The sequence below is a fragment of the Slackia isoflavoniconvertens genome, assembly GCF_003725955.1.
GTDB lineage: Bacteria > Actinomycetota > Coriobacteriia > Coriobacteriales > Eggerthellaceae > Slackia > Slackia isoflavoniconvertens.
Map to the genome: position 1 here is coordinate 115,344 of NZ_QIBZ01000003.1, position 57,671 is coordinate 173,014.

Consider the following 57,671-nt stretch of genomic DNA (forward strand, 5'->3'; position numbering starts at 1 on the left):
CTTGGCAAGCGCCCACGGCTCGGAGTCTTCGATGTAGTGGTTCGCGGCATGAATAAGTTCCATGGCGACATCTTTGCCCGCACCATAGTCGAGCGCATCCATCGCGGCGGCATAACGATCGACCAGGCCGTCGGCGATTTTCGCGAGCGGATTGTCGAACGCATCGGCGCTGGCAGGCTTCGCGGGAGCGCAACCGTCGAAGTACTTCGCGCTCATGTTCAGAGAGCGGGAAATCAGGTTGCCCCAGCTGTTAGCCAAATCGGCGTTGTATACCTGCTCCATGCGCTCAAACGAAATAGCGCCGTCGGTACCAGGAACCACGTCGGTCATGAAGTAGTAGCGATAGCCCTCAACGCCCAAAAGGTCGATGACGTCTTGCGGAGCAATGGCGTTGCCGCGGCTCTTCGACATCTTTTCGGCCTTGCCGGTCTCGGAATTGCGCACCGTAAGGAAGCCGTGCGCGAACACGTGCTCGGGCAGCGACTCGCCAATGGCCATGAGCATGGCCGGCCAAATAACGCAATGGAAGCGGATGATGTCCTTGCCCACAATGTGGTACTGCGCGGGCCAACGGAAAGCAAACTCAGCCTTAGAAGCGTCGTCGTCGAGGCCGTAGCCCACAGCCGTCATGTAGTTCAGCAGCGCGTCGAACCACACATAGGTCACGTGGCCGTCATCGAACGGCACGGGAACGCCCCAATCGAAGCTCGTGCGGCTCACGGAAAGGTCGTTCAGGCCGCCTTCGACGAAGCTGCGCACCTCGTTCATGCGGAAATCGGGCTGCACGAATTCAGGATGTTCGTCGTAGAGCGCAAGCAGCTTATCTTGGAACGCAGAAAGCTTGAAGAAGTACGACTCTTCCTGCACGCGCTCGAGCGGACGATGGCAATCGGGGCACAGATGCTGGCCCACCGAGCCATACTCCTCGTCGCCCTTCTTCACCTGGTTGTCGGTGTAGTAGGTCTCGTCGGGCACGCAATACCAGCCATCGTAGCTGCCCTTGTACAGGTAGCCCGATTCCTGCATGCGCTCCCAAAGATACTGAACCGCATGGTGCTGGCGCGGCTCGGTCGTGCGAATGAAGTCGTCATTGGAAATCTCGAGCGTCTTCCACAGGTCCTGGAACAGGGGCGCCTGGCTGTCGCACCATGCCTGGGGCGAATCGAAGCCGTGCTGCTCGGCAGCCTCGGCAACCTTTTCGCCATGCTCATCCATGCCAGTAAGGAATTTGACATCGTAGCCCATCGCGCGACGATAGCGCGCCTGAACATCAGCCAAGATGGTCGAATATGCGGTTCCCAAATGAGGCGCCGCGTTTACGTAATAAATGGGCGTGGTAATAAAGAATGACGGCTTGGACATGCATGCTCCTTCTCGCCCGCGCGGCCAATGACGCCGCCGAGCCTTGGGGTTTTTCAAACTTTTGTATTGTAGCGCACCCATGCGCAGGCCAAAAGAAGAGCCGAAACATTCATGCGACGACTTCGAGGAGGCACCGAGGGACTTCGCCAGCCTGCGGGGAGGCATGCTCGGCCCGCGCGAAAGCCCCTCGTGCGCGAAGGTGCGCGAAGTGCGTACCCTTGAAGGAAATTGCCGCTGCGTCACTTGCGTAATGCCTGGTCGCGCATTCGAGAAAACGTCGATGCTGCTGCGCTTTCGAATTTAAGCTACGCACTTCGCGCGTTTTTGTGCGAGGTGCCTTCCCTATCGCCGAATCGCGCCGCGCAGCTTTCGCTCGGCATCGCGCCAATGAGGCAAATACGCATCAAGCAGCGCATGAAAACGCGGGCCGTGGTTTGCTTCCCTCAGGTGGCACAGCTCATGCACCACAACGTATTCCAAACACTCGGGAGGCTGGGCGGCGAGCTGCACGTTTATACAGATGCGCCCCGTTTTCACATTGCAGCTGCCCCAGCGGCTCACCATGTTTCGATATGCTAATTTACCAGGCGAAACGCCAATAATCGGCGCCCATTTCTCTATGAGCGCCGGCACGAACGCAGCCACCACGGCACACCACTGGGCAAGTTCCTCCTTCGTTGGTGAAGCCGACGCTCCGTTGATTTCACGATCGCGTTCCCTCACCTGCATTTTTGCCGCATGCTCACGAATCCACGATGCGCGTTCTTCGATAAAGCGCATAATTCGAGCGTCGGAATAACGCAGCGGCGCACTCACGCATACGCGAAAGCGAGCGTCAGGCGAGCCGCCCGTCGCATCGGCACCCCCAGCGCAAGGCTTGAGGCGCACATACATATGCTTCTGCTGCTTGCGCGTGACTTCGACGTTGAACCCCGCAGCGCGCAGCATGGTTTTTCGCACAGAAGACACAGCGAACATTCCTTCGAAACAAGAATCATGCTAAGATGCAAGCACGGTGCCCCGCGAAGCCGGGCGACATCGTTTGAGTTCTAAGCCGGGTTACTTGTTCAGGGCACCCGGCTTATTCCTTTCCAATGAAGATCACTTGTCGCGGGTGACGAGGTCGACGACTCCGATAACAGCTGACATTACTGCGCAAATGGCGATAACCGTTTGAGTATCCATCGGGACCACCTCCTTTCAGAGGCGCCGCCCGGCAAGTGAAGCACCGCCCGCCTATTGTACTGCATAGACGGGCGGTTTCGAACTTCTGTACGATTTTTTATCCTCTAGAACGCCGAAAGATAAATCGCCTTCGCGTCTTCCAGCGTAAGCTTCTTAAAGCCACCGAACACTTCGCCCTTGTTGGCCTTGAGCGTCGGCAGCAGTTTGTCCACATCTTCGGGGGCGATGCCGAACTCGCCGAGCGTGCGCGGCATGCCCAAATCAACGAAGAACGCCTGCAGCTCGTCGATCGCAGCCGTCACGGCATCTTCAATTGCTTCATCGGTTTCATCGATGGGCTCAATGTCGAATACCTGCAGCGCGAACTTCAGGAAGCGAGCTGGGTTTTCTCGCCATACAAAGCGCATCCACGCAGGCATGACCCCCGCCAAACCAGCACCGTGCGTAATAGAAGCGTCGAACGCAGAAAGCTCATGCTCAAGTGCATGGCTTTCCCAACCGCCAGCGCGGCTCGTCGGCGTCGCCGAGAGGCCGCATCCCGCGATGTCGTTATGGGCGAGCGTGCCCGCCCACATAATGTTCGCGCGGGCCTCGTAATTCTCAGGCTCGGCAAGAGCCACCGGGGCCTCGTCGATAAGAGCGCGAATAATGCCCGTGGCAATGTTGTCGGTGAGGCTCGACGAACCCGTGCCGCTGAAATAGCGCTCGCACACATGCGCAATCATGTCGGTCACGCCAGCGGCCGTTTGATACGGCGGCAGCGTGAACGTGAGCTCGGGATCGAGGAACGCCACCTTCGGGCGGAACAAGTTCGAATTCGTACCGCGCTTCAGCCCCAGTTCATCGTTGGAAATAACACACGAGCTCGACCCTTCGGAACCCGCCGCAGGAATAGTAAGCACGCAGGCGATAGGCAGACATTCCGCAATCGTCGCCTTCTTGCTGAAGAAGTCCCACACATCGCCTTCGTAAGGCACACCAAACGCAATCGCTTTGGCGCAGTCAATCGCGCTGCCGCCGCCAACGGGGAAAATAACGTCGACGTTTTCTTTACGCGCAAGCTCAATGCCCTCGCGCACCAATCCCACTTCAGGATTCGGACGCACGCCCGCGAGCTCAACAGCCTCGACGCCCGACGCCGCGAGCGACTTCTTCACGCGGTCGAGCGTTCCCGTGCGCACCACGGAACCCTTGCCGTATACGAGCAGTGCGCGTTTATAGCCGCGCTTGGCAATATGCTCACCCACCTGGTCGGTAACGCCTTTTCCGAAAATGAATTCCGTCGGAGAATAGAACACGAAATCGTTCATTGATCATCCTTTCGAAACGATTACAGACCATAGCATGGGAAGCCGCCAAAACAGGGCCTTCTTCACCTTCGGGTGAGCGCTGCAGATTCACAACAGCCCCTCGCCAAGCTCTCTAACGTTCGTGCACGAGCGCATACGCCTCGTTGCGCGAAATGCCAAATTCGCGGCGCAGGGCAGCAACGATATCTTTATGCGACATTTCGCCAGAGGCAAGAAGCTCAGTCGCGCGTTCGGCGGCAGAAGCAGCTTGAGCGGCGGCGTTGTCCTCGACTTCAGCAGCCGTCGGAGGGCAAATAACCAACGCGATTTCACCCTTTACGCCCTCTTTCGCATCGCGGCGGGCGAATTCTTCCGCAGCAATGGGGGCCATAGCGCGAAATACCTCTTCATGGCGCTTCGTGAGCTCGCGGCACACTGCAACCTCTCGCGCGGGGAACGCCTCCGCGACAACCGCAAGCGCATCGGCTATGCGGCGCGGGCTTTCATAGAACACGAGCGAGGCGTCGAGGCCCGAAAGAGCTTCGAGCACCGCCTTGCGCTCGCCAGCCTTGCGCGGGAAAAAACCGCCAAAATAGTAGCGCGGATCGGAAAAGCCACTGGCGACATAAGCCGTCGCGGCTGCCGATGCACCTGGCAGCACCTCATAAGGCGCACCCGCTGCCTGCGCCGACGCAACAAGGCGCGACCCGGGATCGGACACGCCGGGCATGCCGGCATCGCTGCAAAATGCGATGCGCTCGCCAGCCAACACGCGCTGGATAATGCGGTCGGCCTGCTTGGAGATGGTCGCTTCATCAAGTCGCTCAAGCCGCTTTTCGATATCGAAGTGCGCGAGCAGCTTGCCCGTGACGCGCGTATCTTCCGCACATACCACATCGGCCGCGCGCAACTCATCGAGCGTGCGCAACGTGATATCGCCCAAATTGCCGATGGGCGTAGGACATAAAACAAGTTTTCCAGTTGAAGTATTCATGGGCGCAATTATACCGCCCGACTCGGCCCGCGCGAACGGCGCAGCAAAAGCGCAAAAGCGGCTCGGGCAAAACGCACGTTCGAGCCAGGCTTTGTGCGTTCAAGCCGGGCTTTGTGCGTCCGACCAATACCTTTCATCGAAGGCCAGCCGACCACCTTGCCGCCTGCGGTTTCCAAAAAAACGCCTAAGCCCGCGCCGCTTCCTCGCGTTCTTCTCGCTCGAGCACGCGCTGCATAGCGGCAATAGCACATTCGAGCATTTCATCGTCAGGCTCATTGGTCGTAAGTCGCTGCATTTGCATGCCCGGCCACAGCACCACTTTCACCAGCGGGTTTTCTGGGTGGCTGCCCGCCCACTTCACCGTGATTTCATAGCTGATGCCAGCAATTACGGGCATGAGCAGAATGCGCGCCACAATAACGAGCGCCAGTTTTGCAGGACCATCGGGCACGCCCCACGCGGCGATGAGACCGTTAAGCGGCGTAATGGTGTATACGAAAATCGCGATGATCATGACCATTATCAAAAACGCCGTGCCGCAGCGCACGTGCAAACGCGGGAAACTGCGCGCATTTTCGGGCGTGAGCGGCAACCCGTGCTCGTAGCAATGGATGGTTTTATGCTCGGCGCCGTGATAGCTGAACATGCGTTTGATGTCCTGCATGCGACCAATAAGCCAAATGTAGAACACGAAAACGACGATACGCACAATGCCGTCGACGACGTTCCAAAGAAGCGTTTTGTCATCGTATTCGCCCACGAGCACATTGGCGATGAACGCGGGCGCGACAATGAACAAACCGACGCCCAAAAGCAGACCAAGCACCATCGAGATAGCCATTTCGCGCTTGCCGAAACCGCCATCGTCCCCGTCACGAGTCTCGTCCGACTCTAACGCAGCCGCGCCGGGTTCGACCACGTTAGGCTCAACCACGCCAGACTCGGCCGTATTGGTCTCGACAACGATATCCAAGGAACGCTGCGCGCCCAAGGCGTCAATCGCTTCGTCGGGGTTGCCGAAATCATTTTTCCACGAGAAGTCGCTGGTCTCGCCTGCAACGCTTTCGTCGACCGAAGCGCCTTCTTTCGAAATGGCCCCGTTTGCACTCACTTCTTCAGCTTTCGCTCCGGGCTCTTCCTCATCGCCATAGACGTGCATCGCGGCAATCTCGAGCGCTTTATAGCCCAAAATCAAGCTTTCCACAAACGCGCGGCAGCCGCGCACAACGGGCCAATAGAGCCATTTGTTCTTCGCTTTGCCGCTGGCCAAATCGTGCTCTTCAATATAAATATTGCCCGATGGCTCACGCACGGCAGCAGCCCAATTGTATCGGCCGCGCATCATAACGCCCTCGATAAGCGCCTGCCCGCCCACGTGCGTTTTGTTCGCGCCGTCTTCAGCAAACGCGCGCTTCACGGCGCTGCGTTTGCTGGGAGCCTGACCGCTTTCGTTTTCCGCGGCCGCGCCGAGCATTTCCTGGTCGACTTCATTTTCTTTCGGCATACATTCAGTTTCGTTAGACACGCTTGGAGCTTTCTTCTTGACTAATGGCACAAGCGAACGACGGCCTCCCTCCGGCTCGCCCGGATTGTCCAAATCGCCCGCCTCATCGTAACGCACAATTTTACGACCAACCTCGAACAAAAATAGGGCAAAGGAATAACCCTTTGCCCTATTTCACATCGAAGCAGCGTACTATTCGCGTACTACTTTGGGGTACGGATTTCCGCAGGTCATTTTACCTTCGGGACATGCGCCGCGCACGCACGGCGCCCCCGCGTCGGCAAAAACGAACGGAGCCGTGGGACGCGCAAGCTCCAGCATGCGATGCGCCAGCTCGCGAATCTCCCACTGCGCGCGGTTGCAGCAGCGCAAGCTGAAGAAATGCAGCAGCTCACGAACATTCATGGTAACCACGATTTTGCTTTCAGCGGCGTTCGGCAAAAGGTAACGCGCGTCTTCAGCGGGCACGCCGGCATCGAGCAGCTTCTTATAGGCCGACGTAGCCGCTTCGATGGCCTCATCGAAAACAGCATTCGCTTCCTCGTTGGCAAGCACGCTTTCGGGTTTTACCACAGAAACGCCTTCTTTGAATTTCACGTAACGCTGCGACTGCTGGTTAAAGCTCGCCAGGCGATGACGAACCAGCTGGTGAGTAAGTGCGCGCGAAACGCCATCGATGGCAAACGTATAGCTCACGTGCTCAAGCGTCGAAAAATGCCCGCTGGCCATAATGGTGGAAAGCACGCTGTGCATACGCTCTTCCGACATCGCCTCCATGAGCTCGGCTGCGCCAACAGGCGCATAGCACAAACGTGCAGCCGTCGCGATAGCGCGCTCGGGATCGGGCGTGTGGTACAACAGTTCAACGTGCATAATCGTCCCCCTTCTGGTAAGCGATTCAACTTTAATCTATCGGTAAAAAATATGCCCCGCGCCAACGCGCAGGGCATAAAGAAAACAAGGGAATGGCGTTTTACAACTCAAGAGTTATGCCCTGTTTGGTCAAATACTCTTCCCACTTCTTGAACGATTCAGCGGAAATACCGTGTTCAATTTGGCAGGCCTCATAATTGGCAGTTTCAGAGTCGATGCCAATTGCCTCAGTCATGAAGCGGAACAACAAATTGTGGCGACGCCAAATCGTGGAACCGTATTCGTAGCCCTCTTCAGTAAGCGTGATGTCACCGTAATAAGGCTGAACAGCGTAGCCTTTTTCTTTTAAGTTCGTCACCGCTTTCGAAACCGACGCTTTCGAAACGTTAAGCTTTGTCGCAACATCAACCGCACGAATAGGCTCGTTGGGGCCGCCTGCAAGATCGACAATTGCTTCCAGGTAATCCTCGAGCGAATGGCTCAGAGGCTCCCTATCGCGGGATTCGAGCATGGTACCCATTTGGGATTCCGACATACATGCCTCCTTGAATAGCGCAAGCGCGCGTTACCTTCCTCCAGAGTACAATACCACACATGCCGTAGTTTTATCCGAAAGGACTCAGGTCATAAGGCGAGAGCCTCGGCGAACAACGTTCAAAGCATATAGCGAGGCTCACGAAGCCCGTCTGCGCCGATACTCCATAACACCAACGCCCGCGGGCGCCGATGTCCACCGCCACCTAGCGTCGATGCTCACTGTTGCTGCTGCCACGCCTGCCGATGCTGTTGTCTCAATAGAACAAACCGCCCCTACGGAAAGGCGCCGCAATATCAATATCGATTGACAAATTTCTCACACAGCTCGCAAAACGCTATACCGCCAAAGACGGAGGCATGGCTTTAAACGGAAAGGCGCCTTGCTATTTCGCCGAAGCAACCGCCGCGTCAGCGTCGGCGACCATCTTGTCAATGCGCGCCGTCGCCGAGCAGCCTCCACCGCAGTGCCCCGAGCACGAGCCACACATCTCTTTTTCGCCGCACATGCCTTTTTTCATCATTAGGCGAACCGATAGACACACGCAGACGATCAAAATCGCCAGCACAACTGCTGTTGCCATATTCATAACCATAACGGCCTCGTTTCAATTGGGCGCGCATGCGCGCCATACTTTCATTCATCAGGTACTTTACCGCTTTTTGCCACACACGCTCTCTTAATTGAATAAATGTTTCCCAAGGGTCACATATTTGACATTTTCGAGGCGCAATGAGAGCCCAGCGTAAATGAAATCGCTAAAAAGTGACAAAAGTTGCGAATCTGGGGGCGTTTATAGGTCACTAAGCGCGCAACAACACCGCAAACCGGCGAGCGAAGCTTGCGTCAGGGGCCCCATCCCATGAAAACGAGGCTTTAAAACCACCAAAAGCAGCAAAACTCGCCCATCTACGAGCGAGATGTGGGCTTGCACTCCCCCCAGATTCGCAACTTTTGTCACTTTTCGACTTGTTGCTTTACGCTAGGCAAGAAAACATCACGCAAATGCGGGGCGCATCCACCCGAAACCGCCCATACTTGGCCCTTGGCCCGCATCGCCTGTCGACTATGTTCTGCCCATATTAAATAGCGCCCCGCGAATGCGGGGCGCTATAACCCTGAGCTAAGGCTGGGAGCTCTAAACGTTCAGTTTCGCAGATTATTTCGTCTGCTCGTCCTTATGTTTGGGCATGGGACGGAAAATCTGGAACAGCATGGCCGCAGCAACGGCAATAGCGATGATGGTCCAGAAGCTGAAGCCGACCTCGCCCGTCGCGAGACCCACGAACTGATAAATCATCAGGCCAACGCACCATGCGAAGCCGCACAGATAGCCGATGGTGATCCAGAACCATTTCGCAGAGGCTTGCTGCTGACGAATGGTGCCCATAGCTGCAAAACACGGAGCGCACAGAAGGTTGAATGCGCAGAAAGCCGAGATTGCAGCCGCGCCGCCGCCAATCATCTGGCCAAAGCCGAGCCACAGAGCGGGGTCGGACTCGCCGTAGCTGGAAAGCTGCGTGATAATGCCAACGGTAGCGACGACATTCTCCTTAGCAACCAAACCGGTAATCGTAGTTGCCGCAGCCTGCCAATTGTCAAATCCAAGAGGCGCGAAAATCCAGGCGAGCAGATTGCCGAGGCCGGCCATAAGGCTGTAGTCCATGTAGTCAGGCGCATCGGCATCAAGCAAACCGAAACCGTCGCCCGCATCGCCAAAGTTCATGAGGAACCAAATAACGATAGTGGACAGAAAGATAATCGTACCAGCCTTGATGATATAGCCCTTCACGCGCTCCCACATGGAAAGCAGTACGCTCTTCACAGTCGGCATGTGATATTCAGGCAGCTCCATAACGAACGGCGTGGCCTCGCCGGCGAAAAGCTTGGTTTTCTTCAGCATGATGCCAGAGATGATAATCGCCACAACGCCCATGAAGTAGAACAGCGGAGCAACCCACCAGGTATCGTCGGAATTGCCCGTTGCCAGCGCGCCGAACACAAGCGCGATAATAGGCATCTTCGCACCGCACGGAATCATGGTGGTGGTCATGATGGTCATGCGGCGATCCATCTCATTTTCGATGGTCTTGGTCGCCATAACAGCAGGCACACCGCAGCCAGATGCGATAAGCATAGGAATGAACGACTTGCCGGAAAGGCCGAACTTGCGGAACACGCGGTCCATGATGAAGGCGACGCGCGACATATAGCCGCACAGCTCCAGAATGCCCAGCAGCAAGAACAGAATAATCATCTGCGGGATGAAGCCGATAACCGCGCCAACGCCGGCGACGATGCCGTCGTTAACGAGCGACTGCAGCCACGGAGCAACGTCGGCCGATTCCATAGCATCGGCGATAATCGCGCCAAGGCCAGGAATCCACAGACCGTAATCGGCTGGATCGGGCTCGGCGACCTCAACGGCCTCCTTGTAGGCGTCGAAGTCGACTTCCTCTTCGGCGGTCACGCCGTCCTCGTCCTCGACCTCGATGGCGGCAACGGCTTTTTCAGCCTCGGCCTTTTCCTCGAAGTCCTTCACCGTCGCTTGAGCATCTTCGTATTCAGCGACAGCGTCTTCGTCGGCATCATCTTCGGGCTCGGCCACGGCAAGCGCGTCAAGCACTTCCTGGCTTTCGTCGCTCGGAACGTCGCGGGCCTCGTCCATGCCGTAGATACTGGTGACGTACGCCTCGACGACTCCCTGGGCGTCCTCATATTCGCCCTCGGCCTCTTCGTAGGCAGCCTGTCCAGTATAGAGATAGCCATCGCCGGAGATGCCGTCGTTAGCCCAGTCGGTCACAGGGCCCGTGCCCACCGTAACCGCAAGCCAGTACACGAAGAACATGATGGCGATGAAAATGGGCAGGCCCAGCCAACGGTTGGTGACCACGCGGTCGATCTTCTGAGAAGTGGTCAGGCCCGTGCGGGAGCGCTTCACCGTCTTGTCGATAACGTGCGAAATGGCGTTATAGCGCTCGCTCGTTACAATCGATTCGGCGTCGTCATCGAGCTTGTTCTCGATTGCGTCGCGAACTTCATCGATGGCTTTAAGCTCGCTCGCCGAAAGCTTCAGGTCGTCGATGGTTTTCTGCTCGCCCTCGAAAAGCTTGATGGCGTACCAGCGCGAGGTGGAAGAAGAAACCTTCGAGCCCAAAATGCCCTCGATTTTGGCAATAGCCTCCTCAACGACGGCATCGAACTTCATCTGAGATTCGGGCACCTTTTTTGCCTTTGCGGCCTCGATGGCAGCATTCACCACATCTTCCATGCCGCGGCCACGAAGCGCCGAAGTAGGAACAACCGGGCAGCCGAGCTGCTTGGACAGACCGTCGACATCAATCTTGTCCCCGTTTTTCTCGACCAAGTCCATCATGTTCAGAGCCAAAACCACAGGCACGCCCAGGTTCAAAATCTGACTCGTGAGGTACAGGTTGCGCTCAAGGTTGGTCGCGTCAACCAGATTGATAACAGCGTCGGGGCCGCCATCAAGCAGGTAATCGCGCGCAACGATTTCTTCGGGCGAATAAGGCGAGAGCGAATAGATGCCCGGAAGGTCGGTGATAACGACCTCTTTGTCTTTGGTGTACTTACCCTCTTTTTTCTCGACGGTAACGCCCGGCCAGTTGCCAACATATTGGTTGGCGCCTGTCAGGTCGTTGAACATCGTCGTCTTGCCGCAGTTCGGGTTGCCGGCAAGCGCAATGCGAATTCCCATTGTCTGCCTTTCAGTCGTTTGCGAATCTGTCAGACTGAGATTTCATTCCATAAGAATCCCCAGGTGACGAGCGATTTGTTAGCTATCGCAAATTCGTGTTCCTAAAAAATGGCGCCTTTGCGCCCAATCCTCGCCAACTGACGCGTGGGCCCCATAGCCCCGTCAGCGTTAGTTGACGAGAATGCTCTCAGCCTCACTCTTGCGCAGCGACAGCTCGTAGCCACGAACGGTCACCTCAATCGGGTCGCCGAGCGGTGCCACTTTACGCACATACACTTCCACGCCCTTGGTGATGCCCATGTCCATAATGTGACGCTTCAACGCGCCCTCGCCCGTAAGGCGTCGTACGGTCGCAGTGTCACCAATCTTGACGTCGCGAAGCGTTTTCGCCTGATCCTCAGCCATATCTGCTCCTTCCTTCTTGGCTGTATAGCTTTTGCCTTATATGTATCCGCACAGGCGACAACTCGCCCAAAGCTAAATCCGGCGCGAAAATCGCGCCGGACGATACCGAAAAACTAGCATCCAGCGGTTGTGACGATATGGTTTGCGGCCTGGCGGCTTATTGCCACCTGAGCGCCCTTTACCTGCACAACCAAATCGCCCTGAACGCCCGCGATTACCTTGACCTCTGCCCCCTCAACAAAACCGAGGTTTCCCAAATGGTGGGTGAGATCGTTTTTGCCACGAACCTTAATGACTTTGACCGTTTCGCCAGCCGACACAAACGTAAGAGGCAATTGCTGCGCTGATACTCCGCGCGAAGTTTCAGCACCCTCAACGCTCAAGTCCATAACTGCTCCGTCCATGTTGAGCCTCCAAAAGTAAGCCTTAGGTAATCACGACGTCTCACCATATCACGAAAGTTTCCCACAGGAAATAAAAATGAAAACTTTGGCTATCTTTTTCATAAAAGTTTCTAATGGCTATCAAAAACATGAGCATGTCAGCATCAATCGGCAGGAATAAACGGCCCGATCAAAACGAAACAAGAGGACGGGTGGAACGACACGGCGGCCTTCACACTTGAGGCACTGCCTCCAAACTTATGACCAATCGAAACCCCTGAGAGATCACGGGCGGCTCGCCGCTTCCCTCCAATGGCACCACGATGTGAGTCTGCCTTTGCGGCGAACGTGCCTGCTCGGCCCGAGCAACGCTTCCGCCTGATTGCCGCGCGCGCCCCGAAACCTGCGTGGGCAATTCCGCAAAACGAGGCACCACACTTCGTCGATCGCCCGAGGGCATTACTGCTTCCTCAATCTCCTGGTCACACGAGGAAGGGACCACTTGCCCAATTGGAGAGGCATCTTCGCGCGAGAAGTCATGCAAACACCCGTAGCATACCTCCATGTCATCAAAGCAGCGCGCTCCACACACGGGACATTCCTTCATGCTAGATCTTCCTTTCTATATCGGCGAACACGTTATCGCCCACCTCAAACCACGGCTCGGTCGAGGCGAGCCGCTCAATTGCCACTTTCGCCGAAACGCAACGCACGCGCTCGCGCGGACCTACCGCGCGCCTCGACACGAGCACTCTGCCCATATGGTCGGCAAACGCCACGTCTATGGGGGCGTCCATGCCGAAAGTGTGAATGTCGCGGCATGGCACGAATACCGCAAACGACGAATCGCGGGCAGGCGACCCAGGCAAAAGCCCGCGAAAGCGCTTGGAAAACGACGAGAGGATTGCCGCTTTCACGCGATCACCCCCGCTCGGTAGGGGCTCACCACAAACACCACTTCGTGCTCAAGCGGCGGAACCGCGACACCAAACACCTGCGCGCCTTTAAGAAAAGGCGGAGAGAACGCAGTTCTTGCGACATAGCGAATATGGCCCGCCGCCGTTCTTTCGCTGGTCACGCTTACGGCTTCGTGTTCCATGGAAAGACCTTTCTCTATTCGCGCGCATATCTCCACGCAGCCCTGCGCTTCGTGTTGGCCATCGTCGGCCTGAAGCCGAATGGCATCCCTCGCCACAATGTCGAATGCGGCACAATCGCCAAGAAAAACGAACGCGTTCACCGAGATAAACCCCACCATGAGCAAAACCGGGAACACAACCGCGAACTCGACCGTCATTTGCCCGCTCGAACGACGCCTTCCTATGTGCATGCCCCGCAAGCACGAACCCGATATTTCCCGCCAAGGGTTCAAGTACCTACGCCAACCACGCCCACCCGAGGAGCAAGAACCACCGCTTGCGACCGTCCGCTTCATGAGCCGCCCCCTTTCAGCGCGCATATCGCTTCGGCGACAGGTCCCGTCCCGCGCTCGGCAACGGGCAACGTATTCGACGTCACGCTTTTTGCAGCAGCCGTATTCGCAGGTTCAAGACCCGCAGCATTAAGAAGCTCCATCAGCTGGTCTGATGCCCAATCGCCCAAACCGGCAGCACTCACCAAAGGAAGCGAACCAAGCACACCAGATACGCAATCGCACATACCTTCGGCACCCTTGCCATATGCCGAAAGCAAACCAGACCACAGCGCAAGCACGACTTCACCCCCGTCAGAAAGCGGCGGACCTATGCCTTCCGACACGCCATCGAGGAGATGAGCGAGCACATCTTCGTTTTCATCTTCGATAAGAATGGAGGCGGATATTGCCGCAAACTGCCCCAAATCAGGCCCCGCAAAAAACGAACCGCCCCGCTCACTCCCCAAGTCGCCCGCCAACGCCGCAAGCGCACCATATCTTCCTGGCGGATACGCCTCCACCCTATTGCCCGCAGCTTCCCTTATCGCCTCGTCGATAGCATCGAGCACTTCGCCCACAGAACCGCGAACCTCGCCCGACGCCCGCACGGTTTCATTTTTCGCACGCTCGTAATCACGTGCCGATTCAGCAACTTTTCTGAAATGGTGCTCAAAACCGTTTTCGACAGAAGTCGACGCCGCAGCAACCGACCCCATGGACGCCGCGTCGAAGCCACATGTCTCGCATGTGGAATACACCCCCGAATCGAGCGCGGAAATCGAGCTGAGCCCTTCGATTTCCGCTACCGCCGGGCATCCCTCCCAAGCGTGCAAAGCACCACCAGAAACGGGATAGACCGAATCGGTGTATAAATCTGTCGCTTTCATCTCGTTGGTGTTGCGCGGCAGAATCGGGATGCTCACTTCGATCGTGCCATCAGGCATTTCGACCTCATAAGCCGCGTCTACCTCTTTTTGGGCGTATTCGTAAAAACGCACTCGCAGAGCACTTCGCGCGCGTTCCTCTACGCTGGAATTCCCAGGTGCCTCGAATTCCGCACGCAGGCGGTAATACGTTTGGGCCCTTTTAATCGCCATGGAATACGACCAGGTGTTCACACTGCTCGCCATGGGGTTTTCAGCAAGGCCCATACCCGCAAGCGACTCGGCGCGCTCGCGCATGCACGGCTCGGGGTATGCCCCGCAATCGGCAAGCCACCCTTCGCGCAAGGCGTCATTTGCCTGCATGGCCGCCTCTTCGGCCGCCTGAGCGCCTTCGGAAATGGATGCGCTTTCATCAAGCGCGACCTGGACGGCATGCGCCGCAGAACGCCCTGCGCCGCACGATATATCGGGCGCGTCGAACGGCACGAGTTCCACATAGGCAATCGCATCAAACCCGATAGTCTCGGCATTTTCAGAAGCGACCATTTGGGCTTGTGCCTGCGCCGCGACCACCAGGCCTTTCTGAGCTGCGTTAAGCGCGGCTTCTTCTGCGCGAGCCACATCTTCACGCTTACCCAAAACCGCCCGCCCGGCATCAAGGAATTTCAACCCTGCCGCCTGCGCGCCAGGAACGCAACAGCACACCGTGCCAACCCCTAGAAGGGAAATTCCCGTAAGCGATAGAGTGAGCAACGTGGCGTCGGCCGCGCGTACTGCCAGCACAAATTCAGATACTTCGTTTTCCGCGGCGAGTGCACAAGAATCGGCCACTGCCTGTACACCCGCCGCACGTGAAAGCGATCGCGACGTCCAGAGCCCGAAAAAGAGCAGCGAGCACGAGAGCAGTATGGCCAGAGCGGCGCCAAGAGTGGTAAAGCCGCTTTCATTGCGAAACAAGTCAGCAACGACGCACGAGTCGCAACGAGAATCTGACTTGGATCTTCCAGCACGCATCACGCTTTTTCCTCCCATCGGTCAATCCACGATTCGCACGAAAGGCCGAATTCCGATTCCAACGCCCACTCGTCATGAACGCTCATCTCGCGAAAAACCTCTTGGCGAACGAGGCCGTTGCCGTCCACAAGGCCCAAAAGACCCATCCCTTGCCCCACGAGCGGCAAGGGCCTGTACCCATGGGAAATGTGCACCGAAACGCATTGGCCGCTCTGCCCCGCACCCTGTACCTCAACATCCCACAAGCCCTCATGAAAAGCGGAAACAGCGGGCACCGCGCCGAGTCGACGCTGCACGTATTCAACAACCTCGCCTTCATCCGCGGCCGAAGCCGTCTCGAGAGCCCGGCAACCCTCGGCCGCAGCCGCCTCCATTACTACGCGATCGAACAGCACGATGCCAGGCTGCGCTGCAATAACCAGGCCCAAAAGCAACGCGGGAATGAGCAGCGCCGTCTCAACCGTCGCCTGCCCACGCGTGCCGCGAAAACATGCGGAAGCCTCAAAACGCCAGCACATCAAGGACCCCTTTCGCAAGACGATGGGTCATAGGCTGCAGCACAATGTCGGCAAAAGCCCCGGAATCTATCGCATGGATGAAAGCGGAAAACCCTATCGCAACTGCGATAAAAGCCGTAACTACCAGAGCATATTCAACGGTTGACTGGCCATTTTCCGCGCTGGGCAACCTATTTCGGTCACTCGCTAAAGCCCGTTTATGCCGTTGGCGATCGCATTCCACAGTTCCTCGATTTTTGGGCGAAACATCGTGATTGCCACAATCGCTATCACGACAAGCACTCCGACCAAAATCGCATATTCCGTGGTGCCTTGCCCTTTTTCGTTCATAAGGCGCATATGCGCCTGCGCCATGCGATGACGCACACAACCGCCCAGACGCTCCCATATCTCCTCCACGCGTCGCAGCGCAGCACCGCAACGCGCGTTTACATTCTTCACAATTCTCGATTCCATAACTCCCCCTTTTCATTGCACGAACCCCAAAAACACCGGGGCCATTACGACGATCAACATGGCTGGCAATATGAGCACCGCGGTTGGCACAAGCATCTTTACGGGAGCTTTGGCCACTTTCTCTTCCATCTTCGCCCGGTAACACCCGCGCGCTTCACTCGCCAACGCCTCGAGCATGCGATTCATCGGGCTCCCGAAGCGCAAGCAACGAACCACGTTGCTCGCGAATCGCTCGAGCGACGCCACACCGCTGCGCATCCCAAGCTCGAGCAGCGCATCGTCACGAGAAACCAAGCCGCTTTCCCACTTCAAGCACGCTTGTCGACACAAAAGAGCCAGTTCATCATCAAATCGAAAGCAATACGATCGAAAAGCCCGCTCGAACGACATTCCAGCGCGCATGCCGAGAGCAAGCGCATCGATCATCTCTGGGGCGTGGCGCTCAAGCGCCAGCTCGTATGCCTCCTTTTGGCGATGCGACAGCACACGTCGCCCCTCGCTTTCCCAAGGCAAAACGCCAGAAGCGCTTCTTGCACGCTTCCTGCGGCGAATCTCACGTCGACAATCGACTCCCCAGGAAAACAAATTCGCGAATGCAATCACGGCGAACAGACCAACCGCGACGACTAAAATCGCTTCCATGGCACACCCCCAACCAATCCACCGAACAACAGCCAAGCTCGCTCTAGATTTCAACCGCGAGCATTTGCCGGACCAAAAGCACGCCTCCCCCAAGCATCGCAATCGCCAGCAAAAGCAGCACAACTCCCTGCGCGCTCGAAAAAAACGGGTGCAAAAACGCCGGGTCAACCGCGGAAATAACAAATACGAGCGCGAATGGCATAACGCTTACAATCTGGGCCGAAAGCTTCGCTTGCGCCGTTTGCACCCGCAGGGAACGACGTAAATCCAGATCTCGAGAAATCGACTCTTCCGCCGAACGCAAAACTGGAGTGGCGCTGCCGCCGCACGCGTACTGCACATCAAGCGCCATAGCAACGAAAGAAAGCTCCGGCAACTCGGCAACTTGCTTAAAATGTTCGAGGGCCTCATTCATCGAATAGCCCAGGTCCAAATCGCGCGACACGCGGGCAAAAAGGCCACGCGCTGGCTGGTCGATTTGCTGAGCTACCTCGGAAAACGTTTGCGGAAGCGACAAGCCCGCATGCATGCACGCCTCCATGCATCGCAACGCATCGGGAACTTGTTCGCGCAATTGGGCGCGTTCCTTTTCAATAGCGCGAGCCAATAAAACTCGCAGCACGACGACAAGAAGAACCAGCGCACAAAGCGCCACCACAAGCGACCGAAACACTGCAAGCAGCAAAGCCGCGAAAATGAGCACCGAAGCGACAAAAAGAGAGGCAAGCCCTTCGGGCGTTGTGTCGACTCCTTTTCGCGTCGCCAGCCTCGCGGCATCGCGAAACGATTGCCCAGCGGGCGTCGAGACAATTCTCCTGCCAAGGGGAAGAAACGACGCAACGCCATTTCTCATGTAATACAGCGACATTCGGCAAACCGCATCGCGAACGCGGGCGCGCGAAGCCGCGAAGCGTCCAGCACCTCGGTCATTCACCGCGCCCCGCACGCAAGCCTTCTGCGAGACATAAGCGACCCCGCGAGTCGCAGCCATAGCGCGCTCGAGGCCAAGAAATACCGACCTGCCCACGACAAACGCGCATCCAAACGCCGCAGCAAACGCTACGAAAGCGAACACGCCCGCTTCCATGACGCCACCTCCCCGCTCTCAATAAGCCCCATATCTATCGCATCGTCGAGCCACGAGGGCGCCCTCGCCCACACTCCCTCGCTTTCAAGAGATCGCCGAGTAAACACGGGGTCGGCCACGCACGCCGTATTTTCACCACGATGCATTTCGGCAATCGCGCTTACGAAACGCCTGCCGTCGCGCGAACGCGACGTTTGCACCGCGATGTCAATCGCCGATGCAATGTTCTCCTCGATCACCTCGACAGGCAAATCGAAGCCATAGCGCACCATGGTGACTAAACGGATAATCATATCCTCGGGCGAATTGGCATGCAGCGTGGTGAGCGACCCGTCGTGACCTGTATTCATGGCCTGAAGCATTTCCAGCGTTTCAGCGCCACGGCACTCGCCAACGATTATTCGGTCGGGACGCATACGCAATGCGTTACGCACCAAATCACGAATCGTGACCTCGCCTACGCCTTCGGCGTTGGTTTTGCGCGCTTCCATACGCACCACATGCGGATGCTCCGTAAAACGCAATTCCGCTGAATCTTCGATGGTCACAATGCGTTCGGTTGCTGGAATCTCGCACGAAAGAGCATTGAGCAGCGTAGTTTTGCCCGACCCCGTACCGCCAAGCACCGCGATGTTTTTACGCGTTCGAACAGCCCAAGCAAGAAGTCGCGAAACCCGGCCGTCAAGCGAGCCCGCACGCTGCATATCACCAAGCGTCATCGTTGTATTGGCGAACTTACGAATGGTGATAGTCGGCCCATCAAGGGCTATAGGAGGAATCACGACGTTCACGCGATGTCCGCCAGGCAAGCGCGCATCGACCATTGGGGAACTTTCATCAACGCGACGACCTAGCGGAGCCAAAATGCGATCGATAAGCGCGCGAACCTGCGCTTCATCGGTGAATACCGCCGTCTCGCGCTCCAACAGGCCCGACCGTTCGATGAACAACGACGACGTTCCGTTCACCATGACCTCGGTAATAGTCGGATCTTCAACGAGCGACTGCAATGGGCCCATGCCGAATACGATATCTTCCAAATCGCGAGAAAGCCGCGCTTTCAATTCATTCGACCTACCCGCCCATCGCGGCGAAGCAAATGCCTGCTTACACGCGCTTTGCAATTCGCTGCGCGCACGGCGAGGATTCTCATCCGCAAGCCGCGCGAGCACATCCCCCGGAATTATGCGGCCAACATCTTCCTTCAATTCGTCGAGCATCCATCCGTCATCGCGCGCCCGAATCGCGGTTCCTTCCGCCTCGGCAAGACGAACGCGCGAAGAGAGCGTCATCGCTTTGCCTTTCTGCCGAAAAGGCGCCCACGCCTACTTTTTGACGAAAGGGATTGAGATACGCGTTTTACCTGCTCATCTGAAAGAATTCTCTCAAGAAGCGCTACGGTCTCGTCTGTAAGCGGATTTTTCGATTCGATGAATTCTTGCACGAAGCCCGCACCCAAAAGCTCTTCCACGTCGCGTCGACCGTTCGAAAGTTCAATCGCCGTTGAACCCTTCAGGGCGCACGATGCGTCAACGGCAGAAAGTAGGCTCTCACGCTCGTGCTTGTTAACCGCGTAAACGAAACCGCTCGTCGCAAGCCCCATGCGTGCACATAGTTCAACGGCATGTACCGTGGCTTCGAGCGATGTGGGACGAGCGTCCATAAGGAAGACAACTGAATCGGCCGACTCGATAAGACGTGCATGGATTTCGCTCCAAAATGCACCAGCGCACGCCACGACAACGTCGTAATCACCCCGTGCGGCATCGATGATATCAGGCAGCTCACCAGCAATTTCTTCGGAAGATTCCAAACGCGCGGGCGCCGCGATGAGGGATGGCTTCCCCGTTGATTTCGCGTCTTCGTTCAAACGCGTCATGAGCGACGGGTTCGCAACGACCTCATCCATTCGAACCGGCTCGTGCACGCCCAACATGCGATGCATGTCGCCAAACTGCAAATCAGCATCAATCGCAAGCGTCACGAGCCCCGCCCTTGCGCACAATGAAGCTAGCAATGAAGCGATAGTGCTCTTTCCGCATCCCCCGCTCGCTCCGACAACCGCCACAACCGTTCCGGCCCCCTCCTTGGAAACGCGGCGCCTTTCTTTGCGCGATTGCGCCGACGCGTCCAAACCTAAGAATGTCTGCGATTCGCATTCATCCGCTTCGACGCGAGCCGTTGCGCCGTTGGCAGCTTGCGCACCTGGCTCTTTTCCGCACCCTTCGCCGCAATCGAACGATGAGCCCTCTTCCTCATGGCCGACCTTCTGGCTTCGCTCGCCCCAAAGGCTTTTCGCAAACACAAAACGATCGGCGAAGCACGCTTGAGAAAGCACTCCATCAACCTTCGCAAGAGATGCCCTGCTTGCAAGCGACCCATTGTTCACCGCGCAAGCCAAATACACCTTTTTGCACGGATCGTCGTATTTCAGCGCCGCCGCAACATTGAGCGGCTCCATGTCGTCACAGGAAACGACCCACGCCTCCTCGATACCGTCTCGCCGCGCCGCACGACGGCATTCCTCCGCGGTCGCACAGCATTCAATCCAAGAAACCGCCTGCAGATTCGATTCTTCCAAACCAAGCAGCTGGGGGTTTCGCAGCGATTCTTCATCGGCACACAGCACCACACGTTTTGCCACGGAAATCACGCTTCTTTCTTTCCATCGACCCGAGTTTTAGAGGACCCTTCGACTCCCGATGCCTCTTCGCCATTTGCCTCCCCTGTCGAGCTTTCCGTCGAAAGGGATGACTCGCTTAAAGCACCCATCTTTTTCGAGGCGCTTGTTTCGCTTCCGGCTTCGTTGCCTTCGACCGCGTTTTCTGGGTCAGCCGCCATCTCGCCACCCTGAGCCTTCGCGCTCGAACGCATATCGCTTGCCACGAATTTCTCTGAAGGCAATGTGAAATACAGGTCGCTCACACCCGCCGCCGCGATAAGCTCGTTCACCTCAGATGGCTTTGCCGCAAGCGTTATCCACGAAACATCGCTTGTTTCGTCTTTTTTCGCGCCCGTTGATGCGCTCGTTGCAAGCACCTCGACATTGGCCACAAGCAGATCGGTCGACTTCGCCGAAGTGGAATACACATTCACCTTGTCGCCCGCCCGTACCGATCCGCCGACCGCAGAAACCGCTTTCGCGGGTACGCTCACTGCGCAGAGGCCATCGGGCACCTGCAGCACCGAACCATCTGCCTGCTCAAATCGCTGCGTAAGCAAAACCTCGCCTGAATAGATTCGCGTCTGAGCTGGTTGAGCCTTGACCTGCGATAGGTCGGTGACGGCTCCTTCGGGCAATAATTCGCCCGGCATGAGCCTCCGCTCCACATTGGTCGAATCGACTTTCGATCCTTCAGCGATATCGCACGTGGCAACATAGGCCTCCACCTGCGTAGAGCCGTAACGAGCAAGCACCTCGGCGCGTTCTTGCTCGACATTCAGTTCGATTTCATGCGCATAAAGCATCATGCCCGCCACGCAAACAACTCCACACACCACACCAACAACAAGGTTTCGCCCTTTTCTCATTGGCTCCCCCTTTTGATTCGTCTTCCGCTTATGCGGCCTTGCGACATCATGGCAGCGAAGCCTTGCCCAAACCTTGCCCGCGCGCATGCGCTTTACATGCGATTTCCCCTTTGTTTTCGCTGCGTTTTGCCGTGCGCATCCCTCGCTTTCCCTATATTTCGCACGCAATTTCGGTATGAACAGGCGTCAAATTCCGTCGGTTTCGCGTATGCCCAGCTTCGCGAAACCGACGCAAAACCGCCCCTTGCCCCAATCGCGCAACTACTCCACGCAAGGCGGCGCAGCTTAGAGCGCTCAAACGACCTTTTTACCTTTTCCTAAGTCGTGTACATTCCTGCACAATTCGACTCATTTCCCTTTTCCCAATGACAAAAAACGCTCGTTATGGCAGAATTAATTTTCGCGGGCGGTTGGCGCAGCGGGAGCGCAGGTGCCTTACAAGCATCGGGTCGGGGGTTCAAATCCCTCACCGCCCACCATTTGAACGCACAATGGCTGCTCGTTTGAGCAGCCATTTTCTTTTTCCCCTTTATTCAAACTGCGATATCAATTCAACTTCAACGCATTCGCTCGCATCGCTATGCACCACAATTTGCACTACAAATCGCGCCATGCCGCACACAAGCACTACTTTTCTTCTTCCGTTTTTTCGTTATCATTGCCCCAAGCTCACACCGAAGGAGGCAAGCCATGCCAAATGTCGAACTAAAGCGCGGACAAGAAGTTAAAGAAGACGCATTCGAGATTCGCCGTCGCGTATTTATGGAGGAACAGGGCTACACCGATGAATTTGACGACATCGATGACACCTGCATTCACATCGTGCTTTACAAAGACGGCGAGCCTGCGGGCTGCGCTCGCACCTTCCCCGAACCCGCAGGATCAACGCGCTGGGCTGTCGGCCGCGTAGCGGTGCTCCCAGAGAAGCGCGAAGGCGGTTTTGGGCGCATGCTCGTCGAAGAATGCGAACGCGCCGCCATCGAAGCGGGGGCGACCGAAATGTGCCTGCATGCCCAAGCTCGACTCGAGGGCTGGTATGAACTCATGGGATACACGCGGTTCGGCGAAGTCGACTACGAAGACGAAGGCCAACCGCACATTTGGATGGAAAAGACCATCTCGCGCCCCTAGCAACAACACCCCATATCGAAACCATCCGTATGGCGAGCGGTTTCTTGGCGTGGCTGCGCTCGCACCAGACTAACGTCTTAGTCGAAACCACCCGCATATCGGGTGGTTTACCCTAGCGCATTCCTTTGAATGAAAATGGGCGTCGGATCGAATCCGGCGCCCATTGCATAAGCCTTAAAAGTCGGCTTATAGGACAAAAACGTGTCTCGAGGAAACGCATGCCTCATCCCGCTCATCGAGTCAGAACGGGAAGGACCCTTGCGGTGGAGCGCTTCACAGCGAAACGCCTAACCCACCATCAGAATCGATACTGCGACAAAAGCGACGGTAAGCACGACGACTCCTCCAAAAATCGCCCATGCTGCAGGGCGGGCACAATTAATGGTCCAACCCACGCCGAATCGCTCGGGCACGAACAGGCTCGCATCTTCGGGCGCCCAGTAAAAAATGCCCAACTTCCAATGATCGTCATCGTCGACAAGCATGGCATCGCTCGTTTGCATTCTAAGGAATACGCGCGATCCGCATTGGCCATACACCACGCTTACCGCAATAGATGCAACCACCATCGGGGCACACGCGACAAGCGTCGCGATTACCGCAGCGCCGATTCCGATAACGCCTACGATATACAACTCGAAAGCAATTCCCATGGCCATAGTCAACAGCACTCCGCCGCCTACCAGCACAATTGAATTCGCCCGAACAAACATGCCATAGGCCCAGGCCGAAGAGGCAGGCGCACCAGGCTCTTTCCAAGCCTTCGATGCAAACATCTGCCAATGGCAAAACGTCAAAATAATGGCAACAAACGCCTCAAGCAGCACGGGAAACAGCACGACGCCCACACTTTTTTGAGCCCACCCGTCAACCGCTCCATCAAAGCCTATATGCATTGACACTAATTCGGGCATGGAAGAATACCCGACAGCGGCAATTGCCACCGTAACGACAATCACGGGAATATAGAGCAAATTCCATTTCAGCGACAGCCCCCGCGGAAAGCCTTCAGGCTCTGCCCCAAGGGAAGCGACAGATTGCTGCGATTGCGCAACCCAACCGCGCTCTTTCTTATACAAAACCATGCGGCGACGGTAGAAAAGCATGAGGCCATACGACACAAACATGAGCGCGAAGGTACCGCCAATAAGCAAAACGAAGAGGACCAAAGGGCGCTGAGCATACGCCGCCATTGCGCATGCGAGTGTTAGCACCACCGTAACCGTAAGCATTATGACGGCATATTTCCGTTTGAGGCCCTTTACATACACATCATCTTGAGCGACAGAGGGAACCGTTACCGCAAACACCTCGGTGCGACGTTGAAGATAGGGGACTATGGCAGCCAGTATTCCGCAAAGAGGAATCGTCATGCATACCGCACACATAATAATTGTCGTTGTAGTCATTGCTGCCCCCTAATCGCCACAAGAAGAATGGGTCTTCGCCCTGGCGTCTTTTGCCTCGGCGCTTTTTGCCCCATACGCGCATTTCGCTTGAGCTGCAGCGCGTTCGAGAAATCCATCGAGCGTGCCGCCCCGGGCGCGCCAGGCCGTGGCCAAGTCGCGCAGCACATCGTCCATTTGGCTATCTGCGGCTTCATTCGACGAGTTCGCGCCCTGTGCCCCCGCTATGAAAGCGCCTGCACGACCCCTAACCACGATGTAGCCTTCGTCGCGCAACACGGCATATGCCTTATTGACCGTGTGCAGGTTAATACCCAAATCGCTTGCCAAACGTCGCACGCTTGGCAATGCATCGCCCGCCGTTAGGTCGCCTCGTGCGATGCCGGCAATTATTTGCGAGCGAATCTGCATATACAGCGGCTCATCAACCATGTCGTTAACAACAATGTACATATCAATGTCCCTTCTTGTTATACCTGTACTATAACAGATATAACAAGAAGGGACAAATACAGTCATTCCTTCAAGCAAAACAAAAGGAACGGCCCCTTACGGGACCGTTCCTTTTTTCCACCACACGACGGAGGCTCAACCCCGCGTGGAGGAATCGTATCCTTGGTTATCGCCAGGCAAAGAGCCGGAGAAACCTCGCTAGAGTATGCACATTGCGACTGTGACAATCACCAAGCAGATGACCGCCAATATCGCGAGCAGTTTTCCTACCCACTTAAGCCACGTGCCATACTGCACATGAGCAACTGCCAAGCCACCCATAATCGCGCCGCAGGTAGGAGTGAACAGGTTCACGAAGCCATTTGCGGAGCTGAAGATCATGACCATGGTCTCGACCGAGAAACCGAGGTTCGCAGCCAAGGGGCCCATGATGGGCATGGACACGGTTGCCATGCCGGAGCTCGACGGAATCAAGAACGAAAGCACAACGTAGAGCAGCCACGATGCCGGCGCGAAGATGAACGCGGAGACACCCTGCAAAGCGTTGGAAGCATTCAACAGAATCCAGTCAGACATACCGGTTTCAGCCATCAGGATGGAGATACCACGAGCGAGAGCGATAATCATAACAACGCTCATCATGTCTGCGGTGCCGTCGATAAACGCCTTCACCGTTTCAGCCTCGGTAAGACCGCCAACCACGGCGATAATGAGGGCCAGGATGAAGAACCAGCACGCAGCCTCAACGAAGTACCATTCACCGAGCGGAAGGCCGGTGATAACGGCAGACCAGCCGAGGAAGATTTCAACACCGAAGTCTTCCCAAGGAATGAAGCTGATGACCATCACGATGAATGCGATGGCGAACACGATCAGGGCACCCTTCTGACGACCGGTAAGCTTGACGTCCTCGAGAGCGTTGTCCTTGCCGAAGTTCTCTTTCTCAGCTTCCTGCTCCTGCAGAGACAGAATCGTCGAACCCCTGTCCTTCTTCACCTTGGCGGCATACTTCATGACGTAGATGATAGACACAGCCGTGGTGGAAATCCAGAGGATGGCGCCCAGAGCGATGATGATACCCTGGTTCACCTGAATGCCAGCGTCAACGAGCGAAGATACCGCAGCGCCAACGGCGAACGGGTTAACCGTAGAGCCCAAAACACCGCAGCCAGCACCCAACAGAACAACTGCCGAGCCAACCATCGCATCGAAGCCAGCAGCATACATGGTTGCTGCAAGCAGAACGTAGAACGGCACGGTTTCTTCGCACATGCCGTAGGTGGTACCGCCGATGGAGAACAGAATCATAAGAATGGGAATGAGAACGAGCTCATTGCCCTTGAGCTTCTTCACGAGCACGGCAATGCCGTTGTCGAGAGCGCCCGTCTTGGTCATAACGCCCAAGAAGCCGCCCAGGATCATAACGAAGAAGCAGACCTCAAGTGCGCCGCCCGGGAAGGTGTCGGGGTTCGCAGCACCTTCAACAATATCGGTAGGAGCACCAGTGAAGCCATAAATCGGAGATGTCAAAATGTTTGACAGAGATGCAGCCGTAACAGTACCGCCCGTGGCTGCCGCGGCAATCCACGAAATAACGGCCAGAACGACCAAAAGGATGAGCAAAATACTAAAGGAGCTAATGGGTTCCTTTTTTTTCTTAGTCTTCTCAGCCATGGGAGTCCCCTTTCCTGGGAGAGCACCCGCGCAACCTTTTCGGTTTCCCCTGCGCGAATGCTCCCTCCCCCGAGCGACCAGCCCGGAGGAGGGGGATTGATCGGCTTAGGCGGTAATGGTAGTACCGGTCAAGCCATTAATTGCATCTTTGGCCTTGTCCAAAGACGTGATGAGGGCTTTACCCTGCGGGTATTCCCCGACATACTCAAGGCATGCCTCAACCTTCGGCAACATGGAGCCCGGCGCAAACTGGCCCTGCTCGATGTATTCCTGAGCCTTGGCGGTATCCATCGTGTCGATATCGGCCTGCTCGGGAGTGTTGAAGTTGATGGCGACCTTCTCGACAGCGGTGAGAATCACCAGCATGTCGGCCTTGAAGGTGGCAGCCATCATGGCAGCGGAGCGGTCCTTGTCGATAACGGCAGGAACGCCTTCGTAAGTATCGTTGCGCTCGAACACCGGCACGCCGCCGCCGCCCGTGCAAACAACGATGTAGCCGTCGTCGAAGAGGTCCTGAATTGCGTCGCTCTCAACGATGCGGCGGGGCTTCGGAGAAGCAACCACCTGACGCCAACCACGGCCGGCATCTTCCTTGAAGGTGTAGCCGGTCTCGGCAGCCTTAGCCTTGGCCTCTTCCTCAGTCAGGAAGGCACCAACAGGCTTGGTGGGATTCTGGAAAGCCGGATCGTCGGGATACACAACGGTCTGCGTAACCACGTTAGCGGTGGAGCGCATGATGCCGCGACGACGAAGCTCGTTCAGAATAGCCTGCGAAAGCTGGTAGCCAATGTAGCCCTGGCTCATAGCGCCAGCCTCAGGGAAGGGCATTTCAGGCGTTTTTTCGTCATGCTGAGATGCGAAAGCAAACGCGTTGTTGATCATGCCGACCTGAGGGCCGTTACCGTGAGTGACGATGACGTTGTTGCCTTCAGCAACCATGTCAACGATGCAGGCTGCAGTGTGCTTTACGAGCTCAAGCTGCTCTTGGGGCGTATTGCCCAGGGCATTGCCGCCCAGCGCGATGACAATACGCTTTCCATCTGACTTAATGTAAGGCATTGCGAATCTCCTGCTACTACTTCAGGGTGGCGTACATGACAGCCTTGATGGTGTGCATACGGTTCTCAGCCTCGTCGAAGACCTTGGACTGCTTCGACTCGAAGACCTCGTCGGTAACTTCCATCTCGGTGATGCCGAACTGCTCGGCCTTCTGAGCACCAATCGTGGTGTTGGTGTCGTGGAAAGCAGGCAGGCAGTGCAGGAAGATGGCTTCCGGCTTGGCGAGAGCCATGAGCTCGGCGGTCACGCGATAAGGCTCGAGCTCCTTGATGCGCTCAGCCCAAACCTCGTCGGGCTCGCCCATGGAGACCCAAACGTCGGTGTAGATAACGTCGGCGTTGGTGCAGGCTTCCTTGGGATCGTCGGTGAGAAGGATGGTGCAACCGTTCTCAGCAGCGATCGGCTTGCAAGCCTCGACCACGTCGTCGCCAGGCATGCAGTGCTTCGGGCCGCAAGCCACGAAGTTCATGCCGAGCTTGGAGCACACGACCATCAGGGAGCGAGCAACGTTGTTCTTGCAGTCGCCCATGAAGACGAGAGTGCGGCCTTTGATGTCGTAGTTGAAGTTCTCCTGGACGGTGAGGATGTCGGCGAGCATCTGGGTGGGATGCCACTCAGTGGTCAGGCCGTTCCATACGGGCACGCCAGCGTTGGCGGCCAAATCTTCAACGTCAGTCTGGGCAAAGCCGCGGAACTCGATGCCGTCATACATACGGCCGAGAACGCGAGCGGTGTCCTCAATGGACTCCTTCTTGCCCATCTGAGAGCTGTTGGGATCAAGATAGGTGACGCCCATGCCCAAATCCATTGCGCCAACTTCGAATGCGCAACGGGTACGGGTGGAGGTCTTCTGGAAGAGCAGAACGATGTTCTTGCCCTCGAGGTAACGATGCGGAACGCCCGCGCGCTTCATATCTTTGAAGTTCTTGGAGAGCTTCAGCAGGTATTCGATCTCCTCGGTGGAGAAGTCGAGCAGACGGAGGAACGGACGACCAGAAAGATTAACACCCATTTTGATTCCTTTCTTGGGTTGAAGGGAAAATCCCTTCCTTGAGCCTCATGCAGGCCCTGCGACACTCGTATCGCAGGGCCTGCTCTTAAGCAGCTAAGCCGCTTAATGACAGAGTTTGATGCGCGCTAGAAACTAGAGATCTTCGCGCTGGAACGGCATGCTCATGCAACGCGGGCCGCCACGACCACGGGACAGCTCTGCCGAAGGAACAACCAGCAGGTTGAGACCTTCCTTGTAGAGCACCTCGTTGGTGACGTTGTTGCGCTGATACACGCAAATGGTGCCAGGCTCGACGCACAGGGTGTTCGAACCATCGTTCCACTGCTCGCGGGCTGCCGCAATGGGATCGCCGCCGCCGCAGGGGATGAGCTTGATGCCGTCGACGCCGGTGGCGTACTCGAGAATCTTCTCAAGGGAGTCAGTATGCTCCTTGATGTCGACTTCGCCCTCGACTGCGCCCTTGGTCATCTCGTAGACACGCAGGGTGCCCATGATGGCCGGGTGAATGGTGAACTTGTCGACGTCGATCTGCGTGAAGACCGTGTCGAGGTGCATGAATGCACGGCTCGCCGGAATGTCGAACGCGAAAATCTTCTCAATCTCGCAGCCCTCGGTCTTCCAGAAGATGTTCTGGGCCATGAGGTCGATAGCCGCAGCCTGGGTACGCTGGGAGATGCCAACAGCCAGATCGGTGCGAGTGAGGTTGAGCACGTCGCCGCCCTCGGTGTGGAACGGAGCGTCGCGGCGGAACCACAACGGGGTGCCCTTGTAATCGGGATGGTACTTGAAGATGTACTTGCCGTAGAGCGTCTCACGATTACGGGTGACGGAGTACATGCGGTTCAAGTTCACGCCGTTGCCCACGCACGCGAACGGGTCGCGGGTGAAGTACAGGTTCGGCATGGGGTCGATGATCAGGTCGCTCTGCTTGTCACTGTGATCGCTGACCAGATCGTCAAGGGTGGCGGACGATGCGAGCGGCATGTCGATTTCGCTCTTGGCAACGCCAGCCATCGTCTTCTTCACGAATTCCAGGTCGTCCGTGAAGGTGTTCAGATACTCGCGAACGATCGCGGGCATCTTCTGGCCATGAATGCCAGCCTCGGCCAAGTACTGGTCGAGGAACTCGTCACGAGCACCGGGGTTCGCTGCGAAAGCTTCTGCGACGAGCTTCTCGAGATACAGAACCTCGACGCCCTGCTCGCGAAGAATCTCAGCAAAGCGGTCATGCTCTTGCTGGGCGACTTCCAGGTACGGAACGTCGTCAAAGAGCAGACGCTCAAGCTCATCGGGCGGAAGATTGAGCAACTCGTCGCCGGGGCGATGCAGACACACCTTCTTCAGCTTACCGATTTCGCTCGTTACATGAATACCATTCATACGAGCCTCCTTTTTCCTCTCTCTTGTCGGTCTTCCCAAAGCCGACATCTGCATAATGACACCCAAATTTGGAAAGCGCAAGGACTTTTTTTAAGCTCCTGACCTGGTGTAACACACTTAGTTGTATTCTTGGCTTCTTTTATGCATTTCAAAACCCTGTCACACGTAGGGTTTGGATAAAAACGCGCTTTTTTGTATATCTTTTTTGAAGATTTATATTGCAGTACCTATCTATTCCTGCAAATCTATCGCTTATAGACAAGGATTTACCGTATTATATGCAAATTGTTTGCATATATGCATACCGAATATCGCCCAGAATTGGCTGTTTTGTATAGCATAAGTCATTATATGCATTACGATGTATATGAAGGGCATTAATTGCTGAATGATATGAAAACTAATATGTCATGCGCGCATAAAGACGTTTAAAAAAAGGCCATTCGCAGGGAATGGCCTTTGCCTAGAGCCCGCTTCCCCTCCTATAAGCAGGGCTCTTAGTTCACCGAAGCTTTAAAAGGCTCCGTGTATGAGTGCATTCTACAACGCCTCGGTTGCTGAAGGGGCGAGATTGCCCCGAAATATCGCCGGTCCCTACCCCAATCGCGAATAATTGGGGTAAAAGCAGTATCAAATAGGAGCCTCGAAGCCCAACGGCGCCGCCTCGGCAAGCTTCCTCTGCGTCGACAATCAATCGCCGCAAACCGCAAGAGCCCACAAGCGTACAAGATTCCCCAGAGCACGCGGAGTTTTGGCAAAAGAATCGCAGAATGCAAGAAAGCCTTCGCGGTTTCACACCGCGAAGGCTTTCTGTTCGTGAGTCTATAAATGCGCTGCTTCGATGCCGCGCTACAGCGCGCGGCGGCTTTCAATGGCCCGGCCGAGCGTCACCTCGTCGGCAAATTCAAGATCGCCGCCAACGGGCAGGCCGCTTGCAAGGCGCGTGACTTTAATGCCGAGCGGCTTGATAAGGCGCGCCAAATACGCCGCGGTCGTCTCGCCCTCCACATTGGGATTGGTGGCGAACACCACCTCGGCCACGCTCTCGTCAGACAACCGCGCCATAAGCTCGGTTATGTGCAAATCATCGGGACCAACACCGTCCATGGGGGAAAGAGCGCCGCCAAGCACGTGGTAGAGGCCCGAATACGCTGCAGTTCGCTCAATCGCCGACACGTCGCGAGGCTCGCTCACGACGCATATCGTAGAGGCATCGCGGCTCGCCGAGGCGCACACCTCGCACACATCGCCTTCCGCGTAATTGAAGCACCGAGAGCAAAAATGCACCGCATCTTTCACTTCGACGATCGCGTCAGCGAGGCGCAACGCGGAGTCGCGCGGAGAATTGAGCAGCCAGTACGCGATACGCTGGGCACTTTTTGGGCCTACGCCCGGCATGCGCTCAAGCTCGTCGAGCAGCTTTTGGATGGCCGGAGCCGATTCCACGAATAACGCCCGCTTACATCAAGCCGGGGATATTCATGCCGCCCGTGGCCTGGCCAATGCGGGCGGAACCCTGGGCGGAAACAGCGCGCAGAGCCTCGTTCACGGCGGCGCACACCATGTCCTGCAGCATGTCGGCATCTTCGGGGTCGATCGCGGCGGGATCGATGGTGATGGACTGCACCGTCATATCGCCCTGGGCGACAACCTTCACCATGCCGCCGCCGGCGGTGGCCTCGGCGGTCATCGTTTTGATTTCTTCCTGGGCCTTCGCAAGCTCGGCCTGCATCTTCTGCGCCTGGCGCATCATTTGCTTCATATCCATGAACGTTTCTCCTTTTGATACACGCCACGCTGCCGCGGCGATTTCACACTGGCTTGAAAGCCTACCATATTCCGCGCGAACGCATTCGCTTGGGAAAGGTTTCGCGCAAGGTCATCGCTCTTCTGTAACCTTGTCCATATTCACGCCGAATGACGCGAAAATCTCCTCGACCGACATTTCGCCCGAAGCTCCAGCGGATGCACCCGCGTATTCGGCGGGCTCGCGGGAGCCCTGCCCGCCACCGATGCCCTGCGGCATCGCGCGATTCGCAAACGGGTTCGGACGCGAAGGCGGCGCGGGAATGGGCGCGGGCGGTTCAGCGGGAAACTCAGGTTCCGCGACTGGCGCAAGCTGCGACTCAGCCTCCGCTGCTGCAACGGGCGCGGGCTGAACGGATTGGGCCAAAGACAAGCTGTCGGAAGAAGACTCTCCCTCCCCTTCTTGTCCACCGCCACAGCCCTCGCGCAATGCATCAAGGTCGCGGCCCTCAAGCAGCTTCGCATCTTGAGGCATTGGCCAGCCTTTGGGCTTCACCATGCCCTTGGCCTTTTTCTTCGGGTCGGGGGCAGAATCGAAGCCAAGCTCCAGCGCCACAGGGAACGGGTCAACCGGATCGGGGCCCACCACGAGCATCGCATCGCCGAATTCCGCAACCGCCTCGGCGAGCTTGTCGACAGCAGTTTTGCGCTTCTTCGCGGGCGCGCTTTCAGGCGCGGTCTTCGGCGCCTGGCCAGCGCTCGAAGAAACGGTTGGCTCGGTTGCCCGAGCCGTCGCCTCGGGCTGCGCTGGCACTCCCCTTCCGATGCCTTCAGGCATTTTCCTTCCTGCGAAGGGATTGTTTTTCGCAGGTTTCGCGAAGACGGCAGGCTCGCTAGGCTGGGACGCGGCTTCCCGATGCGACGGCGCCCCAACGATTAGGCTCGCATCAGGCTCAGTAAAAGGGGACTGCTCCTCTTCCGGCATGTAGGCAGCGATATCGGCATCGGTGTACGGCACCACGTCATCTTCCCACGGCGGTGCGGCGACGGCCTGCGGCGCTTGGCGCGAAGGACCGGCCGAATGCACCTGGGCTCGAACCGATTGCTGAGCGCGGTGCACAGCAGTCGAAGCAGCCGAAGCAGCCGGAACAGCCGGAGCAGTGGGCGTCGGCGCGGACGCAGATGCGACGGGAGCAGCGCCACCGGCCGCAGAACCCTGAGTCACGCGGAACGGAACGGGGCCGCCGAATGATGCGGAAAGCGCCGACTCGATTGCGGCGGTAATGTCGGGTTTCTGGGCGGCAGAAAACGCGAACGAATTCTCGGGCGAGAATTCGATGGCAATTCCCGACGCATCAGGCTCAGCCACGATACGCGCCGAAAGCAGCAACGCGCCATAAGCGGCTCGCTGGCGCTTCAAATCGGCAAGCGCGGTTTGCCATCCGCGCTGCAGGGCGGCCGGGTTGGAAAGTTTCGCCTTCACGTCGCTCGACACAACAGCGGGAGCAGCAGAAACAGCGGCGGGCGCAGCGGGGGCCGCCGTGGCGGAAGCGGCGGCAACAGGAGCAGCGGCAGGCGCCGCAGCGCGCGCTGGTGCCGCAGCTTGAGCCTGCGGAGCAAAGCCTTGCGACTGCGGCCGATCTTGAGGAACAGCCGTACGTTGGGCGCGGCGACGCTCGAGCTGGGCGCGAAATTCCGCTGCCTTGTCAACCATGGCAGTACCCTGCGAAGCAGGCTGCGCCGCCGACTGCGTTTGCGCAGGTCGCGGCATGGAACGCTGGAATTGGCTAGCTTGGACGGGCGACGACGGCGCGGCAGGCTGGGCTGCCGTAGGTTGAACTTGGGCGGGCGACGGGACCACTGCGGGCTGGGCGGTTGCAGCGGGAGCCGCAGTGGGCTGTCTATACCCTGCATTCGCTGCAGGAGGAACGCTCGCCGGCTGCTGCGCCATGGCGGCAGGCTGAGCTGCAGCAGGTGCTGCAGCCGCGCCCTGCGCCAGCGCGCGCTCGAGTACTTCGACGCGCGCAGCAAGCGATTCAAGCGTAAGGTCGCTTTGCGGGCGCACCATGCGCGTGAGGCCAATCTCAAACGACAGGCGCGGATTGGTCGACGTGCGCAATTCCGTATTCAAATCGCCCAGCACGCGCAAGATATACGCGAGGCGATCGATTCCAAACATTTGAGCCTCGCCCGACATGCGCGGCAGCGAGCTTTGCGGCGCGTTCACGGCAACCGCCCCATCAGTGAGCGACAGCACATACAAATCGCGCACGTACGCGGCCAAGTCGCGCACGAATCGAGCCAAGTCGGCGCCCGTTTCCACATATTCGGAAACCCAGGTGAAGCACGCCGCCGCATCGCGCGTGGCAATCGATCGAACAATGCCGCTCATATCGTCGACGTCGAGCGAGCCCAGAACATCGTTGGCAACTTCCATGGTCACGTTGCCGTCGCCGAACGCGATAAGCTGTTCGAGCATGGTAAGCGCATCGCGCATTCCGCCCTGGGCGCGATGCGCCACCAAATCAAGGGCGTCGCCTTCGAACTGCACGTCTTCCGCCGTGCACACAGCACCAAGGCGGGCGATGATTTCCTCGTTGCTCAGACGGTGGAAATCAAAGCGCTGACAGCGCGATTGAATGGTTTCGGGAACTTTTTGAGGATCGGTGGTGCACATGATGAACACCACGTGGCTCGGGGGTTCTTCGAGCGTTTTCAGCAGCGCGTTAAACGCCGCGATCGAGAGCATGTGAACCTCGTCGATGATATAGACCTTGTAGCGCCCGCGCGTGGGAGCATATTGAACGCGACCGATAATTTCCTCGCGCACATTATCGACGCCCGTGCGGCTTGCCGCGTCAAGCTCGTAGACATCGGGATGGTTGCCCTCGGCAATGGCGAGGCACTGTTCGCACGTGCCATCAGGAGCGGGCGTGGGCCCCTTCTCGCACAAAAGCGCCTTGGCGAGCAGACGCGCCGTCGTGGTTTTGCCCGTGCCGCGGGGGCCGCAGAACATGTAGGCGTGGCCTACTTTGTCTTGCTCGATGGCGTTTTTGAGCGTGCGCTCGATATGGGTTTGGCCCACCACGTCTTCAAACGTTTGCGGGCGGTACTTGCGGTATAAGGCTTCCGACATCGCGTAGGTCCTTCGCATTCGTGTGCGGCGCTCGCGGCGCCTTGTGCATTCCGCCCTATTATAGAAGAAGCGCCCGGGGTTGCCGGACGCTTCTGAAAGAGTTCGCCGTATTGATAGAAGCTCGCTCGCTAGATTTTCTTCGAGATAGTGCTGCCGCAGGTATAGGACGCATCGTCGGTTTGCACCGATGCGTTGTAGACAATCATCCCATTCTCGGTGTACCCATCGCCGCCAGCAAATATGCCTACGACCATCGGTTTGCCGTTTGAGGCCGTGCCCGTAAGCGTTGCCGTCACGCGATGCTTACCCTCTTCGGTGGGTGCAGAATACAGTGTGCCTTCCACTGTGGCATCGATCGTGACATCGGTATCGTCGGTAACGCTTCGCAGAGCGGCAGCGGCGGCATGGTTAGAATGCTTGCCGCGCGTCCAAGTAACGTTCGCGGTTACTTCGCCCGTTTTCTCATCGAGGCTCACGATGTCGATCTTAGTAAGGCAGCCTCCCTTGTCGGTATCGGCATCGAACTGATCATACGTCGCCACGAGCGGGCTGTAGCTCACGGCGGCAGAGCTGTTTGCGCTGGCATCGGGCGCCCACGACGTGCCATCGAAGCGATAGACGTACTTTACATCGCCCTGCACACTTTCAAACCATTCGGGCTCGTACGCCACCGAAACGGTGCACGTTTGAGCTTCTTCGTCAAAATCGACGTCTTGAATATTTTTCAAATCAGACGAGCTCAACGTGCCCTGGGGGTCATATACGATACCCGAAACGGCCTTCGTCGAAGCGTTCGATGTCTCAAAGTTCGGCATATAGGAATCGCCGTCTTTCGCATAGGTTGCCACAACGTCCATCGTGGTGCGGAAGGCGCTGTTCTCAAACGTCGCCTTGGCATTGAACACATTCGCGCCGTCGTCAGCCACGTGGGAATCGGAAACATCGAACGCAGTAAGCGCGTAATTGTTGTTGTCAACGTAAGGGCTTTGCACCAAAACGCCATCGGCTATCAGGGATTGCTCGGTCGCCTCAAAATCGCTTTGCACCTGCGACTGCTCAACTTCCACCTTCGGAGAAGCGCAGCCGGCAAGGGCAGCAAGCGCGCAGGCCGCAAACGCAATCGCAACAGTGGCACGCAGCCATGAGGCATGGTTCATTTTCAAACGCTTCATTTGCATCACAACTTCCACGACGCAACCCAAATACCTTGGGCATTCATCCAGCCTTCTGAAGTAACAGGCGCGGCACCGCCCACCGCCTCGGCGGTACCGTACACAAGGCCACCTGCGGCAACAAGGGATTGATCGTCGGAATTGAAGTTATCCAAACGAGGAACAGCCGTCCATGCGCCGGAATCGTCGATGATGCCCCAATCGTCTGTCGCGAAATCTTTTGCATACGCCATGCCATCGGCAAACGGCTTGGCTTCCGAGAAGAGCGGCTGAATCTTCCATTCGCCCGATTTCGCATCGAGGTAACCCCACAGGCCCGAAACCGAATCCTGCGCAGCAACCATTCCGCCGCCCGCGTGGTTAATGCCGCCCCACAAGTCGACAAGCGTTGCCCATTGCGTAGACTTCGCTGTCGGGTCTTTCACGAGGGCGCCCGTTTTATCGATAAGACCATATGCCGTGGTGCCACCCATGCCAGTGTAACCTGCTTTGGCCCACATATCGACGCCCTGCAACTCTATAGTGGCATATCCGTCGTAAAACGGTCCCGCGTCAACAATGCTCACGCCATCGTGGCCAGAACTCGCGCTGAGCGCTTCGTTGCCTTTGCTGTCGATGTAGATAGCCTTGCCATCTTTGATGCCTTCGAAGCCCACGCCATCGTGGAAGAAGATGGGCTGCTTATAACAATAGCGATCGGTTTCGGTAGAGCTTTTCGCTGAGTCGAGCGCCCACGCACCGTTCTTATCAATCGCAGCATAGTGATTATTGTGCTTGATGCCGTTTTTCTCGTCGTCGAGCTTGCCCGAAACGAACGCCACGCCGTCACTGAACGACGTGGCGGCAATGTAACCGCTCGCCACGAGTTCGCCTTGGGCATTTACGAAACCTGCACCCTTGTCTTCAGAGTACACCAGGCCAAGCCCATCGCTGAACATGCGCGCTTGCTCGTATTCGGGCTCGATAGCCCATTCGCCCGACTTGTCAATATAGCCCCATTTTTCGGTATCGGGATCTTGTGCAGGGAACGGATCATCGTTCATCACGCCGCCCGGCAAATCATAGGCGCATCCAAAATCGGGGAAATAGGACTTTGTCCCGTTGTTCGGCGAATACGTCGTCACAAGACTGGGCGATTGCCCCGGCAAACTTCCAAGTGACTCGAACTGGCACGGAATCACTTGCGTCCCCGCCGCATCGACAAAGCCCCATAAATTCGTTTCGGAATCTCGCACCGCATATAAATAGCTGCTGCTTTGTACATTCTGCGCGTTTGCCGTCTGCGATTGGGATTCCGTTTCAGAAGCATATGCTACCTGATTGCACGGTACTCCCGCAGCCAAGCAGGCTGCAGCGAGCATGCATGCAACAGAAATGCCAGCAGCTGCAAAACCGCGTATGCGCAGCACATTTTTTGCAACGCCCATATGCGTTCCCACCTTTCCTTCGCTGTTTCCTTTATCTGCATTATAGAAATTACAGGCAGCGGTGTTAGGAGGTTTTAAGCGGGTAAATTTATTTTTACCTTAGCCCAAAACTTCGGAACGCGCTTTCGCGAGCGACACGCCCAGAAAAGAGGCTCCGTGGCAAAGAACGTGCGCCCCCGCCCGCGCCAATACAGAAAAGGCGTGTCCCGAGGAGCACGCCTTTGAATGTGTATATAGGTACGGTACGACCAAGTCGCGTTATTTCGCATGCTTGGAATGCGCTGCGGCAGGGCAGCATTACTTCGCGTGCTTGGCGTTCTTCGTTTTGTCGCCCTTCTTCGAACTCATCGCCGCTTTCACCGCGCCGATAAACGCAGGCGCCACCGACACCGCGACAATGCCCAAAACGATGACCTCGAAGTGGTCCTGCACAAATGGGATGCCGCCGAAGAAATAGCCCACGAGCACGAACAGGCTTACCCATGAAATGCCGCCAATGGCGTTGAACAGGGTGAACTTGCCGAAATTCATGTGGCCCGTGCCCGCGATGAACGGCGCAAACGTGCGAAAGAATGGCATGAAACGCGTAATGACGATGGTAAGGCCGCCGTATTTCGCGAAAAAGTGATCGAGCTTGGCCATGCGCTCGGGCGTGAGCGCCTTGATTTTGCCAGAATCGATAATGCGCGCGCCGAAGAAGCGGGCAATCCAGTAGTTCGACGTGTTGCCGAGAATGGCAGCCACATAGAACACGATGAGCGTGGCCCAAATATTCAAGCCGCCGCCGTCGGCAGAAAACACGCCTGCCGCGAACAGAAGCGAGTCGCCCGGCAAAAACGGGAAGAATACCAAGCCCGTTTCAATGAACACGATAAAGAACAGCGGCGTATAGACCCATACCGCACCGAGCGAAATAATCCAGCCAGCAATGGCGCCTCGCGGGTCGGAAAGCAAGTTCAAAAAGAATTGAATGACGTTCACGAATGACCTTTCATCTGGAATAACTCCAAAGAACGATAGCTTGAAGCCGCTTCGTTTCCGAGAAACGTTACCCCGATTTTGCAAAAAGAGGGGCCATATGGCCCCTCAGAACATGCCAATGCATTGGATAGGCGTGGGCGCTCGCCAGAGGCCCCTTATGGCTGCTTCGTCCCCGACCTGACCAGGTTCGGAACATGGCGCCGCCCAAGCCCATCCAAGGCATTTGGAACGTGCCCAGTATACCCGAGCCAACAAAGGGACGAGCCCTTCACCTTCTGCGCAACAAAAAACCCACGGACTCTCCGCGCCCAGCAAAGGCGAATCATAGAACCTCGGAAAGACCGAAGGGCGAAAAGATTGGTCGTTCAATCGACGCCCGCGCTTTGCCGTTGCGCTATACTCTCGCCGTTGAAAGGGGCCACATGAATACGCATGAACACAATTCGCATTTCGCGCTTGCAGCGAGGCATGCGCTTTCCGACCCCCACGCACTCACACCGCTCGTTCTGCTCATGGGCTTTCTGGGCGCTTCCCTTCGCTATGCCCTTGAAGTTGCCCTGCCTGCGCAAGGGGGCTTTCCCGCAGCCACGCTCATCGTGAATATCTTCGGCTGCTTTACTTTAGAAATCATCAACCAATATGTTGGTCGGCGCACGCAGCTGCCCGCGCCCCTTGTAAAATCGATGGGCATTGGACTTGTGGGCGCATTTACCACCATTTCCGCGTTCTCGACCGAATGCCTCGCATTTTTGCAAGCAGGGCGCTACGAGATTTTCGCAGCATACATGGCCGCGACCATCGCGACAACGTTCATTGCGGCACTCGCCGGGCACCGCGCGTCGCGCGCGCTCGAAGCGCATCGTGCCCGTAAGACGGAAGTAGGTGCTGCGCGATGAGCGTACTCTCGTTTTTGGCGGTAGGCCTCGGCGGCGCACTCGGTGCGCTGTGCCGCCATAAAGCCTCAACCTTCATGAAGCTGATTTTCAAAAGCGCGTTCTCCTGGCCCACTTTCTTCATCAACCTGTGCGCCTGTACCATTGCGGGTGCTGCCCTTGCAAGCTCCACGGCCACGAATCAAACCTTTTATACGGCACTGACCATGGGCTTTCTTGGCGGCTTCTCCACGCTTTCGACCATGAATTGCGAAGCTGTCGACCTGATACTTGGCGGAGAGCGCGCTTTGGGTGTTGCGTATGTGGCCGCGACCTATGCGTGCACACTGGGCGCCGCAGCGCTTGGATTCGTCACGGCGCATCACATTCTCTATTAGTTTCTTATCGATACTACAAGATGAAGAACGTCACCGCAATCGCTACCGTAAGCAGAGCTACGCTTACCGCCACGCCAGCGTAATCGCGGGCAGCGAAGGCATATCCGTCATAACCGCTTCGACCGAAAGCGCGATAGCAACCAACAATTTTAGTTGGATTTATAAAAATTAGGTTTCTCAAAGTAACTATTGACGAAGTGCGTATCCTAGATTGCGATTCGCGAAAAGACGCATCCAGATTCGCACGAAAACGCCTGGTCGCGACTTTTGATTCGATGCCTTTCATGCGACAAAACTGGAACAGGGTACACACTTCATAAAACTTTATTTACGATATATAGTTTCTAAAAGAGACTATTATCCAATGCCACCGAGCGCGATACCGAGCACAATCACGAGTGCCGTAAGTCCCACGAATACATAGCGCGCCATGGGCTCAAACCATGCTCCCAAAGGCTTTTTGCGACCGAGCTGCGCTTGAGCCTTTGCGAAACCCTTCGGGCACACCCAGAAGAACATAATCGCCGCACACAGCGCGCCCAGCGGAATCGCGTAAATCGAAACGAAATCCATCCACGCCCCCACGGCGTTGCCGTCTTCGATAAACACGCCTACGCCAAGCGCCACGACGAACACGACGAGAACCGCAGCCCAACGCGGCATATTCAGCTGGCTCTGCAACGCTTCGATGGGCGGCTCGAACAAATTCAACAAGCTCGTAAGCGCAGCGCACGCCACCGCCAAGAAGAACAAGAAGCAGAACAGGCCGCCGAACGGCATATCGGCAAACACCTGGGGCAGCGTGATGAAGAGCAACGGCGGGCCCGAAAGCGGGTCGACGCCAAGCGCGAACACCGCAGGAATAACCACCATGGCGGAAAGCACCGCGGCGAGCGTCGAAAACAGCACCACGTTTTTGGCCGACGACACAACATCGATGTCGTTCTTCAAGTAGCTGCCATACACCAGCGTGCCGCCTCCTGCGAGCGACAACCCAAAAAATGCCTGGCCAAGAGCCAAAACCCACGTTTGCGGATTCGCGAGCGCCTCCCAATGGGGCACAAACAAATACGTATAGCCATCGAGTGCGCCCGGCAGCATGGCCACGCGCACGAGCAGCACGCAGAACAAAATAAAGAAAATGGGCATCATGATTTTATTCAGTCGCTCAATGCCGCGCGATACGCCGAACGCCATAACGGCCAGCGTAATGGCAAGCGCTGCCACATGGTATCCAACGCTGCCAAATGGCCCGGCGATCGAACCGAAGAACGCCGCCATATCGGGCTGCGTCACCAGCGTTCCGCATGCCGCCTCGATGAGGTATTTGATGAACCAGCCGATGACCACGGCATAGCCAATGGCAATGCCGAGCGCGCCCAGCACGGGAATAATGCCAATAACGCGGCCGATTTTGTCACCGTTTTTCACGCCGCGCATTTCAAGCGCCTTCGAAAACGCGCCCATAGGGCCCGTGCCCACGGCGCGGCCAAACGCCATTTCGCCAATGACGCCCGTAATGCCCAGCACCACGACGAAGAACAAATAGGGAATCAGGAACGCCGCGCCGCCGTATTGGGATACGCGATACGGGAACAGCCAAATGCCCGAAAGGCCCACCGCCGAGCCAATGCAGGAAATGATGAATGCGGTTTTGCCGCTGAACGAGTCTCGCGATGTAGTGTTTTCGGCCATAAGGGCCCCTTTCTGAATTGCAACCCGCTCACGATAGCAGACTTCGTGTTCAAGCCGCATGCCAAACGAACATTTCGCTGGCCAATAAGCGCACGAAAGGGCACAGTGGGCCAGGTCGGTACTGGCCAATCAAAGCCGAGGCGTGCAAAACAAGCCCCCATCTGCATAAGCCAGCCCGCCTTCATCGGCGCGAGCGCGCGAGCGCAATCTTTGACTTCCCTCGCCTAGGCCGAAACGCACACTCCCGCAACCGCAAAATGTTACCAAGGTAACGAAACGGCGGCATTTAGCACTCTCACTTGCAGAGTGCTAAAAAGCTCCTATACTGCAAATTGTCAAAAGAAAGAGCGAGGCGATGGCCCCGTACGAGAAAGGCAGTGAGTCATGATGTTGGTACCTGCACGTAGGAACGATTTCTTGAGCGACTTTTTGAGCGACCCTTGGGACATGGGATTCTTTGGGAACCGTCCGCAAGGCCAAAAGCCCGCACCGGCCATGATGAAGACCGACATCAAGGAAACCGAGAAGGCTTTCGAGCTTGACATCGATTTGCCGGGCTTCAAGAAGGAAAACGTTCACGCCGAGTTGCAAGACGGCTACCTTACCGTGAGCGCGAACACCGAAACCGAGACCGAAGACAAGGACGAACAGGGTACCTATCTTCGCAAGGAGCGCTTCACTGGCAGCTGCAGCCGCAGCTTCTATGTTGGTGATGACATTTCCGAAGACGACATTTCCGCGAAATTCGAAAACGGCATCTTGAAGGTTACCGTGCCCAAGAAGCAGCTCCCCGCACCCGAAGAGACCAAAAAGGTCATCGGCATCGAGTAATTGATTTTCCCGAGTCTCCCCTTTCTATAAAAAAGCCGGCCCGCGCAATGCGGGTCGGCTTTTTTTTGCTGCCCATGGGAGCGATGCGTGAACAATAAGCAAGCTCTTTCGCTATTTCGACTTCGGCTCTTCAAGCATGCGCTCAATCAAATACCCCTCGCGCACGCCGCGATCGCAAATGCGCAAGCGTTCCCCGTCGAGTTCCTCGAAGACCTCGACAAGAATCGCCAACCCGCACACGATGGTATGAATTCGCTCAGGAGAGACGTGCAGAACCGCGTCGATGAACGCGCGGCGATGCCCAACGACGTCGCGCAACATGCGATTCACATCGTTGCGCATAATTTCTTCGCTCGAAGCGCCAGGCACAACCCATGCGTTCACTTCCGAAAGCGCGCGAATGGAGCCACCGACACCGTAGAGTTCTTGGGCCGAGCCAGTACAGGCGCCCGTTTTGTCGGCGGCAATAAGTCTGCGAACGCTCGCGCGAATGGCCGAAATCTCGTTTTGGGTAGGCAGAATGTCGCCCACAAAACGCTTGTATGAAGAAAGCGACCCCTGCGGCAAACTCGTACGCGCAACGTCGATACCATTTTCAATAACGGTAATCTCGGTCGAACCACCGCCAATATCGATAAGGGCGCCATCATCCAACGTACCGCGCGATGACGCGCCTACAAATCCCAAATGCGCCTCATCGGCATTCGAGAGCAGCGAAATCGTGCAACCCGCGCCCTGCTCGATTGCCGCGATCGCCTGCGCGCTGTTTGAGATATTGCGCAGCACGGCAGTCGCGAACACGTCAATGCGGTCGGGCGACAAATAGCTCGCACGCTTTATGCATTTTTTTACCGCCAGAATCGCCTCGGCTATACCTTCGTCGGAAAACGCCCCATCGACGATATATGCCGCCAAACCCGCCATGATTTTGCGGTTCATGATGGTTTTGAACTTGCGTTTCTCGGGACACAACACGTCGTAGACGCACAAGCGCACCGTGTTCGACCCAACATCGATGACCGCATACTTCATGGAGCAATTCCGCCTTTCAGAATTTCGTGATGCAACATTTAAGTATACCGATTGACGAGAGACGCACGTAAAGCGTATGTCAAATCGCCAGAACACAGCAGCGCAAGCCATGGAGCAATTCCGCCCCGCAAGCCCGCGTAGCGTCTCGATTCCTCACGAATTTTTTTACCCGGTTTATACCCATTTTTCATAGGTGTCTTTATTTCTACTATGGGGTCATCGAAACACGGCGACGAAAGGAACCATCATGAAATGTCCCTGTTGCGGATACAACCTGCCAGACGATGCGAATTTTTGCGCGTCATGCGGAACGAACGTGAGTGCCGCTTCGTCGGCCACCGCGGCCACCACAACAAGCACCGAGGGCAGCGGGGATGTTGCGCAGTCCACGACCGCGCCGCATGCGGTGCCCAACAATGCGGAAAGCGGCGCGCCTGAAGCGCCCGACTCGACGAACGCATGCGGTGAACCAGCTCATTTCGGCAGCTCAATCGGTAATTCCTTCAGCGTGCATCAAGGAAGTAACGCGGCATCGCACGTTGGACAATTCCTCACAACCAAAAAAAGCAAAGGCATTGTCGCGGGCGCAATCGCTGCCGTGGCGGCCATCATCGTAGCGGCCGTCGTTGGCTTCAACATGGCAAACAACGTGCCCGAAGACACCGTGCGCCAAGCGCTCCAAAACAGCTCGACCGTAGCTGATGGCATCGTGGCAAACGACTACGTTACCGCCCAGCCTTACGATTTGAAAAACCTCAAGATCGACAAGCAGGAAGACGAATCGACGGGTGAAATCGGTGCGGCAATTACGGGCAGCAACAAAGCGCGCCATGTATATTTTTCGGGATCGATGGAAAACGACTTCTTCAAAACCGATTTCACAGGCGAGGCCTACTTCGTCAAACAGGGCGACACATGGGTCAGCCTTCTTGGGCCTTCCATCACCGGCAACACCACCACGCCGCTGCAAGGCGTCGGGCGCATAAGTGAAGCCTCGGAAAGTGACGACTACGAAATATCGAATTTCTCTTCGACGCTCGATTCCAGCAACAGCGCCTACACCTCTACCGCCACGCAGGAGGTTTCGTATACGTTCTGGTTCGCGACCGACACCGCAACCAATACCCGCACGTTCGTTTTCGACGGCAATTGCTGGAAGCCCACGGGCGATACAGCGGTTTCCAACATGCAGACAAAAACGAACTTCGCGGGCAAGAAGTTCGAATACACCGATACAGGAAGCGGACTGTTCAAAACGGGCACGACCAATTCGACGATCGAGTTCACAAGCGATGGTGAAAATGGCCAGGTCGCAGCCACGTATTCGCTCGATTGGAAGTACTCGGGCGACACATCCAAGAACTCATCGGGCCAGTACTACCTGCCCGTCAACCTTTCGGGCAACCTCACTGGCGCAATTGAGCACGAATTCGGCAAAGACAATTTCAGCATCGAGCTCAACGACGCCGAAAACCAGGTGACGTTCACGGGCGGCGAATCGTATGCGACGATTTCGGCGGGCGACGGCGAGTCGAACACCATGTCGCTTTCGGCCTCAACGAACACAAAGTATTTCGAAAGCCCCTTCCAAACCTCAACGTACCGCATGAGCATGGGCACCTACGTGGAAAAGGCGTAAGGACGAGCGACCCAAACCGCTCCGACGCCGGACGGCCCGAATCGGCCCTATCGCGTTATATGTCGATTGTCTCAATCGAGGATCGGCCAATCGAGCCACCCGGCATTGCTTTATATGAGGCGCATCGCAGGCGTCGTTTCGCCCGCTACCTTACCTTCTTCAAGGCCTTCATTCGCCTCTCTACGTATTTTTGATCAAACACGCCTTCAGCGACGCAACGTTTCACGATATCACCCGAGCCCTGGGCGATATCGGCGTCGACGTCATGCTTGAGCTCAACCCACGTTGAGAGCATATGGCGAACTTTATCGCACGCAACGCCGCTCGCCTGCTTTGGGAAAAACGCGGCTGCGATTTCGCTCACGCCATCGCCTTCCGCATACGCCTGACGAATATCGATCTGCAATTGACGGGTTTTATCATTTTTCGCGGCCGTCTTGCATTCTTCGCTGCAGTACTTTTTCGGCACGCCGCGGCGACGAGCGAGCGAAAATGCCTTGCCGCACCGGGCGCAATAGCCGATTTTCACGTCGCCGAGCTTTTTCGAGAACAAAAACCAAAGGTACGCAAGATAGGTGTCGAAGCTCAAGAAATCATCGTCTTCGGTGGAGCGGAACAAGTCGACGCGCACGCCTTCCAAATGCAGCGATATGAGCGCCTGAACCAAATGGCGAAGCGAGACCATGTCATCTTCGCAGAGTTCCGATTCCCAAACATCAAGTTTGCCTTCGACGGTTGCCGCGTCGAGCCGAATCAACGAAGCCTTTTCAGCTTCTCCCTCGGCCTCGCCAAAACCTGCAATAGTCTTTTTCGCCTGGTCGATAAGCGCAACCGCATGGGCGCCATCATAGAAGCACGAAAGCACCAGGGCAAAGTCGAGCGGCGCAATTTCGCACTCGAACGAAAAGAGCGTAACCGTAAGATAATCGGCACCGTCTGGGTCGTGTTCGATGTCGCCTATCACATAGTCGAATTCGTCACCCACGAATTTCTTCAGCCACGGCATGTTTGGCATATGCGCCACGTAGCCATTTTCTATGGAAGCATCAACGGCGAACGAAATGGCGAAAATCGAGAAGTCATTTCCCGTTTCAACATTCTTCACCAGGGTTTTCGCGACGAGCGCTTCCGATTGCGATTCTTCATCGGCCTGCAACACCGCGAGCGGCTTGCCGCCATTCACCACTTCCTGCACCGTGACAACCGCACGGGCCACATTCGCGGCGCTTTGCCAATCGACAAGCGACTCGCGCACATCCGTTCCGAACAAAGGGCCCGTTTGCAGAGCCAGCGGCAACAGCCCATTTTTATCGACAAAAGCGAGGTCTTCTATGCCAGTTTGCGACGCAGGGCGCGGCATGGCCTGATCAGGGGTCGTGAAGCGTTCGGCTGCATTCGCCGGCACGAATTCAAGATACGGCGAATCGCCTTGCGTCAAACGAACATTGTGCACGGGAATTCGGCCTTGCGGAGTTTTCAGTTGGTCAATTACGTTCATATCGAAATCCAACGGTCGACGGTATCATGCAATTATTTTACCCCGTTTAAGCGTTATTTTCGGGGAACAACCTAGCTGCAGCCCGCTCGAGACGCGCCTTCGGTAAAGCCTAAAACACGAACTACGGGAGGCTGCCCGCGAAGCCGAGCAACGCTTCGCAGACCAACCCTGGAAAGGGCGCTTTGCCTGCAGTGCATAGAGCCTTGGCTGCAAGGCGCGCCCATGCTTTCGCCGCAGCGGCCCTTCGTTCACTCGCTCCGCAACGCGATAAGGTCCCGCTACTGCGAAGATGCTTGACCCGAACCAGAGAAGTCCATGGGTGCTTCGATGGCAACCGTATCGCCGGCTTTCGCAAGGCTGCCGTCACTCGGAGCGACCAGAATCTCACGCCTTCCGTATGCATAGCTGCCCATTTGGTGATCCTCCGTCGCAAACACCAGGCCTTCGCTTGCGATATAGAAATGGGAGCATCCGTCAAGCGGGTTTTCGACATCAACGCCACTTCCCAGCGCAGGGTTCATCAAGCACATGTTCGTGATATCCCTCACGACTGCGTTCGTGCTCAGAACATCGCTCGGATCGGTGGCGAGATACGCAGTGACTGCATCGGCAACGGCCGATTTTGCCTGTTCGGGAGTGAGGCCAAACGCCGATACCGGGTCGATGGGATCACCCGTTTCCAAACTGTAAGCGCACCCCGTTACCGTCGTCGAGCCATGCGGACCCCATCCCGTATCGTAGCGCTGGTCGCGCACGCATACGATGTCGTTATCGATATAGGTCAGCGTGATAGAGCGATACTGGCATATGAACACGATGGCGCCTCCCATGTCTTTCGCGGTATCGGGAGCCGCATTCGTCTTCTCGACATCGGTGCGCATGGATTCCTCGAGGGCGGCGTTGATTTTATCGACCGCGTCGCTTTGCGTTGAGGCCTCGATGTGCGGATAGTACCACTTCTGTGCCTCGCGTTTGCCTGGCGCATCATATGGATCGACCGGCACGCTCACATCCATCGAGCGAGTTTCAACCGAATATGTGATTTCCTCGGGCGCTTCGACGGTTTGCTCGTTTTGGGCCTGCTGCGCGGGGAGCCACATGTCGGTGTAGACGCGGTAAGCGGCATATGCCGTGCCCGCAGCAAGAGCCATGGCCAGCGCGACCAGCACGACCATAGGCACGCGGCGACGCGAGCGATGTTTCGTGGCATTCACCGCACCACGCAACGTTTCGGGACGCTTTGGCGAGGCGCTGCTTTGAGGCGCCGAAGACGCATCGCATGTGCCGGCCTCGCATGATTTTTCAGGCTCGTCCACAAAAGCGGCGCTTTCGAGCGAGGAATCGCTGAATGAGGAATCACTTTGCAAGGAGTCAAAGCTTGCAGAACCATTTTGTGAAGAAACGTTTGAGGGATGGCCGCTTGGCGAGGCATCATGCCTTCCCGCGTCCGCCGCTTCCGACACAAACGCCGGCACGACGGTCTTCGCAGGCGCAGCTGCAGGTGCAGCGGCCTCCCTGGACGCAGCTGCGGGGTTGACTGCCTTCACGGGCGCTCCCGTTGGCTCAACAACCTTCGCGGGCGCAATTGCCGCTACCGGCTTTCCGCAGTTCATGCAGAACCTTGCATCACGGGGAAGTTTCGCGCCGCATTTCGTGCAATACATGCCTGTCATCCTTTGCCTGATTCGCTTCTTTTCGCTCGGTATTGTAAGCCCTGATGCATCAGGCACATGCCAACGGCCACCTATGCGCGTATGCCTTTACGATTTTTTACCCGATTTATTCCCTTTTTCAGGAACGCGCCCTTCTCTACGCAACGCAAGAAGCTCTTGAACAGACGAAATCTACCCAACGCCAGCTCGCCTACATTGGAGCCACAAGCACCATTGACGCAATTGGGGCATGGCGCAAATAGCAATCGAGGCGCACACGCCTCGATTGCGCGAGGGCACGGGGAAAGCAACCGAACGAAGACTCGTCCGTTTCAATTCGCCTCGACACTGCCTTACGACTTCTTCATGACCTCGGTTTTGCATTTCGGGCACACGATACGCATCGTACCTTTGCCACGCGGGATGGAGAGAATTTGCCCGCACCCTTTGCACCGGAAGTATTTCGTGGTCTTGCGATTCACGTACATGGTGTCGAGCATATTCCACCAACGCTTTGGCTTCGCCGATGCCGCCAGCCACTTCTGGTTCTCTTTTTCTCGCGCCGCGATGTTTTTGGAATAGCAGCGCACGCAACATACGATGAGCAGGACAAACGATATCCACGAAAGCACGCGCCATCCAAACAGGATTTCAAGCACCATGCAAATCACGGATGTCACGAGCAACGCGACATTGAAATTATCCATGCCGCGACGGCCGACCATGAAAGCGCCGATTTTATACGGCAATTGCGCGAAGAAGTTTTTCATGAGCGTCTTTCCTCATATGCAGATATTTGAACAAGTAAGAGCATAGGTATTTACGCGCCGGTGATCGCAGGCTGTTGAAAAGCCGTCACCGGCGCGCGCCGCATGCGACGAAACCGCCATATTCCACCGCGCGGCAACCCACGTCACATGAAAACGCACGAAGTGCGTACCCTTTGCGCCAAACTCAAGTTGTAGAAGGCATTCGCCCCATAAAACCCCAGGTCGCGTATCATCAATTCTAAAGTGGCACACGCTTTTTTGAAAGAGGGTACGCACTTCGTGCATTTTTCTGCAATGGCATTGCGAGTTTTGATGCAAAGGCGGCGTTACACACGAAAAAGCCGCCGCCCATACCGGGCAGCGGCTTTCGGAATGCAACTACGTTCGCAGCCAGCGCTTACAGCGTGCGCAGGTTGACCTCTTTGAGCTGACGGGTCGTAACCTCGTTCGGAGCGCCGGTCATGGGATCGGCCGCCGAGCTCGTCTTCGGGAAAGCGATGACGTCGCGGATGGAATCTTTGCCAGCCAGCAGCATGACCAGGCGGTCGAGACCAATAGCGATGCCGCCATGCGGGGGCGCGCCAAGCTCGAGCGCATGAATCAGGTGGCCAAACTTCACTTCCATATCTTCATCGTCGACGCCGCAGCGCTTCAAAACGCGCTTCTGCAGCTCGGCGTTGTGAATACGAATGGAGCCGCCACCAGCCTCGAAGCCGTCCATGACGATGTCGTAGCTGTAGCTGCCGCACGCCATGGGGTCGGTCTCGATTTTATCCCAATCGGACTTCGGGATCATCGTGAACGGATGATGCTCAGCCGCGTACTTCTTGGTTTCCTCGTCGTACTTGAACATGGGGAAATCGACGACCCACAGCAGCTTGTGGCCATCGCGCGGAATGTTCAGTGCCTCGGCCATGTGCAGGCGCAGGGCAGAAAGCACGGCGTTCGCGATGTCGAACGTATCGGCCGCGAACAGAACCAGGTCGCCCGGCTCGACGTTCATAGCTTCCTTGATCTTCGCGTGAACCTCGTCGCCCAGGAACTTGATGATGGGGCTCTTCTCTTTGCCGTCAGTGGTGTAGGCAATCCAAGCCATGCCCTTCGCGCCATTGGCGGAAGCGATGTCGGCCAGCTTGTCGATGTCGCCACGGCTCCAGTCGCCAGCGCCCTTCGCGTTGATGGCCTTCACGATATTGCCGGCCTCGACAGCCTTGGCGAATACGCCGAAGCCGCAGCCACGCACAATCTCGGTAAGCTCAACGAGCTCCATGCCAAAGCGGATGTCGGGGCGGTCGCAACCAAAGCGGTCCATGGCCTCTTTCCACGGCATGCGCTGCAGCGGGAATTCGTGCTCGACGCCAGCGGCCTCGAGAACTTCCTTGAACACACCTTCCATCATGTCGATGACGTCATTCTCCTGAACGAACGACATCTCGATGTCGACCTGAGTGAACTCAGGCTGGCGGTCGGCACGCAGGTCCTCGTCGCGGAAGCAGCGAGCGATCTGGTAGTAGCGCTCGATGCCGCCCACCATGAGCATCTGCTTGAACTGCTGCGGGCTTTGCGGAAGCGCGTAGAACTTGCCCGGGTTGGGGCGAGACGGAACCAGGTAGTCGCGAGCGCCTTCGGGCGTGGAGTTCGCCAGGATCGGCGTTTCGACCTCGAGGAAGCCACGCTCGTTGAGGGCCTTGCGCATAGCCTGGGCCACGGTATGGCGAAGCTTGAGATTCTTGTACATCTCGGGACGGCGAAGGTCCATGTAGCGCCACTTCATGCGCGTGGTTTCGTCGGTCTCGATGCCATCCTCGATAGAGAACGGAGGCGTGACCGAGGTGTTCAGCACCTCGATGCCGCTGGCGAGCACTTCAATCTCGCCCGTCGCCATGTTCGGATTCACGGTGCCTTCAGCGCGAGCGCGCACTTTGCCCGTGATTTTCAGCACGAACTCGCGGCCGAGATGCTCGGCAACGTGGAATTCCTCTTCGGAAACGCAATCGGGGTCGATCACGATTTGCGTGTAGCCCTCGCGGTCGCGAAGGTCCACGAAAATCAGGCCGCCATGGTCGCGGTTGTGCCACACCCAGCCAGTGAGGGTGACCTGCGCGTCGACATCGGAGGCACGCAGCTCGCCGCACGTGTGGTCGTGCATGCAATACTCGTTGATGAATTCGGTCATCGGTTTATAGCTCCTTGCGAAGTGAAACTAATCGCTCAAACTGGGCTATTGTAGCGCACGAAGCCCATGCGGCGAAAGGTCGCGGCGCAATTTACGCTTCTTCGACACCTTCTGCATCGGTCGAAGCCGCCTCCGCTGTCTCGATTCGCTCACATGCGGCGAGCGTTTCAGCGTAATCGGCCTGATAGGCTTCGATTTCCGCAGAAAGGCTCGCGAGGTCAAGTTCGGAAAGCTCTGCAGCACGCGCTTCTTCGCAAGACGCGAACCCGCCATCGGAAAGAGCCTGGTCAAGCTCGCGTTTCGCCGCATCGGCAGCGCCTTTGCGAATGCCGCGCTGCGTGCCGCACATCAGGATAAGGGCGCGCTGCGCTTCTTCACGGTCACAGTCGCCTTGCTCGATGGCTATCGCCCTCTGTCGTTCATGCTCGGCCATCTCGGACAAAATGCCATTCAGCTCATTTTGCTGGCCTTCGTAGTAATGCGCGCGCTTAGCAACTTCAGCTGCGGCACGGGCCCTCGCAAGCACGGCGCCTTTTTCCTGCATTGCGGGCAACTCGGCAACAAGTTCCTGCAAATGCTCGAACAATTCCTCGTCGTTCATAGTCATGCGATTCCTTTCATCGCACGTAAGTCTAACAAAAAGGGCCCGCCAAGCGGCGGGCCCGGGGAGGGGTGTATTTCTGCACCGTTCCGCTGAACAGCGCTTCAAGTTGCCGTCGGGCGCAGCCGAGCACCGCATCGCGCCTTGCGCTTGTCGCTTGCGTAGCGCCGCCACGCTTCGCTCCTGCCTTCAAAGCAATTCGCGATGCCAAGCTGCATCTCGCCCACATGGCCAGCCGACGGCTCGTTGCGTTCCTACTGCTCCTCGTAGACGCCCGCGAGTTGTTCGCCGAGGCACTTGCCCTCGACGAGGCAGCGGCCATGGCTGTTGCCCTGAACGTTGATCGGGTAGTCGTACGCGTACATGTTGCCCGAGCAGTTGCCAATGGCGTACAGGCCCTTGATGGGCTCACCCTCGGCGTTGACAACCTCGAAGTTGTCGGAAATCGCGATGCCGCCGACAACGGCGAGCAGACCAGGGGCAACCTTGGTCGCGTAGAAGGGGCCCTGCTCGATGGGGAACAGGAAGTGAGATTCCTTGAAGAAGTCAGTGTCTTCGCCCTTCTTGCAAATCTCGTTGTAGCGCTCGATGGTCTTCTTGGCCTCGTCAACGTCGACGTCGAGCTGCTTGAGCAGTTCGTCGATGGTGTCGGCAACCTTGTAGTTGTCGGGGGTCTTCTCGACGCCTTCCTTCACCGTCTTGGCATGGGAAGCGGACGCATCGGCCGCCGTGGTGCCCACAGCGCGGAACGAATCCCAGAACATGCCGCCGCCGAACTCGAGCGACGCGGTGTTGTCGGCCTCGAAGTTGGAGTCGAAGATCGACCAGCAGTGGTCGTCGCCGCCGTTGACCATAGTGCCAACGCACTTGCCCTGAACCCAGGTTGCCTCATTCATAAAGCGCTTGCCCTTGGGGTTCACGAACAGGAAGGGACCATGGTACATAGCCGCAGCCTGCGGGTGCATCATCGTGGGCCACGGGCCGTCCTGGAAGGCGCCGCCGACCCATGCGGCCATGTTGTGGCCGTCGCCGGTGTTGCCCTGGTCGGAACACAGGCGGGTCATAACCTTGTTCGCGATGGGAGCGAACTCGTTGATGTACTCATCGTTGTAGCTCACGTCGCCGGTGGCGAGCACGACGCCCTTGGAGGCGTTGTACTGCACGTACTTGCCCTCTTCATTCTTGCAAATAGCGCCGGTGACTTCGCCCTTATCGTTGGTAACGAGCTGCTGAGCAGGCATGTTGTACACGAGCTCGAAATTGCCCGTCTCTTCAGCCTTGGCGATGAACAGGTACTCAATGTAGGTCGCGATGGAGATTGCCTCGTTTTCCTTGGCGAGGTTGCCGCCGAAGATCATGTGATAGCAATCGATCTCGGGGTGCACCGTTGAATTGGAACCAACGGTGACCATGCATTTCGCGCCATCGGACTCAGCAAGGTCGAGCAGCCAGTTCATGCAGCGTTCACTCTCACGGAACCACTTGGCAACGAGGGACTCACGGCAGCGGTTGCCACACGTGGAAACCCAGCGCTCCATTTCGATGGACTTGTCAAAATGGATGTCGAGCGCATCGAGCGCCTTCGATGCGATAGCGCCCGTACCGCCAACGCCGTGGCCGTTGGGCACGCCGTCTTTCTCAACCAAGGTGACCTTGACGCCGTTCTGCGCAGCGTTCAGAGCGCAGCAGGTTCCCGAATAGCCGGCGCCGATAACGAGCACTTCGGTCTCGACGGTTTCGGCGATATCGGTGATGGCCTCGGGGGCTACCTCCCACGTGTGCTTCTTCTCGCCAGCAGCAGCGTCAGACTTGCTGCTCGAGCTCGACGAGCCGCCCGCCGGGCTGCAGCCAAACATGCCGAGCGCCGCCACGCCAGCGGCAGAAAGCGTTGCGCCCTTGAGCAGATTGCGGCGAGAAATGCCCTTCTTCAATTCTTCCATAGTTCCCTCCTAATGGAATTTCTTGGAATGCCGCGCCCGAGAATACCGCTCCAAACGCCACGGCAAGCCGCGCAGGCCCAAGACCGCGCAGGCGTATTTCATGGCTTTGCGAAGACGCGCCCTCCCTGGCGCTTGCATCTGCACCCTCCCTGGATGCGATGCGGTCACTATAGAGGCGAGACGGGGCGCGGCGCACCACATATTATGGGTTGTTTTATTGTTTTACCTGGTAGAGAGCTTGTTTAACTTCGTATTATCGGGGTAGTAACCCATGGAATCAAAGGCTGAAAAACAAGACAACCCACCTCGCTTCGGCAAGATGGGTTGGGTTTTCTTGGATATGAAGGATGGCGGAAAGACTAAAGGCGGGCTAATTTAAAAGATCGATGAGCTCTTGCTTCGAGTGGATTCCGAGTTTGCGATAGATGCTTTTCGTATGCCCGCGCACTGTGTTTTCCGAAATGTAGAGACGGCGAGCAATAGTCGCAACGGTGTTCCCATGCCGCATCAAATCGGCGACCTCGCACTCACGAGCAGAAAGCGGGTCGGCAAGATCAAGCGAAGAAAGACGCTCTTCAAGGGAAGTCGGCGACTCATCGGTTGGCGTCATGGGGGCGGCGCCATTTGAGCGGCGAAAAGCGGCCGAGGGCTTTTCTTCACACTGTTGAACATCACGCGATGCCTCTTTGCTCGACGGCTCCTTCTGAACGCATTGGCCCCCTTCAACCACGCTCGCACCTTGAACCGGGAATTCCTCAGATTTTGCCCGAACGACGTTTTCCGCAATGGATTCCCCAGAGTCGCGTTCACCTGAACCAGACTGGGGAGCCGCGGTTATCGACCGGCGCACATCGCTTCTATTGCGGCCAAGCGATGCCAAAAAGAGCGCCGCCGTAAGCACATACACGCACACGAACAGCACGTCGACCACGAGCGTGAAATCGAGCACTGTATGCGCAGCGGCAACCTGCCCCACCGAATCGCCCAAAAGCAAACTCACGAGCGTGGGGGCCACGCACAGCGCATACACAAGCGACGAGTCGATGGCCTTGCGGCTTGCATACGCCGCGCACGTAATGAGCAGCAACAGATTCACCACCTCGAAGCCGAACATGGTAAATACCGAAACCGCGCCAAGCCATTCAATGCCAAAGAACGTGGGCAACAGGAACACGCCAGTGATGAGCGGAAAGAGGACCTGATACACGCGCAGCATGTCAAAGCCACGCTCGGTGAATAGCTCGATGGCCGCAACCACAAGTGTGGCACAGCTCATGCCGAGCATGATGCCCTCGAAAGAGCCGAGGTTGCCCTGCGGAACCACATAGCCAATCATCTTCCACACAAAACCGATGGCGCACACGCAAAACACCGGACGTCCCATATCGCGCAGCAACATGCGGCGACGCTCGCGAGTGAGAGGCTCCGCTTCATAGGGAACGACTTCAGCAAGGCTTTTGCGCAGCGTCCAAGCGCCAAGCGCGGGCAAGACGATGACGCCGCAAACCACAAGCCATTCCGTCGGCAAGAAGCCAATGGCGATGCACAGCACAACCGAGCACAGCGCAGAAAGAGGGATATAAACCGTGGTGCGCGAGGTGCCTTCTGACGCATAAAAGCTTTGCCACATCACGAAAAACGCGCCCTGCGAAGCTCCTACCAGCGCCGATGCGATTGCGACCGAGGCAACCGAGAAATCGGCCAAAAAGAATGCAAGATAGTACAAAAGAGACCCCGCCGACAGGGCGATGCCCGCGATATACGCCGACTCGGGAGAAAACGCCTTGCTGCCGCGACGGACCGAAAGCGTCGCCGCCGCCACGACGGCAACGATGGTCGAAAGTTGCTTTCCCACGGAAAAGCCCGTGCTTGCAAACGCGAACTCATCGGCAGGAGCCATGAGCGCGACGAACGTGACGGCCCAAAAGAAGCAGAAGCCCAAGTGGTGCCACTTCAAGCCTTTGACGATACCCCTCGCCTGCGCAACAGACATGCGCGCCTCCCTTATATCTTCTCCCCAGAAAACTGCCCCATGATAGCAAAAAACCGGCCGCACGGCTGCGCAACCGGTTTCGACGCGTCTTTGAGCAGGCGCAATTGCCGCCCTGGCAAACAAAATGGGCCAGGAAGATTCCCTGGTCCATGCAAAATCCGTTTCACGCTGATCGCGATTGAGCAGTACTCGACAAATGCCACTTTCGCAGCCCAGGTCAGCGAGCGGCAAGCTGGCGAGTCGAATTGGTTCGAAAGAGAAGCGACGCATAGCGGCGCTACGCGAGCGACGATTGAGAGTCGCGCGCGAATTGCCGCAGCAAAACAAAAATCGCTTCCGCAAGCAACGTCAGCGAGCATGGGTTCTGGCGGAGCAGATTGCCTTGAGGCCCGAACGCATTGGCCTTGCGGCCATGCGCGAGGGCTGAATGGCAAGATGCCCGCCAGAACCCAGCGCAGCGTCGGCAGTTGGCGCCGTTCGGCAGAACGGCGCCAACCAACTAATGACGGAAGTGGCGATGCCCCGTGAACACCATGGCAATGCCGTGCTCGTCGCACGCCTCGATGCTTTCCTCGTCGCGGATGGAGCCGCCGGGCTGGATGATGGCGGTGACGCCAAAGCTTGCCAGCGCATCGATGTTGTCGCGGAACGGGAAGAACGCGTCAGACGCGGCAACAAGGTTCTTCGGCTCAAGACCCATGCGCTCGCACGCCTCAAGCGCGCGCTCGCCCGCCAAGCGGCCCGAGTCGACGCGGTTCGGCTGACCAGGGCCCATGCCAATGCCCGCATGGTTCTTGGAAATGAGGATGGCGTTGGACTTCACGCCCTTGCACACCTTCCACGCGAACAGCAGCTCGTCCATTTCCTCGTCGGTGGGCTTACGCTTGGTGGGAACGGTGAATTCATCAGGCGTTTCGGTCACGGCATCGGCGGTTTGGGCCAAAATGCCGCCGTCGACCGAGCGATATTCAACGCGAACCGGGGCATCCACGCCACCAGTACGCAGAACACGCAGGTTCTTCTTCACCTGCAGAAGCTCAAGCGCAGCGGGCTCGAAGCTCGGAGCAATAATGACCTCAACGAACTGCTTGTTCGCGTTCATATGCTCGATCATTTCGAGCGAAACTTCGACGTTTGCTGCGATAATGCCACCAAAAGCGCTCTTCGGATCACACGCGAACGCCTTGTCGTAAGCCTCGGCGACCGTAGCGGCCGTAGCCGAACCGCAGGGGTTCTGGTGCTTCAGAATAACCACGGCAGGCTCGTCGAACTCGCGAGCGAGCGTCCAGCACGCATCGGTATCGAGAATGTTGTTGTAGGAAAGCTCCTTGCCGTTGAGCTGCTCGGCATTCACGAGGCTATGCGCGTCGGCATTGGGCAGGCGGTAAAACGCAGCGCTCTGATGCGGGTTTTCGCCATAGCGCAGGTCCTGCTGCTTCTCGAGGTGAAGGTCGATAACGTCGGGAGTCTTCTCGCTGAAATCGGCCTTGCCGTTGAGCTGCTCGTCCATCCAAGCAGCAATCGCGCCGTCGTAGGCATTCGTAGTTTCGAACACCTTCAGCGCGAGCTTCGCACGCGTCTCGCGCGTGGTGGCGCCGTCGTTGGCGCGCATTTCCTCAAGAATGGCATCGTAGGTGGAAGGCTCGGTAACCACGGCAACGCTCTCGAAATTCTTCGCGGCGCTGCGCAGCATCGACGGGCCACCGATGTCGATATTCTCAATGCAGGTGCCGAAGTCAGCGCCCGAGGCAACCGTCTTTTCGAAGGCATACAGATTCACGACCACCATGTCGATCATCTTGATGCCGTGCTCTTCGGCCTCGGCCATGTGCTTGGCATTGTCGCGCTTCGCGAGCAGGCCGCCGTGCACCATGGGATGCAGCGTCTTCACGCGGCCGTCCATCATTTCAGGGAAATTCGTCACCGCATCGATGGGCGTCACATCAACGCCCGCTTCGGCAATCACCTTCGCGGTGCCGCCGGTCGAAATAATCTCAGCTCCGAATTCCTCGTGCAAAGCGCGCGCGAACTCAACCACGCCCGTTTTGTCGGTCACAGAAACCAGAACGCGTTTAACCTGGGGGTTAGTCACGTTTCCTCCTCCGTTTTCCTTCCGTTGACTTTTGTTTACCTTATCAGCCGAATCGCCCATACGCCGCGACATCAACGCGAGTGGGCGAAAAAGACACGCATCGGACCGCCG

Annotated in this window: 48 protein-coding genes, 1 tRNA gene and 1 other RNA gene (1 of these 50 only partly in view); 6 read left to right on the plus strand and 44 right to left on the minus strand. The window is 57.0% G+C overall.

Features of this window, described 5'->3' with window-relative positions:
* The 21 genes from metG to cpaB form a co-directional block, all read right to left on the minus strand.
* Positions 1 to 1,362, minus strand: partial view of a methionine--tRNA ligase gene (metG, locus tag DMP05_RS02315; RefSeq protein WP_123218977.1) — the 5' portion only. Its footprint begins 246 nt before the window's first position; 1,362 of the gene's 1,608 nt are visible here — the first part of the coding sequence; its start codon is at positions 1,360 to 1,362; its stop codon lies beyond the left edge, outside the window.
* Positions 1,363 to 1,704: 342 nt separating this feature from the next.
* Positions 1,705 to 2,331, minus strand: a complete 627-nt coding sequence (locus tag DMP05_RS02320) for a M48 family metallopeptidase (RefSeq protein WP_244595013.1) — start codon at positions 2,329 to 2,331, stop codon at positions 1,705 to 1,707.
* 320 nt (positions 2,332 to 2,651) lie between these two features.
* A complete protein-coding gene (locus tag DMP05_RS02325) occupies positions 2,652 to 3,857 on the minus strand; it encodes an iron-containing alcohol dehydrogenase (protein WP_123218978.1) in 1,206 nt (401 codons plus the stop codon).
* 112 nt (positions 3,858 to 3,969) lie between these two features.
* A complete protein-coding gene (gene rsmI, locus DMP05_RS02330) occupies positions 3,970 to 4,830 on the minus strand; it encodes a 16S rRNA (cytidine(1402)-2'-O)-methyltransferase (RefSeq protein ID WP_123218979.1) in 861 nt (286 codons plus the stop codon).
* Positions 4,831 to 5,014: 184 nt separating this feature from the next.
* A complete protein-coding gene (locus DMP05_RS02335; RefSeq protein ID WP_123219044.1) occupies positions 5,015 to 6,304 on the minus strand; it encodes a DUF1385 domain-containing protein in 1,290 nt (429 codons plus the stop codon).
* Positions 6,305 to 6,526: 222 nt separating this feature from the next.
* A complete protein-coding gene (gene thyX, locus DMP05_RS02340) occupies positions 6,527 to 7,207 on the minus strand; it encodes an FAD-dependent thymidylate synthase (protein ID WP_123218980.1) in 681 nt (226 codons plus the stop codon).
* Between the two features lie 100 nt (positions 7,208 to 7,307).
* On the minus strand, positions 7,308 to 7,742 hold the full coding sequence (locus DMP05_RS02345; RefSeq protein WP_123218981.1) for a metal-dependent transcriptional regulator: 435 nt from the start codon (positions 7,740 to 7,742) through the stop codon (positions 7,308 to 7,310).
* Between the two features lie 385 nt (positions 7,743 to 8,127).
* On the minus strand, positions 8,128 to 8,337 hold the full coding sequence (locus DMP05_RS02350) for a hypothetical protein (RefSeq protein WP_123218982.1): 210 nt from the start codon (positions 8,335 to 8,337) through the stop codon (positions 8,128 to 8,130).
* A 564-nt stretch (positions 8,338 to 8,901) separates the two neighbouring features.
* Positions 8,902 to 11,460 (minus strand): ferrous iron transporter B, encoded by a 2,559-nt coding sequence (feoB, locus tag DMP05_RS02355; RefSeq protein ID WP_123218983.1) that lies wholly within the window; start codon positions 11,458 to 11,460, stop codon positions 8,902 to 8,904.
* 168 nt (positions 11,461 to 11,628) lie between these two features.
* Positions 11,629 to 11,865 carry a FeoA family protein gene (locus tag DMP05_RS02360; protein WP_114615171.1) on the minus strand — a complete coding sequence of 79 codons (237 nt, stop codon included), beginning with the start codon at positions 11,863 to 11,865 and terminating at the stop codon, positions 11,629 to 11,631.
* 113 nt (positions 11,866 to 11,978) lie between these two features.
* On the minus strand, positions 11,979 to 12,269 hold the full coding sequence (locus DMP05_RS02365) for a FeoA family protein (RefSeq protein ID WP_211326832.1): 291 nt from the start codon (positions 12,267 to 12,269) through the stop codon (positions 11,979 to 11,981).
* Positions 12,270 to 12,856: 587 nt separating this feature from the next.
* Positions 12,857 to 13,165, minus strand: coding sequence for a DUF192 domain-containing protein (locus DMP05_RS02375; RefSeq protein ID WP_114615173.1), 309 nt, complete (start codon positions 13,163 to 13,165; stop codon positions 12,857 to 12,859).
* Positions 13,162 to 13,347, minus strand: a complete 186-nt coding sequence (locus DMP05_RS09735; protein WP_148039676.1) for a hypothetical protein — start codon at positions 13,345 to 13,347, stop codon at positions 13,162 to 13,164. Before DMP05_RS09735 ends, DMP05_RS02375 begins: the two co-directional genes overlap by 4 nt.
* A gap of 332 nt (positions 13,348 to 13,679) precedes the next feature.
* A complete protein-coding gene (locus DMP05_RS02385) occupies positions 13,680 to 15,563 on the minus strand; it encodes a hypothetical protein (RefSeq protein WP_148039677.1) in 1,884 nt (627 codons plus the stop codon).
* Entirely contained in the window at positions 15,560 to 16,078 is a 519-nt protein-coding gene (locus tag DMP05_RS02390; protein WP_123218987.1) for a TadE/TadG family type IV pilus assembly protein, read from the minus strand. The genes DMP05_RS02385 and DMP05_RS02390 overlap by 4 nt, the downstream gene beginning before the upstream one ends.
* 186 nt (positions 16,079 to 16,264) lie before the next feature.
* Positions 16,265 to 16,534, minus strand: a complete 270-nt coding sequence (locus tag DMP05_RS10075) for a Flp family type IVb pilin (protein WP_221182966.1) — start codon at positions 16,532 to 16,534, stop codon at positions 16,265 to 16,267.
* Positions 16,535 to 16,546: 12 nt separating this feature from the next.
* Entirely contained in the window at positions 16,547 to 17,176 is a 630-nt protein-coding gene (locus DMP05_RS02400; RefSeq protein WP_123218988.1) for a type II secretion system F family protein, read from the minus strand.
* A gap of 43 nt (positions 17,177 to 17,219) precedes the next feature.
* Positions 17,220 to 18,263, minus strand: a complete 1,044-nt coding sequence (locus DMP05_RS02405; protein ID WP_123218989.1) for a type II secretion system F family protein — start codon at positions 18,261 to 18,263, stop codon at positions 17,220 to 17,222.
* Entirely contained in the window at positions 18,236 to 19,555 is a 1,320-nt protein-coding gene (locus DMP05_RS02410) for a TadA family conjugal transfer-associated ATPase (RefSeq protein ID WP_123218990.1), read from the minus strand. Before DMP05_RS02410 ends, DMP05_RS02405 begins: the two co-directional genes overlap by 28 nt.
* Positions 19,552 to 20,916: a CpaE/TadZ family protein gene (locus DMP05_RS02415; RefSeq protein WP_123218991.1), complete on the minus strand. Its 1,365-nt coding sequence runs from the start codon at positions 20,914 to 20,916 to the stop codon at positions 19,552 to 19,554. The genes DMP05_RS02410 and DMP05_RS02415 overlap by 4 nt, the downstream gene beginning before the upstream one ends.
* A complete protein-coding gene (gene cpaB / locus DMP05_RS02420) occupies positions 20,913 to 21,794 on the minus strand; it encodes a Flp pilus assembly protein CpaB (RefSeq protein WP_161957449.1) in 882 nt (293 codons plus the stop codon). Before cpaB ends, DMP05_RS02415 begins: the two co-directional genes overlap by 4 nt.
* Before the next feature lie 404 nt (positions 21,795 to 22,198).
* Between cpaB and DMP05_RS02430 the strand changes: the two genes are divergently transcribed.
* Both DMP05_RS02430 and DMP05_RS02435 read left to right on the plus strand, forming a co-directional pair.
* Positions 22,199 to 22,273, plus strand: a tRNA-Val gene (locus DMP05_RS02430).
* A gap of 211 nt (positions 22,274 to 22,484) precedes the next feature.
* Complete coding sequence (locus DMP05_RS02435; RefSeq protein ID WP_123218994.1) at positions 22,485 to 22,925, plus strand: GNAT family N-acetyltransferase; 441 nt, start codon at positions 22,485 to 22,487, stop codon at positions 22,923 to 22,925.
* 287 nt (positions 22,926 to 23,212) lie between these two features.
* Here the strand turns inward: DMP05_RS02435 and DMP05_RS02440 are convergent, their stop codons facing one another.
* The 13 genes from DMP05_RS02440 to ffs all read right to left on the minus strand — a co-directional run bounded on the left by DMP05_RS02440 (position 23,213) and on the right by ffs (position 38,587).
* Complete coding sequence (locus DMP05_RS02440) at positions 23,213 to 24,334, minus strand: DUF1648 domain-containing protein (protein WP_123218995.1); 1,122 nt, start codon at positions 24,332 to 24,334, stop codon at positions 23,213 to 23,215.
* A 9-nt stretch (positions 24,335 to 24,343) separates the two neighbouring features.
* Positions 24,344 to 24,784, minus strand: coding sequence for a GntR family transcriptional regulator (locus DMP05_RS02445; protein ID WP_123218996.1), 441 nt, complete (start codon positions 24,782 to 24,784; stop codon positions 24,344 to 24,346).
* A 198-nt stretch (positions 24,785 to 24,982) separates the two neighbouring features.
* Positions 24,983 to 26,458 carry a YfcC family protein gene (locus DMP05_RS02450; RefSeq protein ID WP_123218997.1) on the minus strand — a complete coding sequence of 492 codons (1,476 nt, stop codon included), beginning with the start codon at positions 26,456 to 26,458 and terminating at the stop codon, positions 24,983 to 24,985.
* Positions 26,459 to 26,563: 105 nt separating this feature from the next.
* Complete coding sequence (gene arcC / locus DMP05_RS02455) at positions 26,564 to 27,517, minus strand: carbamate kinase (RefSeq protein WP_114615186.1); 954 nt, start codon at positions 27,515 to 27,517, stop codon at positions 26,564 to 26,566.
* A gap of 16 nt (positions 27,518 to 27,533) precedes the next feature.
* Positions 27,534 to 28,529: an ornithine carbamoyltransferase gene (gene argF / locus DMP05_RS02460; protein ID WP_123218998.1), complete on the minus strand. Its 996-nt coding sequence runs from the start codon at positions 28,527 to 28,529 to the stop codon at positions 27,534 to 27,536.
* A 132-nt stretch (positions 28,530 to 28,661) separates the two neighbouring features.
* Positions 28,662 to 29,909 (minus strand): arginine deiminase, encoded by a 1,248-nt coding sequence (gene arcA / locus DMP05_RS02465; RefSeq protein ID WP_123218999.1) that lies wholly within the window; start codon positions 29,907 to 29,909, stop codon positions 28,662 to 28,664.
* A gap of 849 nt (positions 29,910 to 30,758) precedes the next feature.
* Complete coding sequence (gene recR / locus DMP05_RS02470) at positions 30,759 to 31,355, minus strand: recombination mediator RecR (RefSeq protein WP_123219000.1); 597 nt, start codon at positions 31,353 to 31,355, stop codon at positions 30,759 to 30,761.
* Positions 31,356 to 31,368: 13 nt separating this feature from the next.
* On the minus strand, positions 31,369 to 31,677 hold the full coding sequence (locus tag DMP05_RS02475) for a YbaB/EbfC family nucleoid-associated protein (protein WP_114615190.1): 309 nt from the start codon (positions 31,675 to 31,677) through the stop codon (positions 31,369 to 31,371).
* A gap of 111 nt (positions 31,678 to 31,788) precedes the next feature.
* Complete coding sequence (gene dnaX, locus DMP05_RS02480) at positions 31,789 to 34,791, minus strand: DNA polymerase III subunit gamma/tau (protein WP_211326833.1); 3,003 nt, start codon at positions 34,789 to 34,791, stop codon at positions 31,789 to 31,791.
* Between the two features lie 128 nt (positions 34,792 to 34,919).
* Positions 34,920 to 35,963: a hypothetical protein gene (locus DMP05_RS02485; protein WP_148039678.1), complete on the minus strand. Its 1,044-nt coding sequence runs from the start codon at positions 35,961 to 35,963 to the stop codon at positions 34,920 to 34,922.
* Between the two features lie 5 nt (positions 35,964 to 35,968).
* A complete protein-coding gene (locus DMP05_RS02490) occupies positions 35,969 to 37,390 on the minus strand; it encodes a WG repeat-containing protein (RefSeq protein WP_123219002.1) in 1,422 nt (473 codons plus the stop codon).
* 297 nt (positions 37,391 to 37,687) lie between these two features.
* Positions 37,688 to 38,371, minus strand: a complete 684-nt coding sequence (locus DMP05_RS02495; protein WP_123219003.1) for a VTT domain-containing protein — start codon at positions 38,369 to 38,371, stop codon at positions 37,688 to 37,690.
* Positions 38,372 to 38,493: 122 nt separating this feature from the next.
* Positions 38,494 to 38,587, minus strand: an RNA gene (ffs, locus tag DMP05_RS02500) — signal recognition particle sRNA small type.
* Between the two features lie 206 nt (positions 38,588 to 38,793).
* Here ffs and DMP05_RS02505 point away from each other — a divergent pair.
* Positions 38,794 to 39,267 (plus strand): fluoride efflux transporter FluC, encoded by a 474-nt coding sequence (locus DMP05_RS02505; RefSeq protein WP_114615195.1) that lies wholly within the window; start codon positions 38,794 to 38,796, stop codon positions 39,265 to 39,267.
* Positions 39,264 to 39,641 (plus strand): fluoride efflux transporter FluC, encoded by a 378-nt coding sequence (locus DMP05_RS02510; protein ID WP_123219004.1) that lies wholly within the window; start codon positions 39,264 to 39,266, stop codon positions 39,639 to 39,641. Before DMP05_RS02505 ends, DMP05_RS02510 begins: the two co-directional genes overlap by 4 nt.
* 357 nt (positions 39,642 to 39,998) lie before the next feature.
* Here DMP05_RS02510 and DMP05_RS02515 read toward each other — a convergent pair whose 3' ends face one another.
* Positions 39,999 to 41,336, minus strand: coding sequence for a sodium-dependent transporter (locus DMP05_RS02515; RefSeq protein WP_123219005.1), 1,338 nt, complete (start codon positions 41,334 to 41,336; stop codon positions 39,999 to 40,001).
* A 384-nt stretch (positions 41,337 to 41,720) separates the two neighbouring features.
* On the opposite strand from DMP05_RS02515, the gene DMP05_RS02520 reads away from it, so the two are divergent.
* Positions 41,721 to 42,167, plus strand: a complete 447-nt coding sequence (locus DMP05_RS02520; protein WP_114615198.1) for an Hsp20/alpha crystallin family protein — start codon at positions 41,721 to 41,723, stop codon at positions 42,165 to 42,167.
* Between the two features lie 111 nt (positions 42,168 to 42,278).
* On the opposite strand, the gene DMP05_RS02525 is transcribed toward DMP05_RS02520, so the two are convergent.
* Positions 42,279 to 43,199 carry a Ppx/GppA phosphatase family protein gene (locus DMP05_RS02525; RefSeq protein WP_123219006.1) on the minus strand — a complete coding sequence of 307 codons (921 nt, stop codon included), beginning with the start codon at positions 43,197 to 43,199 and terminating at the stop codon, positions 42,279 to 42,281.
* Between the two features lie 247 nt (positions 43,200 to 43,446).
* On the opposite strand from DMP05_RS02525, the gene DMP05_RS02530 reads away from it, so the two are divergent.
* The gene (locus tag DMP05_RS02530) at positions 43,447 to 44,838 is read left to right on the plus strand and encodes a zinc ribbon domain-containing protein (protein WP_123219007.1); all 1,392 of its coding nucleotides are present in this window, start codon (positions 43,447 to 43,449) and stop codon (positions 44,836 to 44,838) included.
* Between the two features lie 145 nt (positions 44,839 to 44,983).
* On the opposite strand, the gene DMP05_RS02535 is transcribed toward DMP05_RS02530, so the two are convergent.
* From DMP05_RS02535 to purH, 8 genes are all read right to left on the minus strand, one after another.
* Complete coding sequence (locus DMP05_RS02535; RefSeq protein ID WP_148039679.1) at positions 44,984 to 46,291, minus strand: hypothetical protein; 1,308 nt, start codon at positions 46,289 to 46,291, stop codon at positions 44,984 to 44,986.
* A 323-nt stretch (positions 46,292 to 46,614) separates the two neighbouring features.
* Positions 46,615 to 48,009: a zinc ribbon domain-containing protein gene (locus tag DMP05_RS02540; protein WP_123219009.1), complete on the minus strand. Its 1,395-nt coding sequence runs from the start codon at positions 48,007 to 48,009 to the stop codon at positions 46,615 to 46,617.
* 332 nt (positions 48,010 to 48,341) lie between these two features.
* Complete coding sequence (locus DMP05_RS02545; protein WP_123219010.1) at positions 48,342 to 48,758, minus strand: hypothetical protein; 417 nt, start codon at positions 48,756 to 48,758, stop codon at positions 48,342 to 48,344.
* Between the two features lie 397 nt (positions 48,759 to 49,155).
* Complete coding sequence (gene aspS, locus DMP05_RS02550; protein WP_123219011.1) at positions 49,156 to 50,934, minus strand: aspartate--tRNA ligase; 1,779 nt, start codon at positions 50,932 to 50,934, stop codon at positions 49,156 to 49,158.
* 91 nt (positions 50,935 to 51,025) lie between these two features.
* A complete protein-coding gene (locus tag DMP05_RS02555; protein ID WP_123219012.1) occupies positions 51,026 to 51,541 on the minus strand; it encodes a hypothetical protein in 516 nt (171 codons plus the stop codon).
* 248 nt (positions 51,542 to 51,789) lie between these two features.
* Complete coding sequence (locus DMP05_RS02560) at positions 51,790 to 53,475, minus strand: FAD-dependent oxidoreductase (RefSeq protein WP_123219013.1); 1,686 nt, start codon at positions 53,473 to 53,475, stop codon at positions 51,790 to 51,792.
* 370 nt (positions 53,476 to 53,845) lie between these two features.
* Positions 53,846 to 55,468 (minus strand): response regulator transcription factor, encoded by a 1,623-nt coding sequence (locus DMP05_RS02565; protein WP_161957451.1) that lies wholly within the window; start codon positions 55,466 to 55,468, stop codon positions 53,846 to 53,848.
* 499 nt (positions 55,469 to 55,967) lie between these two features.
* Complete coding sequence (purH, locus tag DMP05_RS02570) at positions 55,968 to 57,560, minus strand: bifunctional phosphoribosylaminoimidazolecarboxamide formyltransferase/IMP cyclohydrolase (protein ID WP_123219015.1); 1,593 nt, start codon at positions 57,558 to 57,560, stop codon at positions 55,968 to 55,970.
* Positions 57,561 to 57,671: the final 111 nt, after the last annotated feature.

Bases quoted from the DNA above. Each gene is read 5' to 3' on its own strand.
- DMP05_RS02325 (WP_123218978.1), bottom strand. From the start codon at position 3,857: ATGAACGATTTCGTGTTCTATTCTCCGACGGAATTCATTTTCGGAAAA.
- rsmI (WP_123218979.1), bottom strand. From the start codon at position 4,830: ATGAATACTTCAACTGGAAAACTTGTTTTATGTCCTACGCCCATCGGC.
- DMP05_RS02335 (WP_123219044.1), bottom strand. From the start codon at position 6,304: ATGCTCGGCGCGGCCGCGGAAAACGAAAGCGGTCAGGCTCCCAGCAAA.
- thyX (WP_123218980.1), bottom strand. From the start codon at position 7,207: ATGCACGTTGAACTGTTGTACCACACGCCCGATCCCGAGCGCGCTATC.
- DMP05_RS02345 (WP_123218981.1), bottom strand. From the start codon at position 7,742: ATGTCGGAATCCCAAATGGGTACCATGCTCGAATCCCGCGATAGGGAG.
- DMP05_RS02350 (WP_123218982.1), bottom strand. From the start codon at position 8,337: ATGGTTATGAATATGGCAACAGCAGTTGTGCTGGCGATTTTGATCGTC.
- feoB (WP_123218983.1), bottom strand. From the start codon at position 11,460: ATGGGAATTCGCATTGCGCTTGCCGGCAACCCGAACTGCGGCAAGACG.
- DMP05_RS02360 (WP_114615171.1), bottom strand. From the start codon at position 11,865: ATGGCTGAGGATCAGGCGAAAACGCTTCGCGACGTCAAGATTGGTGAC.
- DMP05_RS02365 (WP_211326832.1), bottom strand. From the start codon at position 12,269: ATGGACGGAGCAGTTATGGACTTGAGCGTTGAGGGTGCTGAAACTTCG.
- DMP05_RS09735 (WP_148039676.1), bottom strand. From the start codon at position 13,347: ATGGAACACGAAGCCGTAAGCGTGACCAGCGAAAGAACGGCGGCGGGC.
- DMP05_RS02390 (WP_123218987.1), bottom strand. From the start codon at position 16,078: ATGTGCTGGCGTTTTGAGGCTTCCGCATGTTTTCGCGGCACGCGTGGG.
- DMP05_RS10075 (WP_221182966.1), bottom strand. From the start codon at position 16,534: ATGGAATCGAGAATTGTGAAGAATGTAAACGCGCGTTGCGGTGCTGCG.
- DMP05_RS02400 (WP_123218988.1), bottom strand. From the start codon at position 17,176: ATGGAAGCGATTTTAGTCGTCGCGGTTGGTCTGTTCGCCGTGATTGCA.
- DMP05_RS02405 (WP_123218989.1), bottom strand. From the start codon at position 18,263: ATGGAAGCGGGCGTGTTCGCTTTCGTAGCGTTTGCTGCGGCGTTTGGA.
- DMP05_RS02410 (WP_123218990.1), bottom strand. From the start codon at position 19,555: ATGACGCTCTCTTCGCGCGTTCGTCTTGCCGAGGCGGAAGGAACCGCG.
- cpaB (WP_161957449.1), bottom strand. From the start codon at position 21,794: ATGAGAAAAGGGCGAAACCTTGTTGTTGGTGTGGTGTGTGGAGTTGTT.
- DMP05_RS02435 (WP_123218994.1), top strand. From the start codon at position 22,485: ATGCCAAATGTCGAACTAAAGCGCGGACAAGAAGTTAAAGAAGACGCA.
- DMP05_RS02440 (WP_123218995.1), bottom strand. From the start codon at position 24,334: ATGACTACAACGACAATTATTATGTGTGCGGTATGCATGACGATTCCT.
- DMP05_RS02445 (WP_123218996.1), bottom strand. From the start codon at position 24,784: ATGTACATTGTTGTTAACGACATGGTTGATGAGCCGCTGTATATGCAG.
- DMP05_RS02450 (WP_123218997.1), bottom strand. From the start codon at position 26,458: ATGGCTGAGAAGACTAAGAAAAAAAAGGAACCCATTAGCTCCTTTAGT.
- arcC (WP_114615186.1), bottom strand. From the start codon at position 27,517: ATGCCTTACATTAAGTCAGATGGAAAGCGTATTGTCATCGCGCTGGGC.
- argF (WP_123218998.1), bottom strand. From the start codon at position 28,529: ATGGGTGTTAATCTTTCTGGTCGTCCGTTCCTCCGTCTGCTCGACTTC.
- arcA (WP_123218999.1), bottom strand. From the start codon at position 29,909: ATGAATGGTATTCATGTAACGAGCGAAATCGGTAAGCTGAAGAAGGTG.
- DMP05_RS02475 (WP_114615190.1), bottom strand. From the start codon at position 31,677: ATGGATATGAAGCAAATGATGCGCCAGGCGCAGAAGATGCAGGCCGAG.
- dnaX (WP_211326833.1), bottom strand. From the start codon at position 34,791: ATGTCGGAAGCCTTATACCGCAAGTACCGCCCGCAAACGTTTGAAGAC.
- DMP05_RS02485 (WP_148039678.1), bottom strand. From the start codon at position 35,963: ATGAAGCGTTTGAAAATGAACCATGCCTCATGGCTGCGTGCCACTGTT.
- DMP05_RS02490 (WP_123219002.1), bottom strand. From the start codon at position 37,390: ATGGGCGTTGCAAAAAATGTGCTGCGCATACGCGGTTTTGCAGCTGCT.
- DMP05_RS02505 (WP_114615195.1), top strand. From the start codon at position 38,794: ATGAATACGCATGAACACAATTCGCATTTCGCGCTTGCAGCGAGGCAT.
- DMP05_RS02510 (WP_123219004.1), top strand. From the start codon at position 39,264: ATGAGCGTACTCTCGTTTTTGGCGGTAGGCCTCGGCGGCGCACTCGGT.
- DMP05_RS02515 (WP_123219005.1), bottom strand. From the start codon at position 41,336: ATGGCCGAAAACACTACATCGCGAGACTCGTTCAGCGGCAAAACCGCA.
- DMP05_RS02520 (WP_114615198.1), top strand. From the start codon at position 41,721: ATGATGTTGGTACCTGCACGTAGGAACGATTTCTTGAGCGACTTTTTG.
- DMP05_RS02525 (WP_123219006.1), bottom strand. From the start codon at position 43,199: ATGAAGTATGCGGTCATCGATGTTGGGTCGAACACGGTGCGCTTGTGC.
- DMP05_RS02530 (WP_123219007.1), top strand. From the start codon at position 43,447: ATGAAATGTCCCTGTTGCGGATACAACCTGCCAGACGATGCGAATTTT.
- DMP05_RS02540 (WP_123219009.1), bottom strand. From the start codon at position 48,009: ATGACAGGCATGTATTGCACGAAATGCGGCGCGAAACTTCCCCGTGAT.
- DMP05_RS02545 (WP_123219010.1), bottom strand. From the start codon at position 48,758: ATGAAAAACTTCTTCGCGCAATTGCCGTATAAAATCGGCGCTTTCATG.
- aspS (WP_123219011.1), bottom strand. From the start codon at position 50,934: ATGACCGAATTCATCAACGAGTATTGCATGCACGACCACACGTGCGGC.
- DMP05_RS02555 (WP_123219012.1), bottom strand. From the start codon at position 51,541: ATGACTATGAACGACGAGGAATTGTTCGAGCATTTGCAGGAACTTGTT.
- DMP05_RS02560 (WP_123219013.1), bottom strand. From the start codon at position 53,475: ATGGAAGAATTGAAGAAGGGCATTTCTCGCCGCAATCTGCTCAAGGGC.
- DMP05_RS02565 (WP_161957451.1), bottom strand. From the start codon at position 55,468: ATGTCTGTTGCGCAGGCGAGGGGTATCGTCAAAGGCTTGAAGTGGCAC.